A 57,671-nucleotide genomic window follows, 5' to 3' on the forward strand; every position below is an offset into this window, starting at 1 on the left:
TCATCGTCGCGATACGACGGTGGTCGAGTAAGCGACCGCGACTGAGGAACGAAGTCGCGCAGAGCGCATCGAGACCCGGTGAGACGAGCGCACGTACGCCGTCTGCCGACACCACGACTTATTCAGAACAGGACACCCATGAGCACCACGACCGAGACCGCGGTCCGCTACGACCGCGACGCCGACGGCATCGTCACCCTCACCCTCGACGACCCGAACCAGTCGGCGAACACCATGAACGCCCTCTACATCTCCTCGATGAAGGACGCCGTGGACCGCCTCTACGCCGAGGCCGATGACGTCTCCGGCGTCGTCATCGCCAGCGCGAAGAAGACCTTCTTCGCCGGCGGCGACCTCAAGGACATGGTCACCGCGACCCCCGACACCGCCGAGGACGTCTTCGCGATGGCCGAGAACGTCAAGGCCGCCCTGCGCCGCCTCGAGCTCTTCGGCAAGCCCGTCGTCGCCGCCATCAACGGCGCCGCCCTGGGCGGCGGATTCGAGATCTGCCTGGCCGCCAACCACCGCATCGCCGTCGACAGCCCCAAGGTCGTCGTCGGTCTGCCCGAGTCGCAGCTCGGCCTGCTGCCCGGTGGCGGCGGCGTGACGCGGATGGTCCGCAAGTTCGGCCTGCAGTCCGGCCTGATGGACTACCTCCTCACCGGCGCCCAGTTCAAGGCGGCCCAGGCCAAGGAGAAGGGCCTGGTCGACGAGCTCGTCGCTACCCAGGACGACCTGGTCCCCGCCGCGAAGGCGTGGATCAAGGCCAACCCCGACGCGCACCTGAACCCGTGGGACGCGCCTGGCTACAAGATGCCCGGCGGCTCGCCCAAGTCCCCCGCGCTGGCCGGGTTCCTGCCCGCCTTCCCCGCGTTGCTGCGCAAGCAGACCAAGGGTGCGCTCTACCCGGCCGCCCGCGCGATCCTGAGCGCCGCGGTCGAGGGTGCCAACCGTGACTTCGACACCGCCTCGCGCATCGAGTCGCGCTACCTGACCAACCTGATCATCAACCAGGGCTCGAAGAACATGATCCAGGCGTTCTTCTTCGACCTCCAGGCGATCAACTCCGGTTCCCTGCGCCCGCAGGGCATCGAGCCCTTCAAGGCCACCAAGGTCGGCGTGCTCGGCGCGGGCATGATGGGTGCGGGCATCGCCTACGTGTGCGCGAAGGCCGGCATGGACGTCGTCCTCAAGGACGTCGCGGTCGAGAACGCCGAGAAGGGCAAGGCCTACTCGGCCGGCATCCTGGACAAGGCGATCGCCAAGGGCCGCTCGACCGAGGAGGCCAAGGCCGAGTTCCTGGGCCGCATCACCGCGACCGCCGACCCGGCCGACCTCGCCAGCTGCGACCTGGTGATCGAGGCCGTCTTCGAGGACCCGTCGCTCAAGGCCAAGGTCTTCGCCGAGGTCGCACCGCACGTCAACCCCGACGCCCTGCTGTGCTCGAACACCTCGACCCTGCCGATCACCGAGCTCGCCGGCGGCGTGGACCGCCCGGCCGACTTCATCGGTCTGCACTTCTTCAGCCCCGTCGACAAGATGCCGCTGGTCGAGATCATCAAGGGCGAGCAGACCACGGACGCCGCGCTGGCCAAGGCCTACGACGTGGTGCAGCAGATCAAGAAGACCCCGATCGTGGTCAACGACAGCCGTGGCTTCTACACCTCGCGGGTCATCGGCACGATGACCTACGAGGGCCTCGCGATGCTGGGTGAGGGCGTCCACCCGGTCTCCATCGACCGTGCGACGACCCAGGCCGGCTACCCCGTCGGTGTCCTGCAGTTGTGCGATGAGCTCAACATGGAGCTCATGGCCAAGATCGAGAAGGCCACGCAGGACGCCGTCGAGCGCGACGGAGGTACGTGGGAGCGCCCGGCCGGCGCGCTCGTCGTCGACAAGATGATCGAGTTGGGCCGGAGTTCGCGCCTGGTGGGCAAGGGCTTCTTCGACTACGACGAGAGCGGCAAGCGCGCCGGTTTCTGGTCGGGGCTCGGCGAGACCTTCCCGGTGGCCGAGCAGCAGATCCCGCTGCAGGACATGAAGGACCGCCTCCTGTTCATCGAGGCGATCGAGACGGCCAAGTGCTTCGAGGAGGACGTCATCACCTCGGCCGCCGCCGCCAACATCGGCTCGATCATGGGCATCGGCTTCCCGCCGATGACCGGTGGTGCGGCCCAGTTCATGACCGGCTACGAGGGCGTCGACGGCGAGATCGGGCTGTCGGCCTTCGTCAAGCGGGCCGACGAGCTGGCCGACGCCTACGGCGAGCGGTTCCGCCCGAACGCGTGGTTGCGCGACCTCGCGGCGTCCGGCGGCTCCTTCCCCGCCTGATCGATCGCACCACGAGTCGGCCCGTCCTCCCGGTGAGGGCGGGCCGGCCGCGTCGTGGGGCACCATGGGTCGATGGGACCAGAGCCTCGATTCCCCTGGCGCGGTGTCGCCATCTACTCCGCAGCCGTCTCGGTGGTCTTCTGGATCGGCTTCTCCTCCGTTCTCACGGCCGAGGACACCTCGATCGGCGGAGGCATCCTGCTGTTGTGGATCGCGGCAGCGGGACTGCCCTGGTCGATCGCCCCGATGTCGGTGCTGATGAACATCGAGGGTGGGGGAGAGCCCTGGGTCCTGGCGCTCTGGGTGACCGCGCTCGCCAACGGCCTCCTCGTCGCGTGGTGGTCCCATCGGCGCGCAGGCCGACGTGCGGCCCGGCGACCGCCCGCGCTGTGACGTACGAGGCGGGTGAGACGGTAGCGGCATGAACTCGGTGCTGCCTCGTCCGTCCTCTCCGGTGATCCGAATCGCAGCGTGCGTGCTGACCCTCGCCGTCGCGTTGGTGGGCTGCGGCGGCACGGACGACGATCAGGACGCCGCGGCGTCGCCCTCGGCCGAGCAGGGCGTCGACGACGTCGTGCCCGAGCTGGCGCCCGCGCAGCCGACGGAGGGTGGGACGCCGCTGGACGGCGCCCAGATCGACCAGGGGCTGGCCGACAGCCTGGTCGCGCTGATCGGCGCCGAGGAGGCGACGGTGGAGGGGCGGCGGATCGTGGCGATGATGCCGGGCGACTCGGCGGGCGCCGACGACGTCTGCGCCGTCGCGATGACGGCGGCCGGAGCGGTGGGTGCCGCGGCCGCCGTCGTGCTCCGTTACGCCGATCGCGACGTCCGCTGCTGAGCCCGACCTGCGGCCGGTCGCGTTGACCCGTCTTCAGATAAAGACGGGTCAACACCACCGGGTCGCTGCCGGCCGGTCCGGTGACGGTGCGCTGACGGGTGAGTAGGAACTGCTCACGACGGCGATCATCCGTTCTCGCCACGCTGCGGGCATGACTCCATCGCTCTCCACCACCCACGGCGCCCGCGTCCGACATCTCGCCGCGGTCTCTGCCGTCCTTGCCGCGCTCGCCCTCACCGGATGTGGCAAGGACGACTCCGCGCCGAAGCCGGCACGCGTCAGTGATGTCGCCGACGGAGGTGTCGTGAGCCCTGACGGCGATGGCGAGGTCATCGACGAGCTGGGCCAGGCGCTCGGCGACGAGTCCGGCGTCGACGAGGCCATCGACGCTCTGGGCGACGACGGTCTCAACGACGTCCTCGGGCAGGCCGCGACGGGATCGATCGGAGCGGAGGATTATGTGCTCGAGGACGGTCGACTCGTCTTCGTCTTCGAGGAGGAGGCCGCGGAGAAGCCCAGCGCGTGCCTGATCGCGACGACGGCGGCGGACGGCGTCGGCGCCACGGCGACCATCGTCATGCGGTTCGCCGACGGCGACGTGGTCTGTCCCTGAGCCACGGCCCCCGACGACGAGTGCAGGGGCATCGGATCTCAGTCGGCCCCCGGCGGTTCGAGCTCGCCCCGCTCGGCCAGCTCGACCAGCTCGGCCCGCCCACGCACGCCGAGCTTGGCGAAGATCCGACTCAGGTGGTTGTCGACGGTGCGCACGGACAGACCGCACGCATCCGCGATCTCACGGCTGCGGGCGCGCCGTGCCGCGAGCCGGGCGATCTCCCACTCGCGCGCCGAGAGTTCACCACTCGGTCGCCGGTGCCCGCGATGCTCGAGCCACGCGGTGACCTGGCCGTCGGACGAGACCTGCTCGGCAGCGCGCTCGAGTCGTCGGGCGGCCTCGCGAGCACCGCGCTCGCGCGACCACAGCGCCGCGGTCGTGAAGGCGTGCGCCGCCCGACCAGGCGAACCGAGGCGGGCGAGATCGGCCGCGGCGGATTCCAGGCCCTTCACGTCCCCGTCTACCAGTGCCCTCGCACGGGCCGCAAGCACGGAGAAGAACCGGCTGCGAGGTGCCTCCTCCGCGAGGACACGAGCCAACGCGGGTCCGTGCACGGTCGGTGAGAGCACCAGCACCTCGTCGAGGGCGACCAGCCCGAGGTGGGCATGACTCTGCTCCAGCGCCCGCTCGGCGCTCGCGCGCAACGGTGCGACGTCGCCGACGGGGCTCAGCGCCACCTCGACCCGCGCGAGGTGCAGATCGACCTTGACGTCGGTGCGCGCGGTCGCGTCCAGGGACCGCACGAGGTCGCGGGCCTGGTCGGCACGTCCGGATCTGGCCGCGCACACCGCCCGCAGGGCTCGCGCAGTGTGCTGGAGGCCGGTGAAGTCATGCCAGGCCAGATGCCGATCGGCTCGGTGGGCCAGCACGGTCGCGCGGTCGAGCTGACCGGCGTGCAGCGCGACCTCTGCCGTGGCGTAGGCCCACAGCCCCGCTCCGGGGTGGGCATTGCGCCAACAGTGCTCGCGCTGTCGGCGACCGAGTTCCTCCGCCTCGCCGAACCGGCCGTCGAACGCCAGGGCGAGGTAGCGCGACAGCATGAGCAGGTGCTCGAGGTGGTCGGGCGAGAGGTCCAGGATGCGCAGCTGGTCGAGCGCGTCGTCGACGGCCCGGTGCGCCTGGTCGATCGGACCGTCCAGGCAGGCGATCATCGCCTCGATCGCCAGGACCCCCGGTGGGTCGCCGGCAGTGGGCTGCGCAGGTTCGGCACCGACGACCGGATCGAGGTGCGGCATGCCCGCCATCAGGCGCCACTTCACCAGGTCGGCCTCGAGGAGTCGCACCGCGCTCGCATGATCCGCGTCGATCATGACGCCACCGCGCTCGCCTGGGGCGCTGGCGCGCACGTGGTCCCGCAGGTCTTCGATGATCCGCACCGCTCGTGCGGGGTCGCCCTGTCGAACGGCCACCAGGAGGCCCAACTCCTGACCGAGCTCCGCGAGCAGCTCGACCGGGAGGCCGGAACGCACCGGCAGAGCGGACTCGGTCGGAACGGCGGGGCGCCGGTGGCCGGTCACGGCGACGTCGAGATCGTCCGCGGCACCGTCGAGATCCCCCCGTGCGATCCGGGCACGCGCGCGCACCAGGAGGTGGTGCGGATCCTCGCCCGGGCATCGGGGCTCCAGCACTGCCAGATCGTCCAGGAAACCGGCCTCCGTCGCTGCCGCCGTCGCTGCGGCGACGCGGACCGCGGGTGCGTCGCCCCGCGCTCGCAGCTCCAGCACCACGCGACGGACCAGTGTCTCGGCACCGTCCCCGTCCGGGTCCGCCGAGGACACCGCCGCGTAGGCGCCCAGCAGCACCTCGTGCCGTGCACGGGCCCCGAGTCGCTCGACGACGCCCGCGGCGACGACGGCATCGGCAGGGACGACGACCGCCTCGCGACGCCCCCCGCCGTCCGCCTCCTCGACGCGGAGCAGCCCGGCCGCGACGCTGACGTCCACGGCGGCGAGGTCGAGGAAGCGCTCCGGCATGCGCCCGGCCACGGCGACGATCTCGATCGTGCTCCGTGCGTGGGGAACCGCCGCCAACCGGGCGTCGAGTCGCCGCCGCAGTCGCTCGGTCAGCATTCCGGGACCTAGCCGCAGGCCCGATGGGGTCGTCACGGCGTCCGCTGTGCCGGCTTCCACCACCTCCAGCACGATGCCTGGCAACCCCCGCGAGGCGGCCAGCACCCGCGCCCCGGAGACGACGTCGAGCTCGTCACCGGCGTGGCGGGCGGCGAGAGCGAGAGTGTCGTCGGGTGTCAACGGCGCCAGGCTCACGACACCGATTCCTGCCCCGGCGGCGTCGGCGACGCTGCGGGGCAGGCCTTCCGCACTCTCGCTGGGGGCCACGACCTGGGCCCCCGCCCGCACGAGCTGGGCCACCAGCACGCTCGTCGCCCGGTCGAGCCGGTCGACGTCGTCGACCAGGAGTACCGCCGCGTCCTCGCGCAGCAAGCGCGGGAGGGCGGTGTAGGCCGCCAACAAGTCGGCGGCATCCAGGCCGTACCGCGCTATCAGTGGTGCTGCAGGGGCGAGCGGAACTCCCGGAACGGTGTCACGACCAGCGAGGAGATCGCACTGTCGCTGGGCGTCGCGCAGCCGGTCGCACACCTCCGCGAGCAGACGGCTTCTACCGGAGTCGCGAGTGCCGACGAGGAGCGTGATCGCACCGACGGCCGCCTCGTCGACGGCTGACAGGACGGCGCGCAGCTCAGGTGAGCGGCCCACCAGGAGCGGCGCGCGCAATGCTGGGATCCGCGCGGAGTGATCCTCGCCGTCCACGGACGCGACCGTAGCCGGTCGACGCCCCGCACGGGCCCGCTTGGCGCGATGGAGCAAGAACTACTCACGCGGTCACCGACACCCGACGCCGACCCTGGTCGCATGACGACCCCTCGACGCCTGTGCCGCTCGACCTTGCTGCCCACCCTCGCACTCGGGGCGACTCTCGCGCTCGGGGCCTGCGGCGACGACCCGGCGACCGAGTTGTCGGAGCGGCTGGCCGAGAACAGCCTCGGCGGCGAGGTGGACATCGATCGGGACGGCGAGGGCTTCTCGATCACGACCGACGACGGCTCCGTTGTCGCCGGCACCGGTGCGCTGCCCGAGGGGTTCCCCGACATCCCGCTGGTGGACGGGCCGATCCTCTCGGCCGTCGCGGTCGACGGACCGGACGGGGATGCGGGCAACGGATGGGCCGTCGGCATCACCGCCGAGGGCGAGACCTCCGCGATCGTCGCGGACGCGGCGCAGATGCTGGCCGCCGCGGGCTTCACCGCCGACGAGACGGCAGCGGTGCCCGGCATCGACATGGCTCAGCTGAGCGACGGCGACTACGAGGTCTTGGTCAGTGCCACCGCGAACGGAGACGGCACCGCCACCGTCCAGTACGTCGTCAGCCCGAGGTCCTGACCGCCGGTCTGCCGCGAACGTGACACGGGCCGGGATCGCAGCGCGATCCCGGCCCGTGCGCTCTGTCACGTTCGACCGCGAGTCACCGAACCAGGAACGAGGAACGTGCGGACCGGCCGCTCGTGGCGCCGGCGACGGCGACGCTCCACGCGCCGCGTGCGGCCTTCTTCAGTTTGATCGAGGCCGTGAAAGAGCCGTCGGCACGCACCCGGGCCACCGAGCTGAACGCCTTCGATCCCTTGCCGGCGCCGCCGCGCACGGCGATCCGCACCTGCTCGCCCGGACGGAACCTCGTGCCGCTGATGGCGACCTTCTTGCCGCTCTTGACCTTCTTGGTGACCTTCACCGAACCGCCGACGGCGCTCACCGCGGCCTGGACCGCGGCGGTCTTGGTGCCGTTGGTGATGCGGACCTGGGTGTTGCCGGGGCGCAGGTACGGCGGCACCGTCACCACGGCGTCGACCTTGCCCGAGGCATCGATGGGGACACGGGCGACGGAGATCCCGCCGATGGTGACGACGGCCTGCGCCGGCGGCGTCGTCGGCGCCTCGGTCAACAGGTTGAACGCGGTGACCCGCACGCGCTGGCCCTGGCGCAGCGCATAGGTGTCCAGCCGGATCTCCGCGGGAGCGGCAAGGTCGTAGACGGCGACGTCGAAGAATGACGGCTCGCCGAAGGCGGCATCGCAGGCGAACTTGTACTCCAGGAACTCACCCTGCTGGTCGGTGCCGGTGAACCACACCTCGACCAACGTGGGCCGCTGGGGATAGATACCGGCCCCCCACCGTGTCTCCTGCTCGATCTCGGGGATGTCGAAGGGCTGGGAGGGGTCGTAGGTCGCGGCGGGGAACGTCCGGTAGAAGTCGAGCCGCGACACGATCTGGTTCTCGAACCGGAAGAGCACGTAGATCTGCGCATCGACCACGGTCTCGGGGATGTAGCCCGCCGGGAACACGCCGAGGTCGACCTCGGTGGTCACGTCCTGCTCGGCGGGGATCGGCGAGGGGTGGTTCAGCCGGACGGTCGGCGACCACGGCAGATTGTCGGCGACGCGGATGTTCTGAGCCGCGGGGAACTTGCGCACCTCGCAGTCGCGGAAGTTCACGGTGCGGGTGACCTCGGCGGCCATGGCGCCGGTGGTGGCGGTGCCGACAACCGTGAGGCCGGCCGCGGTGAGGCCGCCGAGCGCGGCGATAGCGAGTGGGCGGGTGCGTCGAGACACGCGGTGACTCCTCGGGTAGGTGCTGGGCGCCGACCTCCGGCGCCACGGGTGGGAGAGGAGCATCCCGGGAGCGGCCTGTGACGTGCCTGAGCAAGTTCTACTCACCGCTGACCGGCGGGCTCGTGGCCTAGGTTGGGCGCCGTGCTCGACAGCTCGCCCCTCGGCAGAGGTCCCATCGTCGCCGACCTGGTCGAGCGGCTGCGCGGGGACAGTGCTGTCGTCCTCGGCGCGACCGGCCTGGGTCGGACGACGGTCCTCCGTGCCGTCGCGGACGCCGGAGGAACCGCCCTGGTCGCCGGTCGAGAGTCGCTCGATCAGTCGCCGTTCGTGCCGTTCCTCGCTCTTCTCGCCGAGCACGGACTGTCGCCGGACGACCCTCTCTCGGTGTTGGCCGGGCTTCCCTCGGCGTTGCTGGCCTCGCGCGCCCGGCTCGTCGTCGACGACATCGAGCGTCTGGATGCTGCCAGTGCCGTGCTGCTCGGGCAGAGCCTCCGGGCCGGGGTTCCGATGGTGCTGGGGCTCACCGAGATCACGGCTGCGCCCGAACCGTTGCGCGACCTCGTGCTCACCATGGCGCAGAGCCGTCTGACCCCACTCGGCGCAGACGACGCGGCGGACCTCGGTGCGCGGTGCGCGGGTGGCCCCCTCGATCCGCCGAGCGTCGCCGCGCTCTGGCGTCGCTCCCACGGCATCCCCGGCGTGATCACCGCGATCGTCGATGCCGCCGTCGCCTGCGGTGCCGTCCGCCAGACGCGAGCCGGCATCCACCTGACCCGGCTGCCGGCGACGCATACGGCGCTCGAGGCTCTTGGGCTGAGTACGGACGCGCTCGAGCGTCATCGACCCCTCCTGCAGCTGGTGGCCGTGGCGCACCGGATGCCGGTCGGGGCGCTCCCCGCGGACGAGCTCGCGGCCGCGACGGCCGATGGCGTCCTGCGCGAGGACGGCGCAGTGGCCTGGCTTCCTGCACAGCTCGCCGTCGACTGGGCGCTCGCAGAGCTGTCCGGCGAGCGTCGACGCGACCTCGCGCGGCGCGCAGTGCTCGGTCTGGACGCGGTCGCCGGCGGGGAGTCGCTCCCCTGGAGGACCCATGCCGCGCGGCTGCGGACCCTGGCTGGCGACGGCGACGCCGTCGTCGAGACGGCGCGGTGGCTGGCCTCGACCGATCGTCGCGAGGAGGCCCTGGCGCTGGTGGGAGGCAGCGAGCTCACGGCGGCCGACACCGGCAGGCGGGACGCGGTCGAGCAGCGGGAGCGGGCCGGTGGGCGCAGCGGCCTCCCCGAGCCGCCGGTGCTCCTGGCGCGCGCCGACGTGCTCGCCGACCTGGGTCTCGTCGATGCGGCGATCGCCACCCTCGACCTCGCGGCGGTCGAGGCGACCGAGTCGGAGCTGCTCGATATCACTCGCCGACTGGCAGACCTCTTGCGCGGCGGCGTCGAGGAGGACGCTGCCCTCGATCAGCGCCTTCTCGCGTTCGCGTCCCGACTCGAGGACGCAGAGCTTCGGCGCCGGTGGGAGGCGGCGGTGGCCCGTCGTCAGGTGGTGCGGGGGGCCGCGATGACATCGGAGGAGGATCCATTGGCCGCGCTGCTCCGCGAGTCGCTGACCGGTTCGCTGTCGGCAGCGCGTGCCGGATCGGGGGTGACCGACCTCGCTCCGGGCTCGCTGCCGGTGGTCGAGGCGGACACCCCCGACGAGATGTCCATGGATCGACACTTCCGGGTGCTGATCCACTTCCTCTCCCTGGTCTACGACGGTCGACTCGTGGAGGGTCGGGAGATCGCCGAGCACGAGTACGCCCTCGCCACCCATCGCGTAGACCCCGTGTTGGGACTCTGGAGCTACAACCGCACCAAGATCGCGTTGCACGCCGGCCAGTACGAGGAGTCGGCCCGCGTCGGGACCCAGATGATGCGCGACCTGGAGTGGCGCGATCCCTTCGGGCTGCTGGTCTCCGGACGCGCGCTGCTCGCCTCGGCCGTGGCGCGACTCGGTCGGATCGTCGAGGCCGAGGCCATGATCGCCGACCTCGGTGCCATCGACGCCGATCTACCTCGCGCCCGGCTCGGCATCGCCCGCGTGCGTGCAGAGCGACTTCTGCTCGAGGGTCGCCCCCACGATGCTGCGGAGGCCCTCGCGGAAGCGGGTCGATGGGCGCTCGACCACGACGAGGCGCACAGCGGGCTGCTCGGTCTGGACGAGGCGTTCTGGTGCGATCCCACACCGGAACGTGCCCGTCCGCTGGTCGAGGCGGAGGAGCGCTCGGGTCTCACCGCTGCCTTCGCCATGCGCGCCAAGGGCCTGCTCGACGGCGACACCGGCGCGATGACGCGTGCCGCCGAGCTGTTGGAGCAGGCGATCCAGCCCGGGCGCGCGGCGTCGACCTGGACGGCGATCGCACGGCGGGCCGACGAGACGGGCGATGTCGAGGGGAGCTCCGCGGCACGCCGGCAGGCGGCGCGACTGGCGCTGCGTTGGTCGTGCGTCCCGTGGCCCGACCGTGATGACCGGATCACACCCCTGAGCGAACGGGAGCACGAGGTCGCCCGGCGCGCCGGGGCTCGGCTGCGCAGTCGAGAGATCGCCGAACAGCTCGACCTCAGCAGCCGTACGGTCGACAACCACCTCGCCCGGGTCTTCCGCAAGGTCGGGGTGCGCAGTCGGGAGGAGCTCGCCGAGGTGCTGGGGATCGGGACGGCCGCGATGGTCAGACGATGATCCGCCGGGTGAGGCGATCGACGCGACGCGCTCACTAGCGTCACCGCATGAGCGAAGAGAACCCGGACGCGACCGAGCACGACGGGCCCGACGACGCCCACCGTCGACCGGACGGCGTCACCGATGCGACCGTCGAGGCGCTGGGCAAGCTCTCGGCGGCGCTCGACCACGTGGAGGACGCGCGAGGTCACCTCTACGCCTTCCACCGGCTGTGCGGTAGCGCCGAGCGCACCTGGGAGGAGGCGACCGAGCTGTTGCGCGAGGCCGGCCACACCGAGCTGGCCGATCTGTCCGACCGCGACGTGCTCGGTGGCAATCCGCTACCGGGCATGTGGTCGTTCCAGATGGTCGAGGCCTACGACGATGGCTACTACGCGCGCGCGCGAGCGCTGCACCAGCGAGCCCTCGACGAGCTGGTCGAGGGCCGCCGCCACCTGTTCGAGGCCGAGATGAAGGAGCTGCGACGCACGCACGGCCGGCGGGGCCACGAAGCGACCCCGGACGACGTCTCGTAGTCGGACCCCATCGTCGCCGCGGTCACCCCAAGGGTGGGCGTGGGAGTGGAGGGGGCGGGGCACCGGAGAGACATGCCTGACCAGACTCCTGACACCGTGACCGCGACGTCCCCCGACCTGACGGCCATCGTGCTCGCCTGCACGCTCTCGCCGTCGCCGTCCGACTCCAGTTCGATCAAGCTCGGCACAGAGGTGCTCGACGCCCTGCACGAGCACGGCGTGCAGGGCGGGACCGTGATCCGGGTGGTCGACCACGACGTGCGCTTCGGCGTCTCCGACGACGAGGGCGACGGCGACGAGTGGCCCGGGATCCGCGAGCAGGTGCTGGCCGCCGACATCCTCGTCTTCGCCACTCCGATCTGGATGGGCCAGCCGTCCGCGGTCGCGAAGATGGTGCTCGAGCGTCTCGACAACGAGATCGCCGAGACCGACGACGCCGGCCGTCCGCTGCTCTCGGACAAGGTCGCCGTGGCCGCGATCGTCGGCAACGAGGACGGCGCGCACCACAGCTCGGCGATGATCTTCCAGGCGCTCAACGACGTCGGATACACGATCCCGGCCCAGGGCGTCACGTACTGGGTGGGCGAGGCGATGGGATCCACCGACTACCAGGACCTCGACGAGGTACCGGAGAAGACCGCGCAGACGACCGCCACCGTCGCGCGGCACGCGGCCCACCTCGCCCGCGCGCTGCGCGCGATGCCCTACCCGGCGCCGTAGCGGCAGGGCGGCGACGCCGGTCTCACCCGTCGCCCCGGGCGGCGTCGGCGAGCGCGTCCGCGGCCACGTCGGCGTCCTCGACGGGGACCAGGCCGGAGGTGACGCGGATGTGCGGGGAGCCGGCGTCACCGGGCGCCAGGAACGGAGCCCCGGCGGCGACGCGGATCCCTGCCGTCGTCAGGTGCAGCAGGGCCTTCCGCTCGTCGGCGACGGGCAGCCACAGGTTGATCCCGTCGGGCACGGCGGTGCGCACGCCGCGAGATTCGAGTGCGGCGCAGAGCGTGTGCTGGCGGGCGTAGTACTGACGGCGGGCCTCGGAGACCTCGTCGAGTGAGCGCGCCTGGGTCAGCAGGTCGAGCAGGATCGTCTGCACCATCCGCGATGTCCACGCCGGTCCGAGCATGCGGCGCGCGACGATGGCGTCCACCAGCGACGACGGTCCGCCGAGCGCCGCGATCCGCAGGTCGGGACCATGCGACTTGGAGTAGGACCGCACGTGCACGACCCGGTCGGGCAGGTGAGTGCCGAGGGACACGTCGGGCGCGGTGGAGATCCAGCCGGAATGGTCGTCCTCGATGATCCACGGACCGTCGTCGCGCTGACGGCGCACCAGTCGCGCCAGTGCCGCGGCACGGGCCGTCGACATCGAGACCCCGGTCGGGTTGTGGGCACGCGGTTGCAGCAGCACGGCGACGGGGCGGGTCGCCAGGGCCCTGCGCAGCGACTCCGGCCGCACCCCCTCGGCGTCCAGCTCCAGCGGCACGATCTCGGCGCCGAGCGCCTCGACGAGGTCGAAGAACGGTGGGAAGCCGGGCGACTCCACGGCGACGCGGTCGCCGAAGGAGACCAGGTGCTCCAGGGTGCGCGCGATCCCGTCCGTGGCGCCGTCGGCCACCGTCAGTGTCTGCACGGGGTAGGGCCATGATGCGGCGAGCACGTCGCGCAGAGCCGGCACCACGGGCTCGGCCTGGTAGGCCCAGGTGCCCGCTCGCTCGGAGACGCGTTGCAGGGCGGGACCGAGCGCGGGCAACAGCGCGGGGTCGGGCGTTCCTCGGGAGAGGTCGAGCCGGCTCGCCTCCGGGACGGCGCCCACCAGCCCGCGTTGCCGCGGGCTGAGCCACGCCGTCGGCTCGTCGCGGACGAACGTGCCCGCGCGGCCACGGGAGACGACCAGCCCGGTTCGCCGCAGTGCCTGCCACGCGGCACTGACGGTCGCGGGGGACACGCCGAGCTCGGCGGCGACGTCGCGCACGGTGGGCAGACGCTCACCGGGTGCGAGCGCGCCGGCCCTGATCGAACGGGAGAACGCGCCGGCGATACCGCGCGGCGTCCGATCCTCCAGGCCCGAGAGATCGACCGCGGTCGCTGCCATGGGCTGCCTCCGGGTCTCGTGACACTCGCTCCTGGCTGGCCGACGACGTCGGGTGGGTGCCGGCGGAGTTGGCGTCGGCGCACACTCATCCAGCGCGAGGTGCGAGCACCCTATCTGTCGGCGAAATCGGCTGCGACCCTTGACAACCACGAAATCCGAGCGAAATGTTCACCTCCCACGATAACAGTTCCGGTGCACCACCAGCAGACCTCGGAGGGCTCGTCTTGACCATCGTGAAAGCCGCCATCAGCCAGACCACCTGGACCGGCGACAAGGAGTCCATGCTCGATCGTCACGAGCAGTTCTCCCGCGACGCCGCGGCCCAGGGCGCGCAGGTGATGTGCTATCAGGAGCTCTTCTACGGGCCCTACTTCGGCATCACCCAGGACCAGAAGTACTACCGCTACGCCGAGCCGGCCGACGGCCCGATCGTGCAGCGGTTCGCGGCGCTGGCCAAGGAGCTCGGCATGGTGCACGTCCTGCCGATCTACGAGGAGCAGCAGACCGGGGTCTACTACAACACCACCGTCGTGGTGGACGCCGACGGCACCGTGCTCGGCACGTACCGCAAGAACCACATCCCGCACGTGGAGAAGTTCTGGGAGAAGTTCTACTTCCGCCCCGGCAACCAGGGCTACCCGGTCTTCGAGACCGCGGTCGGCAAGGTCGGCACCTACATCTGCTACGACCGGCACTTCCCCGAGGGCTGGCGCGAGCTGGGCCTGAACGGCGCGCACATGGTGTTCAACCCCAACGCCACCAAGCCCGGCCTCTCCAACCGGCTGTGGGAGGTGGAGGGCCCGTGCGCCGCCGTCGCGAACGGCTACTTCGTGCTGCAGCCCAACCGCGTCGGCCGCGAGGACAACGAGTACGGCGACGAGGCGGTCACCTTCTACGGCACCAGTCAGATCATCGACCCGCGCGGCAACTTCGTCGGAGCGCTCGGCTCCAGCGAGCACGAGGAGCTGCTGGTGCGCGACCTGGATCTCGACATGGTGCAGGAGATGCGCGACGACTGGCAGTTCTACCGCGACCGCCGTCCTGACTCCTACGCCTCCATCGCCCAGGCGTGAGTCTCGACGGGCTCGACCACCGCGGACCGTTCGACCACCGCGGACCGTTCGACCAACGGAAGGGAATCTGATGGGCACCCTGCTGATCACCGGCGGCACCGTCGTCAGCTCGACGGGCCGCACCGAGGCCGACGTCCTGGTCGACGGCGAGCAGATCGTCGCCGTGCTGGCTCCCGGCAGCACCCTGCTGGGCAGCGACCTGACGGCGAGCGTCGACCGCGTCATCGACGCACGAGGCAAGTACGTCATCCCGGGCGGCATCGACGCCCACACCCACATGCAGCTGCCCTTCGGCGGCACCGAGGCCTGCGACACCTTCGAGACCGGCACCATCGCGGCGGCCTGGGGCGGCACGACCTCGATCATCGACTTCGCGGTGCAGACCCAGGGTCAGCGTGTCGAGGAGGGGTTGGCCGCCTGGCACGAGAAGGCGCGCGGCAACTGCGCCGTCGACTACGGGTTCCACCAGATCATCGGCGGCGTCGACGAGCACTCGCTCAAGGCGATGGAGACCCTCGTCGACGAGGGCATCACCTCCTACAAGATGTTCATGGCCTACCCGGGCGTCTTCTACGCCACCGACGACCAGATCCTGCGAGCGATGCAGAAGGCCCGCGACCTGGGCCTGATGACGATGATGCACGCCGAGAACGGTCCCGCCATCGACGTGCTCGCCGAGCAGCTCTACAACGCCGGCAAGACCACGCCCTACTTCCACGGCATCGCGCGCGCCTGGCAGCTGGAGGAGGAGGCCACCCACCGGGCGATCATGCTCGCGCATCTGACCGACGCCCCGCTCTACGTCGTCCACGTCAGCGCGAAGCAGGCCGTCGAGCAGCTGGCCGCGGCGCGCGACCGCGGGCAGAACGTCTTCGGTGAGACCTGCCCCCAGTACCTCTACCTCTCCCTGGAGGAGCAGCTGGGCGCCACGGGCGACCCGACCTGGGGCGAGTTCGAGGGCGCCAAGTGGGTCTGCTCGACCCCGTTGCGCAGCCGGGCCGAGGGGCACCAGGACGCCATGTGGCAGGGCCTGCGCACCAACGACCTGCAGATGGTGAGCACCGACCACTGCCCCTTCTGCATGAAGGACCAGAAGGAGCTGGGCCGCGGCGACTTCCGCGCCATCCCCAACGGCATCGGCTCGATCGAGCACCGGATGGACCTGCTCTACCAGGGCGTCGTCACCGGCCGCCTCACGCTGGAGCGCTGGGTGGAGATCACCTCCACCACGCCTGCGCGGATGTTCGGCCTCTACGGCCGCAAGGGCGTGATCGCCCCCGGCGCGGACGCCGACATCGTCGTCTACGACCCCGCCGGCCACACCTCCATCGGCTACGAGAAGACCCACCACATGGCGATGGACCACAGCGCGTGGGAGGGCTACGAGATCGACGGGCACGTCGACGTCGTCGTCAGCCGCGGCGCTGTGCTCGTCGACGACGACGGCTTCCACGGCCGCGCGGGCCACGGCCAGTACCTCAAGCGCGGCCTGACCCAGTACCTGACCTGACCGACCCGGTGGTCGAGGAGGTCGCGCGTCGACCGTCACGAGACCACTGCCGAGAGGAGAACCAGATGGACTTCGGTGTCGTCCTGCAGACGAACCCGCCGGCCTGGCGCACGGTCGGCCTGGCCAAACAGGCCGAGGAGCACGGCTTCGACTACGTGTGGACCTTCGACTCCCACCTACTGTGGCAGGAGCCGTACGTCATCTACAGCCAGATCCTGGCCGAGACCCGGCGCGTGATCGTGGGTCCGATGGTGACCAACCCGGCCACGCGTGACTGGACCGTGACGGCGTCGGTCTTCGCGACCCTCAACGAGATGTACGGCAACCGCACGGTCGTCGGCATCGGCCGCGGCGACTCCGCAGTCCGGGTGCTCAACGGCAAGCCCTGCACATTGAAGGAGGTCCGCGAGGCGACCCACGTGATCCGCGAGCTCGGCAACTGCCGGCCCGTCGAGCACAACGGGTCGACCCTCCAGTTCCCGTGGGCGCGCACGTCCGCGCTGGAGGTGTGGATGGCGGCCTACGGCCCGCTGGCGCTGAAGACGACGGGCGAGGCCGCTGACGGCTTCATCCTGCAGCTGGCCGACGTCGACGTCGCGCAGTGGATGATCACCCAGGTCCGCAGCGCTGCCGAGACTGCCGGGCGCGACCCCGACGCGATCACCTTCTGCGTCGCCGCACCGGCCTACGTCGGAGACGGCTCGGAGGAGTCGATGCGCCACCAGCGCGAGCAGTGCCGCTGGTTCGGCGGGATGGTCGGCAACCACATCGCCGACATCGTCGAGAAGTACGGCGCGGAGGCGGACTTCCCCGAGGTGCTGGTCGACTACATCAAGGGTCGTACCGGCTACGACTACAACACCCACGGCAAGGCCGACAACGACCACGTCGACTTCGTGCCCGACGAGATCGTCGACCGGTTCTGCCTGCTCGGCACGCCGGCCGACCATGTCGCCAAGCTGGAGCAGCTCAAGGCGATCGGCGTCGACCAGTTCTGCGTCTACCTCCAGCACGACAACAAGGAGGAGACGATGCGGATCTACGGGGAGTCCATCATGCCGAAGCTCCGCGACCAGATCACCGCCAAGGCCTAGAGAGACGGGGCCACCGCACCGATGACCGACCTCGCACAGAGTCTGACGCCGCCGCCGGTCGCGGCGGCGTCCAGCGACCAGGGCAGCCCCGGACGTCGACGTGGCGCGCGCCGGGCCTCCGGCGGAGCTGCCGGGCGCATGGCCCGCGGAGTCCGGCGCGTCTGGACGGCGCTGCTCGGCCTGCTGGGTCTCGTCGCCGTCGGCGCGATCTGGGAGGGCTACAAGGCGATCGGCCCGGACGACGGCGTGCTGATCGGTGAGACCCGGGTGCTCCCGCGCACCACCGACCTGGCCATGCCGCACCTCCTCGACATGGTGCGGCGCCTCGGTGAGCCGGTGACCAGTGCGCCGGGCGCCGAACCCCTGTGGCGGGCGGTCTACGACGCCGCGAGCACCTCGTTCGGCATCGCCGCGGTGGGGTGGCTGGTGGGCGTCACTGTCGGCCTGCTGCTGGCTCTGCTGATGCAGCGGATCCGACTGGCCGAGTACGGACTCCTCCCGTGGATCGTGCTGAGTCAGACGGTTCCGTTGATCGCGTTCGCTCCCGTCGTGCGGCGATGGGGCAACCAGATCGAGATCGGCACCTGGGAGTGGCCGCCGTGGCTCTCGGTCGCGTTGATCGCCAGCTATCTGGCGTTCTTCCCGGTCGCCGTCGGCGCGCTGCGAGGTCTGCAGTCGCCGGCGCGCATCCACACCGAGCTGATGCACACCTACTCCGCCGGGTGGTGGGCCACGTTGCGGTCGGTCCGGCTGCCGGCCGCGGTTCCACATCTGCTGCCCGCCCTGCGACTGGCTGCTGCGGGCGCCGTCGTCGGCACGGTGGTCGCGGAGGTCTCGATCGTCTATCCCGACGGGATCGGTCGCCAGTTGATCACCTTCGCGGGTCAGGCCTCGGGCGATCCGGCCAAGGCCTGGGCGCCGATCTTCGGTGCCGTGGCGCTCGGCCTGGTCGCAGCGGTCGCCGTGTCGTTGATCGGTCTGCTGCTGCGCAACTACCGACGCGGGGAGGCGCTGTGAGCGACCGGGGATCGAACCAGCCAGAGCCGCCGACCGGTCACGTCGACCCCCGCGAGTCCGCGGCATCCCCCGATGCATTGCCCGTTGAAGACAGAGAGGCAGCGATGACGGAGACGACCCCGGTCCCCCCTGTCGAGGGCCCCGTCGAGCACAGCGCGCACGACGACGCCTCGACCGCAGCGGACGACGTGGGGCGAGCCGCGAGCGCCACCGAGGTGGCCGTGCCGGCCGCGGCGCCGTTCGGCCCGCCGCCACCCGCCGTCCTGGTGACCGGGTTGACCAAGCGGTTCGGCACCCGCAAGGGAGCCGTCCACGCACTGCAGGACGTCGAGCTGCGCGTCGAGCCGGGCGAGTTCGTCTCGCTGATCGGGCCCTCGGGCTGCGGCAAGTCGACGTTGATGCGGCTGATCGCCGACCTGGAGAAGCCGACGTCGGGGAGCATCGAGGTCTTCGGCAAGACGGTGAAGCAGGCCCGAGCCGACCAGGACTACGGCATCGCCTTCCAGCAGGCCGGACTGCTGCCCTGGCGCACGGTGGCCGCCAACATCGCACTGCCGCTCGAGCTGCACGGCGTGAGCCGCAAGGAGCGCCGGGAGCGGGTGAGCGAGCTGGCCGAGATGGTCGGCCTGACCGACTTCGTCAAGCATCACCCCGACCAGCTCTCCGGTGGCATGCAGCAGCGGGTGGCCATCGCGCGCTCGCTCGCCGAGCAGCCACGTCTGCTCCTGATGGACGAGCCCTTCGGCGCGCTGGACGAGATGACCCGCGAGCGGATGCAGGGCGAGCTGTCGCGGATCGCGCGCGAGACCGGCGCCGCCGTGGTGTTCGTGACGCACTCGATCCCCGAGGCGGTGTTCCTCTCCGACCGCGTGGTCGTGATGTCGCCCCGTCCTGGCCGGATCACCGGGATCGTCGAGACCGGCATCGGTGCCGACGCCGCCCGTGACGAGGCTCTGCGTGAGAACCCGGCGTTCTTCGCCAAGGTCACCGAGGTGCGTGAGGCGTTGCACGGGGTGCCAGTGGCCGAGGGCGGGCGGGAGGCCCGCTGATGTCCCAGCCGTCGGCACAGCTCGCCGGGTGGTCCGCGTTCCTGGACCGGTTCGGACGCGTGCTCGCGCCGGTACTGGTCGGGGCCGCGCTGCTCGGCGTCTGGCAGTACCTGGTGAGCGTCGTGCAGGTGGACGACGTGCTGCTGCCCAGCCCGGCGCGGATCTGGGAGGAGTGGGAGGCCAACACCGGGCCCATCCGCGAGGCCGCCGGGATCACCGGCACCAACGCCCTAGCGGGGCTCGCGTTCGGCAGCGTGCTCGGCGTGGTGCTCGCCGGGATCGCGGCGGCAGCGCGCTGGTTCGAGGGCATGCTCGCCTCGGTGGTCGCCGCCCTGGCCGTGGTACCGATCGTGGCGCTGGCGCCCGTGCTGAACTCGATGTTCGGCGCCGACAGCGAGTTCGGACGGCGTGCCGTGGCCGCGATCGCGGCGTTCGTGCCGGTCTACATCAACACCGTGCGCGGCCTGCGCCAGACCACGCCGCTGCACCGGGACCTGATGAGCACCTACGCCTCGACCCGGTGGCAGACCTTCCGCACCCTCACCCTGCCCTCGGCGGCGCCGTACGTGCTGACCGGCGTCCGCGTGGCCAGCTCGCTCGCCGTCATCTCCGCCCTGGTCGCCGAGTACTTCGGCGGACCCCGCGGCGGGCTCGGCGCCTTCATCTCCACCTCCGCCGCCACCAGCCGCTACGCCCTCGCCTGGGCGTACGTGGGAGCGGCCATCGTGCTCGGGTTGGCCGCCTACGTCGCCACCGTGCTGCTCGAACGACTCGTGCAGTGGCGACTCCCGGCCGGGGGCTCGTGATGAGCCCCGCGAAGTACGGGACGGGATGGGTGATCGGGATCCGCGCACTCTCGTCCACGCCGTCACTGCGCAACGGCGCGCAGTGCTTCCCCTGTGGCACCCCCTCATGCACCGCCGAAAGGAACACCGAATGAAGCACACATTCCGCCGCACCGTGGTGGCAGGCGCCGCGCTCCTCGCGACGGCCTCGATGTTGACCGCCTGCGGCAGCGACAGTGGAGACGGCGACTCGGGGGGCTCCGGGGGATCCGCCTCGGGCGACCTCCAGGAGATCAAGCTGCAGCTGCAGTGGCTGCCCCAGGCCCAGTTCGCCGGCTACTACGCCGCGCTCGACCAGGGCTATTTCGAGGACGAGGGTCTCGACGTCGAGATCATCCCGTCCGGTGGCGACATCGTGCCGCAGGACGCTCTCGCCAACGGCGACGTCGACTACGCGATCGCCTGGGTCCCCAAGGTGCTCGGCTCGATCGAGCAGGGGGCGAACCTGACCAACGTCGCCCAGATCTTCCAGCGCTCGGGCACGCTGCAGGTCGCCTGGGCCGACTCCGGCATCGACTCCGTCGCCGACTTCGAGGGCAAGAAGATCGGCTCGTGGGGCTTCGGCAACGAGTGGGAGATCTTCGCGGCGATGGCCGACGAGGGTCTCGACTCCTCGACGGTCGACATCGTCACCCAGGACTTCAACATGAACGCCTTCCTGCAGCGCGACATCGACGCGGCCCAGGCGATGACCTACAACGAGTACGCGCAGTTGCTCGAGACCGAGGACCCCGACACCGGCGAGCTCTACACGCCCGACGACTTCAACGTCATCAGCTACGAGGACACCTCCGGTGCGATGCTGCAGGACGCCATCTGGGCCGACACCGAGCGCCTCGCCGACGACGAGGAGTACGCCGAGACGACCGTGAAGTTCCTCAAGGCCGTCGTCAGGGGCTGGATCTTCGCCCGCGACAACGTCGAGGACGCCGCGAACATCACCGTCGCCGCCGGGTCGAGCTGGGGTCCGAGCCACGAGCTGTGGATGGCCAACGAGGTCAACAAGCTGATCTGGCCCGCCGACGCCGGCATCGGCGTGATCGACGAGGGCGCCTGGGACCAGACCGTCGAGGGTGCGCTCGCCGCCGTCAACGAGCAGGGCCAGCACCTCATCACCACCGAGCCTCCGGCCACCGCCTACGACAACACCTACATCGAGGAGGCACTGGCCGACCTCGGTGACGACGACACCACCGGCGAGGGCTACGAGCCGATCGAGGTCACCCTGGCCAAGGGCGGCAACTAGCCCGGTCATCGAGCTTGTCGAGATGCCACCGGGGGTCTCGACAAGCTCGACCACCGTGGTGTCGAGATCCCACCCCGCGACACCACGACCACATCACCATCTTCGAAGGAGACCCGACGATGTCGACGGATCAGCAGGTCGCACATGATCTGGACGCCTATGCCAAGAGCCTGGACCGCGCCCACGTGTTCCACTCCTGGTCGGCGCAGGGCGCGCTCGATCCGCTCGTCATCGCCGGGGGGAGCGGGTGCCGGGTGTGGGACCACGCCGGCACCCGCTACCTCGACTTCTCCAGTCAGCTGGTCAACGTCAACATCGGCCATCAGCACCCTGCCGTCGTCGCGGCGATCCAGGAGCAGGCGGCGCTGCTGACCACGATCTCCCCACCCACGGCGAACCTCGCCCGGGGCGAGGCTGCCCGGCGGATCACCGATCGGGCTCCTGCGGGCATGAGCAAGGTCTTCTTCACCAATGGTGGGGCGGACGCCAACGAGAACGCCATCCGGATGGCGCGCCTGCACACCGGACGCGACACGGTGCTCTCCACGTACCGCAGCTACCACGGCAACACCGGCTCGGCGATCGTCGCCACCGGCGACTGGCGGCGTGTGCCCAACCAGTACTCGCGCGCCCACGCGCACTTCTTCGGTCCCTACCTCTACCGCTCCGAGTTCTGGGCCAGCACGCCGGAGGAGGAGAGCGAGCGCGCGCTGCGTCATCTGCGGCGGGTGATCGAGTGCGAGGGTCCGGGGAGCGTCGCAGCGATCCTGCTCGAGACGATCCCCGGCACCGCCGGCATCCTGATGCCGCCGCCGGGCTACCTGCCCGGGGTGCGGGCACTGGCCGACGAGTTCGGCATCGTGCTGATCCTCGACGAGGTGATGGCCGGCTTCGGCCGCACCGGTGAGTGGTTCGCCTTCGACTCCTACGACGTGCGCCCGGACCTGATCACCTTCGCCAAGGGCGTCAACTCCGGGTACGTGCCGATCGGCGGCGTCGTGATCGGCGACCACATCGCCTCCGACTTCGACGAGGCCGTCTTCCCCGGCGGGTTGACCTACAGCGGCCACCCGCTCGCGGCCGCCTCGGTGGTCGGCGCACTCGACGCCATGGAGGCCGAGGGCGTCGTCGCCAACGCCAAGCGGATCGGAACCGACGTGCTCGGCCCCGCGCTGGCCGACCTCGCCGAGCGCCACGCCGTCGTGGGCGAGGTGCGTGGCACCGGCGTCTTCTGGGCGATCGAACTGGTGGCCGACGCCGCCACGAAGGCTCCGCTCCCCGCCGCCCTGATGGGCAGGGCGAAGAGCGCCTTGATGGAACGGGGCCTGCTGCCCTTCGTGACCGACAACCGGATCCACGCCGTACCACCGTGCGTGGTGACCGACGACGAGGTGGCCGAAGCGGTCGCCGCCTACGACGCAGTGCTGACGCTGCTGGACGGAGAGATCTGATGACCGACCACACTGACGTGACCACCCTGCCGGTGCTCGACCACTGGATCGACGGCGCACTCACCGCCGGGGACTCCTCGCGGCTGGGGCCGGTCTTCGACCCCGCGCTCGGGCAGCAGACCAAATCGGTGCGGCTGGGTTCGGCAGCCGACGTCGGCACCGCCGTCGCCGCCGCCAAGGCGGCCTTCGACGGGCCCGGGGGCTGGGGCCGCGCCTCGATCGCCAAGCGGCAGCAGGTGATCTTCGCGTTCCGCGAATTGCTTAACGCCCGCAAGGGCGATCTCGCGGCGATCCTCACCTCCGAGCACGGCAAGGTGCTCAGCGACGCCGCCGGCGAGGTCGCTCGAGGGCTGGAGGTCGTGGAGTTCGCGTGCGGGATGCCGCACCTGGCCAAGGGCAGCTACTCCGAGAGCGTCTCGACCGACGTCGACGTCTACTCGGTCAAGGAGCCGCTGGGCGTCGTCGGCATCATCAGCCCGTTCAACTTCCCGGCGATGGTGCCGATGTGGTTCTTCCCGATCGCGATCGCGGCGGGCAACACCGTGGTGCTCAAGCCGAGCGAGAAGGACCCCTCGGTCGCCAACTGGATGGCGGCACTGCTCACCGAGGCCGGCCTGCCCGACGGCGTCTTCAACGTCGTGCACGGTGACAAGGAAGCCGTCGACGCGCTGCTCGAGCACCCCGACGTCGCCTCGGTCTCGTTCGTCGGCTCGACCCCGATCGCCCAGTACGTCTACGAGAAGGGCACGGCGTCCGGCAAGCGGGTGCAGGCGCTGGGCGGTGCGAAGAACCACATGCTGGTGCTGCCCGACGCCGACCTCGACCTCGTCGCCGACGCCTGCGTGAACGCCGGCTTCGGCTCCGCGGGCGAGCGGTGCATGGCGATCTCCGTCGTGCTCGCGGTCGACCCGGTGGGTGATGCGCTGATCGAGAAGATCACCGACCGGATGGGCAAGCTCGTCACCGGCGACGGTCGCGGCGCGGCCGACATGGGCCCGCTGATCACCCGGGAGCACCGCGACAAGGTGGCCGGGTACCTCGACGTCGCTCCGGCCGACGGTGCGACCGTCGTCGTCGACGGCCGCGAGACCCAGATCGACGGCGCGGCCGACGGCTTCTGGCTCGGTCCGTCGCTGGTCGACCACGTTCCTACCGACTCGCGCGTCTACACCGAGGAGATCTTCGGCCCGGTGCTCTCCATCGTGCGGATCGCCTCCTACGCCGAGGGGGTGGAGCTGATCAACTCCGGGCCTTACGGCAACGGCACCGCGATCTTCACCAACGACGGCGGCGCCGCGCGGCGCTTCCAGCGCGAGGTCGAGGTGGGCATGGTCGGCATCAACGTGCCGATCCCCGTGCCGGTCGCCTACCACTCCTTCGGTGGCTGGAAGGCCTCGATCTTCGGAGACGCCAAGGCCTACGGCCCGCACGGCGTGGACTTCTTCACCCGTGAGAAGGCCGTGACCGCGCGGTGGCTCGACCCCGCCACGCACGGCGGGATCAACCTGGGGTTCCCACAGAACACCTGACGCCCCGTCGTCCCGCACCACGAGCCGCCCGGGCCGGGGTGCGGGGCGCTGGCGGACGCCGAGCCGCCTGGCCGATCGGTCACACCTCACCGTCCCGGAGAACCATTTCCCCCGACGACGGTGGTCGTCGTCTTCGCTGCGTGGTGAGGTAGGAGCATGGGCCAGCCTGCTCCCGTCGTCGGCGGGCGCGGTCTGCACGTCCGCTTCGGCGAGGTCGAGGCCGTCGCCGGCGTCGACCTCACCGCCGATGCCGGGCAGTCGACGGCGCTGCTCGGACGCAACGGCGCCGGCAAGTCGACGACGATGCGGGTGCTCGCCGGCGTCGTCCCCCCGACCGCCGGCTCCGTGCGCGTGGCGGGGTTCGACGCGCGGCACGACCCGCTGCGCGTCAAGCAGGCCGTCGGGTACTGCCCTGACGTCGGCGGCCTCGTGCCCCGAGCGACTCCGTGGGAGCACCTGCAGTTGGCGGCCCGGCTGCGCCGGATGCCGGCCTGGGAGGACCGGGCCCGCACGCTGCTGGAGCGATTCGAGCTCGGCGACGTCGCCCACCGCGTGACCGCCGGCTTCTCCCACGGGATGGGCCGCCGCCTCTCGGTGCTGCTCGCGGCCTTCCACGAGCCCGTCGTCCTGTTGCTCGACGAGCCCTTCGACGGCGTCGACCCGATCGGCGTCGAGGCGACCCTGGAGGAGATCAACGACGCACGCGCGCGAGGCGCCTGTGTGCTGGTCTCGACCCACTTGCGCGAGCTCGCCGTCGAGGCGTGCACGAACGTCAGCGTGCTGCGCGGCGGCGCCCAGGTCGCCACGATGAGCGCTGCGGAGATGAGCGGCGAGGAGGGCGCTCGTGCCTACCGCGGTCTCCTCGACTGACGCGCGGCCGGCACCGACCCGACGCGACACCCCCGGCCGGACGGCCGACGCCGTCCGCGCGGTGGTCGACGTCGGGCACCTGCTGCGGTTCCGGATGGCGAGCACGCGCCGCCGCGCGACGTCACTGATCGCGGCCCTGGCGCTCCTGGGCCTGACGGCGGCCGTGGCCGTCGTACCCGCGTTCCTCCCCGGTGCGGGTGAGAGCGGCCAGGCGTTCGACCTGCTGCTGATCCTGCCCACGGCACTCGCGGGCTTCCTGATCCTGGCCGTGGTGTCGGCGACGGCGTCCGGGGGCGGCCGCGAACTGATCGCCCGTGACCCGGCGTCGGTGTTCCCCGTCAGCCCGACGACCGACCATCTCGGCGCGCTGCTGCTGGCACCGCTCAACATCGCCTGGTTGATGCAGGCGTGGGGCCTGCTCGGCATGACGGCGTTCGCGGTCGGCGTCGACGACCTGGGTACCGCTCAACCGATCGTGGTGATGTGGCTGACCGCGGGAACCGCGGTGGCCCAGGTGCTCGCGTGGACGCTCGAGGGTGTGCGCCGGGTGCCTCACGGCATCGGCATCGTGCGCGGGCTGACGATTCTGTTCTTCGGCATCGCGCTGGGGCTTCAGATCACTGACCAGCTGCTCACCGCCTTCGACCAGGTGCCGACCCGCGAGGTCGTCGTCGGCATGGTCTCCGGCTTCGGTGCGCGGTGGGTGCTGACGCTCGGTGCGATCGTGGCGGCCTTCCTGATCGCGGTGGCGCTCGGAGCCGTGCCGGCCACGATCGCCTCCCGGCGCGTCCCGCGCGACGAGCTGCGTGTCGAGGCGGGCCGGTATCCGGCCCGGCGCACGCCGCGCACCCTGCGGGGAATGCTGATCCGCATCGACCGGGCCTCGGTGTGGCGCGCAGTGCCGATGCGTCGTGGCGTCGCGGTGCTGGCGCTGGGGCCGGGTCTGGTCGCCGTGCTCGGCGACCTCGGCTGGTCCGACACGATGATCCTGCCCGGTCTCGTCGCCTCGGGCGGTGCACTGCTGTACGGCGTGAACGCGTGGTGCCTGGACTCCCGGGGCGCGTTGTGGCGCGAGAGCCTCCCCGCGCCCCCGGCTGCCGTCTTCGACGCGCGCGCCTTCGTGCTCGGCGAGCTCCTGCTCGCCGGATCGTTGGTCACCGTGGCGATCGCCGCAGTGCGTGCGGGCATGCCGACCTCGGTGGAGGCGACGGCGCTCGCGGTGACGCTGCTCGTGGTGACCGTGCAGGTCGTCGCCGCGGCGATGCGCTGGTCGGCGGCCCGGCCCTATGCCACCGACCTTCGTTCCTCCCGCGCGACGCCGGCGCCGCCGGCCGTGATGGTGGGTTATTCCGCAAGGTTGGCCATCTCCACGACGATGACCGGCTTGGTCTTCTCACTCCTCTCTCGGGCCGAGGACGCGACCATCGCAGTGCTCCTCGCCGTCACCATGTGCTGCTGGTCGGGCTTCCGCTTGGCCCGCACCCGGCGTCGCTGGTGCGATCCCTCCGAGCGCGCCCGCGTGGTCATGACGGTCGCCGCCTCCTGAGGCTCTCCCGGTGGTCGGGAGGTCGCTCTGTGACCGTCACGAGGCCCCTTGGCAGGATGTGCCCATGGGTCAGCTCCTCCTCGTGCGGCACGGCCAGGCCTCGTTCGGAGCGGCCGACTACGACGTGCTGTCCGACGTCGGCTGGGAGCAGGGCCGCGCTCTCGGCACCTGGCTGCGGGAGGCCGACCTCGCCCCGACGACGTTGATCCGCGGCGACATGCGACGCCACCGCGAGACCCTGGAGGCGATCCTCGACGGCGCGGGCTGGGCGGGATCCGATGTCGCCGATCAGGTGCAGGTCGACGCGGACTGGAACGAGTTCGACCATGTCGCGCTGGTGAGCTCCTTCCCCGAGCTTCCGCCCGGGGAGCTGGACCGTCGGGCGTTCCAGCACGTGTTCGAGCAGGCGACGGCGGCCTGGATCGCCGGCACCTTCCCGGCGGAGGGAGCGGGGGAGACCTTCGCCGACTTCGTCGCCCGGGTGCGTTCCGCACTCGGGCGCGCGGCCGAGCGAGCGGGTTCGGGCCAGACGGCGGTGGTCGTCACCTCGGGCGGCGCGATCGCCGTCGCGGCCTCCCTGCTCGTGGGCGGTGACGACCCGGCGACCGTCGGTGCGCTGTGGTCGCGTTTCAACACCGTGATCGCGAACTCCTCGGTGACACGCGTCGTCGTCGGCCCCCGTGGCCCCCGACTCCTCACCTTCAACGAGCACGCCCACGCCGTCGGCTCGTTGCTCACCTACCGCTGAACCACCGCCGTCCCCGGACGTGCGTCCACGGGGCGCGTCGATTGAGGGAGCGGTGCCCGGGAGAGGGTTTGCCCGGTCGCGGTCGGGCGAGCGGTGACCTAGAGAGGAAACTCAGACTCAGTTCCCGCACTGCCTCACCGCTCGGCCTCGGGAGACGCGTCGAAGCCGCAGTAGCTCACCGCTCCGGCGCCGCGGCGTGCGTGCCCAGGTCGATCCACGGCCTGGCAGAGCCGTGAGCGAACCCTGATCGAGCACAGGATGCCGATACCCGGGACGCTCCACAGCCCCACGGCGGGATGCCGGCGTCGGACGGCGCGCACCCATGGGATCGGCACATGCGTCCGATCCCCGAGGAACTCACGACAGGCCCCTTCACCTACGCCACCGCCGCCCTGCACGGCGTCCCGGGGCACATGCTGACGGGGCGTCGATTCACGCGCATCTATCCGCGGGTATGGCGCTGGACAGGGCTCGAGCTCACGCATCGACAGCAGATCGAGGCCGCGCGGCTGGCGTTGCCCGCGGACGCGAGGCTCACCGGAATCACCCGGCTGCAGATTGCCGGTTTCAACGGCGGGCCGCTGACCCCGTTGCGCTTCGTCGTCGCCCGCGACCACCACATCTCGCTCGACGGCATCTTTCTGCACCGCACCAAGCGGCTCCCACCTACGGACGAGGTAGGCGTGACTCCGGCGGCAGCGTTCGTCGCCTACTGCGGCCTGGCGCGTGTCATCGACGTGATCCAAGCGGGGGATTGGTTGCTGGCCCAGGGCCTCATGACCACCACCGAGCTCGGGTTGCTGGTGACAGAGGCGCCCTGGCGGGCCGGGGCTCATCAGGCCGGCTGGGTCCTCCGGCGCCTGCGACCGGGTGTCGCCTCCCGATCGGAGTCGGTGGTGAGGACCTTGCTCGACTTCGCCGGCGTCGAGGTCCCCGAGGTGAACGGCGCCCTGGTGCTGGACGGGCGCGAGCTGCATTCAGACCTGCTCTATCGACGTTGGGGACTCGTGATCGAGTTCGAGGGACGGCAGCACCAGGCCGACCGGGTCCAGTACCTCAACGATCTTGGGCGCTACGCCCGGTATCGGGACCACGGGCTGGAGTACCTGCAGCTGACCGGAGAGGATCTACGGACTCCCCAGCATCTGGTCCGTCGTGTGCACCGGGCGCTCGTTCGTCGTGGGTATGACGGAGCTCAGCCCGACTTCGGTGGCGCATGGCGCCAGCTGTGGCGCTCGGTGACGGCGGCCGCCGGCCCGCGCCCCGATCGCGCCGACCTGAGTCGGGCCTCGGCCTAGTTCGCTTGGTCGCTGCGTGCTCCGTCGCCGCTGTCGGCGCGGTATGGGCTGAGTGGGCGGTGAGATGCGGAGGATTCCGCCGGGTTCTTACCTGGGAGCGGTGAGCTACAGAGGAATCGCCGACCCAGAACCCTCTGTGGGTCACCGCGCCCCGGGCCGGCGTCGGGCTGAAACCTCTGCAGGTCACCGCTCGACCGGAGGGCGACGCCCACGGCTAACGTCGCGGCGTGGACAGTCAGCTCGTGAACGCGATCGTCGCGATCGCGCTCGGATCGGTGGCAGCGATCGTGCTGCTCGTGCCGACGGCCGCCTATCAGTACCGGCTGGACGGCAAGCTGCAGCCGAAGGACCTGGCCGTCCTGCTGTCGGGAGCGGTCTACGGGCTGAGCCTGTGGACCTACACGTTGCTCCCGATGCCCGAGCCCGGCGAGTTCGCCTGCAAGGGCCGCCAACTCGATCTGTTCGGGTCCATCCGTCCGATCTTCAGCGACTACCCCGGTGGGCCGCTGGGGCTGTTGCGCGATCCGGCGTTCATGCAGGTCGCCCTGAATGTGGTGCTCTTCGTACCCCTGGGCTACTTCCTGCGCGTGATCCTCAAGCGGGGCGTCGTGACAGCGGCGGTGATCGGACTCGCGACGTCGCTGCTCATCGAGACCACCCAGGCCACCGGCGTCTGGCACCTCTACGACTGCGCCTACCGCCTCTTCGACGTCGACGACCTCGTCGTGAACACCCTCGGCGCGATCGGCGGATCGCTGCTCTCCTGGCTCTTCCTGGACCGACGCGACGACACGACGCCGCCGCTGCCGACGTCGATCACCCTCGGCCGACGTCTGATGGGCATGGTCAGCGACGTCCTGTTCGCGGTGCTCCTCGGTGCCGCGGTGGCCGCGGCCTATCGAGGCTGGATGGTCTACGGCCCGGGCAGCGGCGGCGACGGCGTGGACCGCGGCGTCCAGACGATGCTGCTGCTCGGCGTGCCCTGGTCGATCGAGGTGCTCAGCGTGCTGGTGAGCGGACGCACGATCGGCGAGCACGTCGTGGCGGTGCGGGCGCTCGCGCGCAGGCCGGCCGCCGTCGGCCGCTCGCGCGCGATCAAGCTGCTCACCGGGGTGACGCCGTTCTACTCGGCGCTCGCGCTGGGCGTGCTCTCGGTGCCGGTGATGCTGACGTACCTGGCGGTCCTGGCCGCGGTGAACCTCGGCGCTGCCTGGGTGACCGAGCAGCATCGGGGAATGAGCCACGTGCTCGCCGACATGGATCTGCGGATCGCCCGCGAGGAGGCGTTCGGCGCGACGGAGCGCACATGACGACACCGCCGACAGGCAGCAACAAAAAGTCAGGCTTGACTGTTTGTTAGACACGGCGGCAGAGTGACGCCGTGCCCGCTGCGACCCGCGTCACCCAAGAGGAGCGCACCCGCCTGATGCGGGCGCGGCTGCTGGAGGCCACCGTCGAGTTGCTCGTCGAACGCGGGTTCGCCGGGACGACGACCACGTTGGTCTCCGAGCGGGCCGGCGTGAGTCGGGGGGCGCAGCTGCACCACTTCCCGAGCAAGAACGCCCTCGTGCTGGCCGCGGTCGGCCACCTCACCGAGCAACGCGGGCGCGACCTGGCCGCCGCCGCCGCTGAGTTGCCCAGCGGGCCGCGCCGCACGCGCGCCGTCCTGGAGATGCTGGCAGCGCACTTCACCAGCCCCGTCTTCACCGCGGCCCTCGAGCTCTGGGTCGCCGCGCGCACCGACGCGGCGCTGCTGGCCGCCGTCGCGCCGCTGGAACAGCGCGTGGGACGCGAGGCGCACCGGCTCACCGTCGACGTGCTCGGCGCCGACGAGCGTCGACCGGGAACCCGCGAGCTGGTGCAGGCCACCCTCGACCTGGTGCGCGGTCTCGGCCTCGCGTCCACCATCAGCGACGACACCCGCCGTCGTCGCCGCATCCTCGACGAATGGGCCCGCGTGCTCGACGACCGCCTCCACCGGAAGGACGCCTGATGCCCACCGTGCTCGACGAACTCCTCGCCGACCTGACCGACGAGAGCGATCGGCTCCGCGCCGTCGTCGCCGGACTGCCCGACGACGGCGAGGGGTGGCGCCTCGCGACCCCCGCGGCCGGATGGGACGTCGCCGCGCAGATCGCCCACCTGATGTGGACCGACGAGGTCGCCGCGCTCGCCGCGCACGCGCACGCCGATCAGGCGCCCTGGGACGCGATCGTGCTCACCGCGATGGCCGACCCCACCGGCTTCGTCGACACCTGCGCCCTGGAGCTCGCCGCGCTCGACGCCGCCACCTTGCTGCAGCGATGGGACGCCGCACGGCCCGCCCTCGGCGAGGCGCTGCGGCAGGTGCCGGAGGGTCAGAAGATGCCGTGGTTCGGCCCGCCGATGTCGCCGACCTCGATGGCCACCGCCCGATTCATGGAGACCTGGGCGCACGCGCTCGACGTCTACGAGGCGCTCGGCGTCGACGCCGAGCACACCGACCGGATCAAGCACGTCGCCCACATCGGCGTGCGCACCCGCGGGTTCTCCTTCGTCACCAACGGTCTCGACGTGCCCGACGTCGAGCCGCGGATCGAGCTGACAGCGCCGAGTGGCGCCGTCTGGAGCTGGGGCCCCGACGATGCGGCGGAGCGGGTCGACGGCTCTGCTGTGGACTTCTGCCTCCTGGTGACTCAGCGCGTCCACCGCGCCGACACCGACCTGGTGGCGACGGGACCGGGTGCCGATGCGTGGCTCGACATCGCCCAGTGCTTCGCCGGGCCCCCTGGTGCGGGGCGCGAGCCCGGGCGTGACGGTGGAGCGGAGGGCGGTCGATGACGACGTCGGACTCGGGGGGTTTCGAGACGCTCGCTGGCGCTCGCTCCTCAACCACCGGGGGGACGGTCATCGAGCCTGTCGAGATGGGGGTCTCGGCAAGCTCGACCACCGGGGGGACGGCCGGCGGAGTGATCCGGGTCGCCAACTGCTCGGGCTTCTACGGCGACCGCCTCCGCGCGATGCGTGAGCAGCTCGAGGGTGGGCCGCTGGACGTCGTCACCGGCGACTACCTCGCCGAGCTCACCATGCTGATCCTGGGCAAGGACACGATGAAGGACGCCCGCCTCGGATACGCGCGCACCTTCGTCACGCAGGTGGAGGACTGCCTTGGCCTGGCGCTGGAACGTGGCGTGAAGATCGTCAGCAACGCCGGCGGACTCAACCCGTCCGGGCTCGCCGACCGACTGCGCGAGGTCGCCCGGGGTCTCGGTCTGGACCCCGCCATCGCTCACGTCGAGGGCGACGACCTCCGTTCACGCGCCGCCGAGCTCGGCCTGGACGGCGCGCTCACCGCCAACGCCTATCTCGGCGGCTTCGGCATCGCCGCCGCCCTGCGCGAGGGCGCCGACATCGTCGTCACCGGCCGCGTCACCGACGCCTCGGTCGTCGTCGGTCCGGCCATCGCGCATTTCGGATGGACGCCGCGCGACTACGACGCCCTGGCGGGAGCCGTCGTCGCCGGACACGTCATCGAGTGCGGCACTCAGGCGACGGGTGGCAACTTCTCCGGCTTCACCTCGCTGCCGATGGCGGCGCTCGGCAGTCCGCTCGGATTCCCGATCGCCGAGATCGCCGCCGATGGCTCCAGCGTCATCACCAAGCACGAGGGCACCGGGGGCGCCGTCACCGTCGACACCGTCACCGCCCAGCTGGTCTATGAGATCCAGTCCACGCGCTACCTGAACCCCGACGTCACCACGCAGCTGGACTCCCTCCAGCTCACCCAGGACGGCGACGACCGCGTCGCGATCACGGGCGTGCGGGGCGACGCGCCGCCCGAGACGCTCAAGGTCTGCGTCAACTCCCTCGGCGGGTTCCGCAACTCGATGGAGCTGGTGCTCACCGGGCTCGACATCGAGGCCAAGGCCGACTGGGTGCAGTCCCAGCTCGACGGCGCGTTCAGTGCCGCCGAGGTCGTGTGGACCCGGTCCTCCCTCCCACCGGCCGACGCCGACACCGAGGAGGGCGCCTCGACCCTGCTGCGCGTCACCGTCAAGGATCCCGAGGCGGGCCCCTGCGGCAAGGCGTTCACCGCGCCCTTGGTGGAGATCGCCCTCGGGTCGTACCCGGGCTTCACGATGACGACGCCTCCCGGGCCACCGTCGCCGTTCGGCGTCTACCGGGCCGCCTACGTCCCGCGCGACGCCGTGGAGCACACGGTGGTGCACCCGGACGGACGCCGCGAGGTGATCGCCGACCCCACCGACTTCGGTGCCGTCGCCGACGGACTCGGCCGCCGCCCCTCGCCGTACCCGGCACCGATCGACTCGATCACGCGCCGGATGCCGCTGGGCACCTTCGTACATGCCCGGTCGGGCGACAAGGGCGGCGACGCCAACCTCGGCTTGTGGGTCGCCCACGACGGCAGCAGCGACGAGACCTACACCGCGCGCGTCACCTGGCTCACCAAGCTGATCACGCCGCGCAAGGTCCGGGAGCTGATCCCCGAGGCGGCCGATCTGCCCGAGGACGCCGTCGACGTCTACGTGCTGCCGAACCTCGGTGGCGTCAACGTCGTGATCCGCGGGCTCCTCGGCGACGGCGTCGCGGCATCGACCCGGTTCGACCCTCAGGCCAAGGGCCTGGGGGAGTGGGTGCGCTCGCGCATCGTGCACGTGCAGGACCACCTGGTGTGACCGCCCTCGACGAGGAGAACAAGCTGATGAGCGAGAACAATCAGATCAGGGACCTCGGGGCCGAGTTCACGCGCCGCGAGATCGCCCCGCACCTGGACCAGTGGGAGGACGACGGCGTCCTGCCGCGGAGCCTCCACCAGGCCGCCGCCAAGCAGGGCGTGCTCGGGGTCGGCTTCCCGGTCGAGGCGGGCGGCGAGGGCGGCGACCTGATGGACGTCACGGACCTGCAGGAGGGCATGTTCGCCGCAGGTGCGTCGTCCGGCCTGATGGCCGCGCTCTTCACCCACGGCATCGCGCTGCCGCACATGGTGGCCGCGTTCGAGAAGTCCGGTGATGCGGCGTCGACGTCGCTGGTCGACCGCTTCGTGCGCCCGACCCTCGCCGGCGACCTGATCGGCTCGCTCGCCGTCACCGAGCCCGGCGGCGGATCCGACGTCGCGCGTGTCCGCACGACGGCGGTGCGCGAGGGCGACGAGTACGTGATCAACGGCGCGAAGACCTTCATCACCTCCGGCACCCGGGCCGACTTCGTCACCACCGCGGTGCGCACCGGCGACGCCGGGCACGGCGGTATCAGCCTGATCGTCGTCGAGACCGATCGCCCCGGCTTCGGCGTCGACCGCCGGCTGCGCAAGATGGGCTGGCACTGCTCCGACACCGCCGAACTCTCCTACGTCGACGTGCGGGTCCCGGTCGAGAACCTGGTGGGCACCGAGAACCACGGCTTCTACCAGATCGCCGAACAGTTCGTCGTCGAGCGGATCGGTCTCGCCGTGCACGCCTACGGCATCGCAGGCCGGGCGCTCGAGCTGACCGCCGCGTACTGCCGCGACCGCGAGACGTTCGGCAAGCCCTTGATCGCCAACCAGGTGGTGCGGCACAAGCTGGTCGAGATGCGGCGCCAGGTCGAGGTCTCCCGCGTCTACGCCCGCGACGTCGTCCGGCGTCACCTCGCAGGCGAGAGCGTGATCGCGGAGGCCTGCCTGGCCAAGCAGACGGCGTGCGACGCCGCGACCTACGTCGTCGACGAGGCGGTGCAGCTGCACGGCGGCACCGGCTACATGAACGGCACCGAGGTCGAGCGGCACTACCGCGATGCCCGGATCCTGCCCATCGGAGGAGGAGCGACCGAGGTGTTGACCGATCTCGCCGCGAAGTTGCTGGGGTACGCGTCATGACCGCCACCACGGTGGTCGAGATGCCGGCCGCTCTGCGGTCTGCCTCGGAGACGCTCATGACGACAGGAGGCTCCACGCGATGACGACGAATCGCCAAGCACTGCTGGAGAAACTCGATCAGCTGGAGGCCGAGCACGCGAAGGCGATCGCCGGCGGCGGTGAGCGTGCGGTCGAGAGGCACCGCAAGCGCGGCAAGCTGATGCCGCGCGAGCGCATCGAGCTGCTCATCGACGAAGGCTCGGCCTTCCTGGAGCTGAGCCCGCTGGCGGGCTGGGGTTCCGACTTCACCGTGGGCGCCTCCGTGGTCACCGGCATCGGCGTCGTCGAAGGCGTCGAGTGCTTGATCACGGCCAACGATCCGTCGGTGAAGGGCGGCGCCTCGAACCCGTGGACGGTCAAGAAGATATTCCGCGCCTCCCAGATCGCGGAGGAGAACGGTCTGCCGACGATCTCGCTGGTGGAGTCGGGTGGTGCCGATCTGCCCACGCAGAAGGAGATCTTCATCCCCGGAGGCAAGCTCTTCCGCGACATCACTCGCGCCAGCGCCCGGAAGGAGCCGACCATCGCGCTGGTCTTCGGCAACTCCACGGCCGGCGGCGCCTACGTGCCCGGCATGAGCGACTACACCGTGATGGTGCGCAACCAGGCCAAGGTGTTCCTGGGGGGCCCGCCACTCGTGAAGATGGCCACCGGCGAGGAGTCCGACGACGAGTCCCTGGGCGGCGCGGAGATGCATGCTCGCACGTCGGGTCTGGCCGACTACCTCGCCGAGGACGAGCTCGACGCGATCCGGATCGGACGTCGGATCGTGGCGCGGCTCAACCGGGAGAAGGCGGGCCGCGCGGCAGTGATCGACGTCAGCGAACCCGATGCCAACCCCGAGGAGCTGCTCGACCTCATCCCCAGTGACCTCAAGGAGCCCTTCGATCCGCGCGAGGTGATCGCCCGCGTGGTCGACGGCGTCTCGGGCGACAACGCCGTCGCGTTCGACGAGTTCAAGCCGCTCTACGGCACCTCGCTCGTCACCGGCTGGGCACGCCTGCACGGGTTCCCGATCGGCATCCTCGCCAATGCCCAGGGCGTGCTGTTCAGCGCGGAGGCGCAGAAGGCCACCCAGTTCATCCAGCTCGCGAACCAGAGCGACACCCCGCTGCTGTTCCTGCACAACACCACCGGCTACATGGTCGGCAAGGAGTACGAGCAGGGCGGCATCATCAAGCACGGCGCGATGATGATCAACGCGGTCTCCAACTCCACCGTGCCGCACCTGAGCGTGATCATGGGCGCCTCCTACGGTGCCGGCAACTACGGCATGAACGGTCGCGCTTTCGACCCGCGCTTCCTCTTCACCTGGCCCTCGGCCAAGTCGGCGGTGATGGGCCCCGCGCAGTTGGCCGGCGTCCTCTCGATCGTCGCCCGGGCGGCGGCAGAGTCGAAGGGGCAGGCCTACGACGAGGACGGCGACGCCGCGATGCGCACGATGGTGGAGTCGATGGTGGAGGAGCAGTCCCTGCCGCATTTCCTCTCCGGGATGCTCTACGACGACGGCGTGATCGACCCTCGCGACACCCGGACCGTGCTGGGCATCTGCCTGTCGGTGATCGCCAACAAGCCCATCCGCGGCACCGACCGGTTCGGGGTGTTCCGACCGTGATCGATCGAGCGGCAGCTCTGCGAGGAACGAGCAGAGGTGCGAGTGAGACGAGGTTGAGCGAACCCTGCGACCGAGGAACGAGGTCGCCACGGGTGAGTCGAAACCCAGCGAGAGACGAGGAGTCAGCATGATCAGGCGCTTGATGGTCGCCAACCGCGCCGAGATCGCCAGCCGGGTCTTCCGCACCTGCCGTGAGCTGGGCATCGAGACCGTCGCCCTGCACTCCGACGCCGACGCCGCCCTGCCCTATGTGCGCGAGGCTGACTACGCCGTCCGGCTCCCCGGGAACACCCCGGGCGAGACCTACCTGGACGCCGACGCGGTCATCGCCGCGGCGCAGCGCGCCGGGGCCGACGCGATCCATCCCGGCTACGGCTTCCTCAGCGAGAACGCCGCTTTCGCGCGCGCCGTCGAGGCGGCCGGCATCACCTGGGTCGGCCCGACACCGACCTCGATCGAGCAGATGGGCTCCAAGATCGGCTCCAAGGAGCTGATGCGTGCCGCCGGCGTGCCGGTGCTGGAGGCGCCCGAGTCACCCACCGACGCCGACCTCCCGTTGCTGGTGAAGGCCAGCGCCGGTGGGGGAGGGCGCGGCATGCGGGTGGTGCGGACCCTCGCCGACCTCGACTCCGAGGTCGAGCGCGCCTCGGCCGAGGCGGCGTCCGCGTTCGGCGACGGCACCGTGTTCGTCGAGCCCTATGTCGAGCGGGGCCGGCACGTCGAGGTGCAGGTCGTGGGCGACGGCCGCGGCGGAGTCGCGGTCTTCGGAGAGCGTGACTGCTCGGTGCAACGCCGCCACCAGAAGGTCGTCGAGGAGGCGCCCGCGCCGAACCTTCCCGACGACGTGCGTGCGGCGTTGCACGAGGCCGCTCGGGCGGCTGCCGCGGCGGTGGACTACCGCGGCGCCGGCACCGTGGAGTTCCTCTACGACCCCGACACCGAACGCTTCTACTTCCTGGAGATGAACACCCGTCTCCAGGTCGAGCACCCCGTCACCGAGCTGGTGCACGACGTCGACCTGGTGGCGGCTCAGCTCGCCGTCGCCGAGCGCGGTGAGCTGCCCGCTCCGGTGGTTGCGGAGCGAGGAACGAGCGGCCTTCCGGTGGTTGAGGAGCGAGGAACGAGCGTCCTTCCGGTGGTTGAGGAGCGAGGAACGAGCGTCTCGAAACCCACCGGGCATGCCATCGAGGTGCGGCTCTACGCCGAGGACCCCGACGCCGACTACCAGCCGCAGAGCGGGCGACTGACGACGTTCGAGTTCCCGGTCGAGGACGGCGTCCGGATCGACGCCGGCTTCGAGTCCGGCTCGGAGGTCTCGACCTACTACGACGCGATGCTCGCCAAGGTCATCGTGTGGTCGCCGACGCGGGAGCAGGCGATCCGCAAGCTCGCCGGCGTCCTCCGTCGTGCCCGCATCCACGGCCTCGCCACGAACCGCCAGCAGCTGTCGGCGATCCTGGCCGCGCCGGCGTTCGTGGACGGGACGATGACCACCGCACTCCTCTCCGCCCCACTGGCCCCCGGCGATGCGACGCCGCCGCCGGAGGTGGCCGACCTCGTGGCCGCCGTCGCGCTGGCGGAGTGGCGGCGCGAGCGACGCACGACGCAGGCGGGCATCCCGGTGGCGTGGCGCAACGTGGCGAGCCAGCCCCAGCGGACGACGTTCGATCTCGGCGGCGAGGAGCGCACCGTCGAGTGGTTCGGCGGCCGCGACGGCTACCGGGCCGCCGACGAGCGCGTCGCCGTGGTCACGGCGTCCTCGTCCGCCGTCACCGTCGAGGTCGACGGCGTGCGCACGAGCGCCCCGGAGCTCGTCGACGACGGCGGCATCGGGATCCCCCAGGTCGTGCACGTCGATCTCCCGGGTGGGTCGGTGAGTGCCCGGGTGGTGCCGCGCTTCGTCGATCCGGCGGACGCCGTGGCGAGTGGCAGCCTGCTGGCCCCGATGCCAGGAACCGTCGTGCGGGTCGCCGTCGAGCAGGGCCAGCAGGTCGCTGCGGGCGAGGTCGTCCTCGTCCTCGAGGCGATGAAGATGCAGCACAGCGTGACGGCGCCGACGGACGGCGTCGTGACACAGATCAGTGTCCAGACCGGTGCGCAGGTCGCCGCCGGTGAGGTGATGGCAGTGGTGGAGGAGACGGAATGAGCGGGTTCACCGAGACCGAGGAGCGCGCTGAGCTGCGCAAGCAGGTCGCCAAGCTGGCGTCGAAGTACGGACGCGATTACTTCGCGGCCAAGGCGCGGGCCGGGGAGAAGACCACCGACCTCTGGCTCGAGATCGGCCGCAACGGCTACCTCGGCATCAACATCCCCGAGGAGTACGGCGGTGGAGGCGGCGGTATCGGTGACATCGCCGCCGTGTGCGAGGAACTCGCCGCCCAGGGTTGCCCGCTGCTGCTCATGGTCGTCAGCCCGGCCATCTGCGGCACGATCATCTCCCGCTACGGCACCGAGGAACAGAAGCAGCGCTGGCTGCCCGGCATCTGCGACGGCACCAGCACGATGGCGTTCGCGATCACCGAGCCCGACGCCGGCACCAACACCCACAACATCACCACCACGGCCCGTCGCGACGGTGACGGCTGGGTGCTGAACGGGCGCAAGATCTGGATCTCGGGCGTCGACGAGGCCGACAACGTCCTCGTCGTCGCGCGCACCGAGGACGCCAAGACCGGCAAGATCAAGCCGGTGCTGCTGGTGGTGCCGACTGATGCCGAGGGCTTCGAGGCGAACGCCATCCCGATGGAGATCGTCTCGCCGGAGAACCAGTTCCAGGTGTTCATCGACGACGTGCGACTCCCGGCCGACGCCCTCGTGGGCGACGAGAACGGCGGGTTGGTGCAGTTGTTCGCCGGACTCAACCCCGAGCGGATCATGGCGGCCTCGTTCTCCCTCGGGCTGGCGCGCTACGCCCTCGACCGGGCGTCGGCCTATGCCAAGGAGCGCGCGGTGTTCGGCGTCCCGATCGGCGCGCACCAGGCGATCGCGCACCCGCTGGCGCAGAGCCACATCGAGATCGAGATGGCCCGTCTGATGACGCAGAAGGCCGCCGCGTTGTACGACGCGGGCGATGAGATGGCGGCGGGCGAGGCCGCCAACATGGCGAAGTACGCGGCTGCCGAGGCAGCATGCGACGCCGTCGACCGGGCGGTGCAGACTCATGGTGGCAACGGCGCCAGCCAGGAGTACGGCATGGCCGGCCTGCTGGTCGCCACCCGCGTGGGCCGGATCGCGCCGGTAAGCCGCGAGATGATCCTGAACTTCGTGGCGATGCACTCCCTGGGGCTGCCCAAGTCCTACTGAGGGCGCGAGACTGCCCCCATGGACGGGTTCGAGGCACTGCGCACACACCATCCCGCCGCCGCAGCGGCCGCGGGACGGCTCGACGCGAGTGCGACGGCGTTCGTGGGTGCGTCCGGCGACCTGTTGGAGCACCCCGACGTCGTCGCGTTCGCCGAACAGTTCTCGGTGGACGTGACCGGCATCGAGGAACGCCAACGAGCGGCGTTCCTCGCGGCCACAGGGGTGCACGCCTTCGAGGTCGTCCAACTCCTCTACGTCCGAGATCAGCTCCCGCGGCTCCGCGTGGCCCTGGAGGCGGTGTTCGGCGAGGGGGCGTGGTGGCCCGACGCGCCGGAGCCCGCCGCCGACCTGTGGCCCGCCATCGAGGACTTCATGATCGCCGTGGCTCGGTGCATGCTGCTCGATCCGGTCGTCACCGAGGTGGTCCGGCTGCGCGGCGCGCGCCAGCACGCCTGTCGGCTCTGCATGTCGCGACGCAGTGTCGCGGCGATCGACGCCGGCGCGGATGAGGCGACCTTCGCCGCGCTCGACGAGTGGCCCGAGTCGGACCTCCCGGCCGGCACGACCGCCGCTCTGGGGCTGGTGGACGCCATGATCTGGACCCCGACGGCCATCCCGGTCGAGACGGTCGCGGCGCTGCGGGCCGAGCTCGTGCCGGGTCAGATCGTCGAGGTCGCGCTCGACGTCGTGCGCAACGCGGCGAACAAGATCGCGGTCGCGCTGGGCGCCGACGCCCCCGAGGTCGACGGCGTCCAGCTCTTCGACCTCGATCCCGACGGCACCGTGCTGGTCCGCTGACGGCAGGTGCCTTCGCGGCGAGGGGGAGGGGCGGGAGGGTCGCCGAGAAGTAGGTTGAGCCCATGGGGGTCGTCGGGAGCGTGGACCGCACGCAGCGGCGTTTCACTCCGCTGGGCTTCCCCCTCGCCGTCATCTACAAGTTCTTCGACGACCAGGGCAACTACCTCTCGGCGGCGATCACCTACTACGCCTTCATCGCGATCTTCCCCCTGCTGCTCCTGGCCTCCTCCATCTTCGGCTTCATCCTGCAGGGCGATCCCGAGCTGCAGCAGCAGGTGCTGGACTCGGCGCTCGCGACGTTCCCGATCGTCGGCGACGAGCTCGGTCGGCCGCAGGGCCTGCAGGGTTCGACCGGTGCCGTCGTCGTCGGGGCGTTGGCGGCCCTCTACGGTGCACTCGGCCTCGGCCAGGCCATCCAGAACCTGATGGCGACGGCGTGGGCGATCCCGCGTAACAGCCGACCCAACCCGTTCCTGCTGCGGCTCAAGAGTCTGCTGCTGCTGATGTTCGCCGGCCTCGCCGTGCTCGCGCTCTCGGTCTTCTCCGCGCTCGGGTCCAACACCCAGGTCTTCGGCGAGTTCACCGACGGCGCGATCGGGTGGAGCATCCGCCTCGGCACGGTGCTCGTCGTCGCGCTCGTGCTGACCTCGCTCTTCCGCTTCGCCGCCGCCCGCCGCCACTCCTGGCGCAGCGCGGCCCCGGGGGGCTTCACCGTCGCGTTGCTGTGGCAGCTGCTGCAGTACATCGGCACGATCTACGTGACCAACGTGCTCACCGGACCGGCGAGCCTGAACAAGACCTTCGGCTTCGTCCTCGGTCTGATCGGCCTCATCTACATCGCCTCCGTGATGGCCGTGCTCGGCGTCCAGGTCAACGTCGTGCTCGCGCGACGGCTCTGGCCGCGGGCGCTGCTGACGCCGTTCACCGATGCGGTCGACCTGACCGACGCAGATCGGCGCGCCTATGCGATGTACGCGCAGATGCAGCGGCACAAGGGTTTCGAGACCGTGGTGGTGCGCTTCGACGGCCGCGACGGCGACACCCACGAGATCGTGCTGGAGCCCGACCGCAACAAGCCCGACCTGCGGGGAGCCTCGACGCCGGTGCCGGGCGAGCATGCCGCGCCGTCCGCGCCGTCCGCGCCGTCCGCCCCGCCGGCTGTCGACTGACTCGCGGCCGTCGCCGCCCGCCGCCCGTGGCTTGCGCTGAGGCGGCTCGGGTGGGGAGCGGTGAGTCACAGAGGATTCGCCGGCGTGTGGGCGTGGGGGCGGTGAGGTGCAGAGGAAATGCGCCCCGCGATACCTCAGGAGGTCACCGCCGCCCCCTCGGACGTCGGCGCGATACCTCAGTAACTCACCGCCCGCCCGGAGTGCGGCGGCCCAGTGCGACGGTCAGGCGCGCAGCCGAGAGCGCAGCGCGGCGAGGATGTCGTCGTCGAGGCCGAGGCCGTCGCGCAGGTAGCCGTCGAGCGAGCCGTACTCCGCATCCGCCGTGGTGTAGGCCGCGTCCAGGTAGGACAGGTCGGCGACCATGGTCGGCTCGAAGGTGGCGACGCGGTCGGGGCCGAGATGCTCGGCGACCAGGCCGAGGTACTTCTCGCGGGTGCCCGCCGACCGGTTGTTCGTCTCGAGGTAGTCCGTCTCGACGACGCCGCGCTCCACGCCCGCCACGTGCAGCATCAGCGCGGCGGCCCACCCGGTGCGGTCCTTGCCCGCGGTGCAGTGGAACAGCATCGGCGCGGACGACGTCGCGACGGCACGGAGGACCGTTGCGAACGACGTGCGGGCGTCGGGATCGGTGACGAAGCGGCGGTAGACCCCGATGATCGCGGCGCGCGCGGCTTCGGCGTCGGGCAGCTCGGCACCGGTGCCGGGCGGGATCCCCTTGATCTCGGCGTGAGTCCAGGTGGCGCCGGGGATCTCGATGTCGGGATGCGCCTCGACCTCGTAGTCGTCGCGCAGGTCGTAGATCGCGGCGATCCCCAGGTCCGCCAGCGTCGCGGCATCCTCGTCGAGGAGTTGCAGCTCGTTCGAGCGGTAGACCACGCCGCGGCGCAGTCCGGCGTCGGCGTCTGCCACATCACGGAAGTTGTCGGCCGAGGCGAGTCGGATCATCTCCTCGCCGAACTGCACGTCGTCGTGGCTCACGCCGAGGAGACTAGTTGCGAGCGGCAGACTTAGACGAGCTGAGGCGCTCGATCAGCGATAGGACGTACTGAATTCGATACACTCACCCCATGGGCGCGTCAGAGATGATGGAGACGATCCTGGTCCAGGGCCGGATCTCCAAGGCGGAGCTGTCCCGCCACTCGGGCGTCAGCAGGGCGTTGATCGATGCCTATCTCAAGGGCACCACGCAGCCGTCGCTCGCGCAGGTGGAACGACTGGCGAGGAGTGCGGGCCTCGAGATCGAGATCGTGCTCCGGCCGCGCCCGCAGCCGGTGCCGGCGGCGTTCATCGACGTGTTGGAGCTGGGGGAGCTCTTCCCCGCGCGCGACCGACCGCCGCTGGTCGACCTGTCCCCTGTCTGGAAGGCGGCTCGGGGTGCGTGAGCCGCATACACCGGCGCTGCTTCGCAAGCTGACGGCGGTCCACGACGCGCTGACCCAGGCGGGGATCCCGCACGCGATCGGCGGCGGCATCGCGTTGGCGTTCCACACCGCCCAACCGCGTTTCACCAACGACATCGACGTCAACGTCGCTGCGCCGAGCGCCACCCCGGAGGTCGTGCTCGGGGCGATGCCCGAGGGCGTCGTGATCCATGCGGCAGCGGCCGACGAGCTGCGAGAGTCAGACCAGGTGCGCCTGGTCTGGCCCGATCGCGGGCAGCGGCCCGAGGCGGGGACGCCGGTCGATCTCTTCCTCCCCGCGCATCCGACGTACCACCGCCTGGTCACCGATCGCGCCGAGCCGGTCGAGATCGGTGGCTCACGACTGCTCGTCATCTCTGCCACGGACCTGGTGGTTTTCAAGTCGCTCTTCGATCGCCCCAAGGACTGGGTCGACATCGCCGAGATGCTGGCCTTCGGCAAGGTCGACGTCGAGGAGGCGAGGCGGTGGCTCACGGAGTTCCTCGGCCCTGAGGACTCCCGGTGCGCCCGGTTGGACGCCGCGATCGAGGCCACGTCCCGCTGACGAAGCCCCACGCGGCGGTGGGCGCGCCCACCTCAGCCGCGCGGCGGCAGGGGCAGGAACATCGAGGTCCGCCGGGCGTAGGCGGGGTAGCCCGGTCGCTGCATCATGGTGCGCTCGAGCAACCGCGCGCCGGTGACCTGCACCAGGAAGAACGTCATCACGGCGGGGCAGAGCACCGTCGCGAGACCCACCTGCCAGCCGGCGCCGAGACCGGCGACGAGCCAGATGCCCCACCACACCGTCGCATCGCCGAAGTAGTTCGGGTGGCGGGTGTAGCGCCACAACCCGGTGTCCATCACCTGTGGCCGGGTCTCGCGCGGGAGCCGCTTGTATGCGGCGAGCTGACGGTCGCCGACGGTCTCGAAAGCCAGCCCCAGCGCCCACACCAGCACGCCGGCGACGACGGCGTACCGCCATCCGGACGCGGCCGAGGACGCCACCGCGCCGACCATCACCGGCACCGCGACGAACCACTGCGCCACCCCCTGCACCAGGAACACCCGGCGGACGGCGGTCGCCATGCCGACGTCGGCCAACGATCCGCCGAGCATCGCGGCGTAGCGCGGGTCCTCGGCACCGCCGTGCTCGCCGATCGCGCGCGACCGCACGTGCCACGCCAGCCGCAGCCCCCAGACCGCCACGAGTGCCGTCGTCAGCCAGATCCGCCAGGACTCGGCATCACCGACGACCGTGCCGAGCAGTGCCGCGAGGAGCGCCACCACCACGAAGCCCGCACCCCATGCGACGTCGACCACCGCGACCTTGCCGAGCTGACGGGCGCGCAGGGCGGCCGCCGTCATCGACAGTGCGACGGCGCCTGCGCCCAGACCGAGCGAGGCGAGGACCCAGTGACCGGTGATCTCCATCAGGCGATCATGGCTGACGCGGGCGCGACGAAGGGGTGATCGGCCCGCTCACCAGGTGCGGACGGCGGGCAGCGTGTGCTGGCCGCCCGGGCGCACCGAGAGGATCTGGTCGACGCCCATCCGCCCGTCGCGGAACGCCATCGAGCCACCGACGAGGTAGAGCCGCCACACGCGTACGACCTCCTCGCCCACCAACTCGGTGAGACGTTCGATGTTGGCCTCGAAGCGCTCGAGCCACCCCGCCACGGTGAGCACGTAGTGCTCGCGCAGCGCGTGGACGTCGCGGACCTCCAGGCCGCCGGCCTCGATCATCCCGACGGTCTCGCCGACCGGCCGCATGTACATGTCGGGCGCGATGAACGACTCGATGAACGGCCCGCCGCCGGGCCACTTGCCGGTGCGCGACATCTGCTGAATCAGCACGCGGCCGCCCGGCTTGACCGCCCGCCGCAGCACCTCGACGTAGGTCGGGTAGTTGCGCTGCCCGACGTGCTCGCCCATCTCGATCGAGCCGACCGCGTCGAAATGGTCGCGCTCAGGCACCTCGCGGTAGTCCTGCAGCCGGATCTCGACCCTGCCCTCGAGGCCGCGTTCGGCGATCCGGGCGTCGATGAACTTCTTCTGCTCCGCCGCGATCGTCACGCCGACGACCTGGGCGCCGAAGTGCTCGGCCGCGTGCAGCGAGAGCGATCCCCAGCCGCAGCCGACGTCGAGGAAGCGCATGCCCGGCTCGAGGCCGAGCTTGGTGCACACCAGCGACAGCTTCGCCGACTGCGCCTCGGTCAGCGGCTGCTCGGGCGCGGAGTGATAGCCCGAGGAGTAGGCCATGTTCTCCTCGAGGATCAGCGAGTAGAACTCGTTGGAGAGGTCGTAGTGGTGACTGATCGAGCGCCGGTCACGGCTCAGGCTGTGCAGGCGCCCCTTGATCTGGGCCTGGGAGGCCGGTGCGGCGGGTGGGCGACCGAACGCCCCGATGCCGACGGCGGCCCGCACGGCCTTGGCGATCGCGGACGGCGTGAGCCGCGCACCGCTGAGACCGCGCTGCTGTGCGACGGCGAAGGCGTAGGTCAGTGCCTTGTCCAGGTTCCAGCCATCGACCTCGGGCACGTCGAGCTCACCGGTGACGTAGGCCTGGGCCGCGCCGAGCTCACCGGGATGCCACAGCAAGCGGCGCACGGCGTCGGGGGAGTTGAGGACGACGAGGGGGCCATCGGGCGAGCCAGCCTCCGAACCGTCCCAGGCGCGCAGTCGTACCGGCAGCTCGCCACCGAGGAAGGGCTGGACGGCGGCGGCGAGCTTGGGGGCCACGCCGGTGGCGGGGCCGGGGTTGCGGTGGGCGGTCGGGTCGCCGGGTTTCGAGACGTCCGGCCTCGTTCCTCGGCCGGACTCCTCAACCACCGGGGTGACGTCCGGCCTCGTTCCTCGGCCGGACTCCTCAACCACCGAGGCGCGGTCATCGAGCTTGTCGAGATGCCGCTCGTCCATCAGGCACCGTCCTCGCGGGAGAAGGTGAGTTGGTAGTCGCCGATGTAGCCCGACTGGAAGCCGGCGCGGGAGTACTCCAGATAGAAGTGCCACATCCGCATGAAGGTCTCATCGAAGCCGAGTGCGCGCACGGCGTCGCTCTGCTCGAGGAAGGCCTCGTCCCAGAACCGCAGGGTCGGCACGTAGTGCAGGCCGAGCGAGAACGGGGTCTGCATCCGCAAGGCGGTGTGCGACCGGGTGACGTCGTCGATGGCGTCGAGCGACGGCAGCATGCCGCCCGGGAAGATGTACTTGTGGATCCACGTGTAGGTGTTGCGCGTGGCCAGCATTCGGTCGTGCGGCATCGTGATCGCCTGCACGCACACCCGGCCGCCCGGAGCGAGCACGCGGTCGAGGGTCTCGAAGTAGGTGCGCCAGTACTGCCAGCCCACCGCCTCGATCATCTCCACCGACACGATCGCGTCGTAGCTGCCCTTCAGGTCGCGGTAGTCGCAGATCTCCACTGAGATGCGGTCGGAGAGACCGGCCGCGGCGATCCGCTGGTCGGCCAGTTGCTTCTGCTCCACCGAGAGCGTCACCGTACGGACGGTCGCGCCGCGACGAGCAGCGCGGATGGCCAGTGCGCCCCAGCCTGAGCCGATCTCGAGCAGGCGGGTGCCCTGCCCGACGCCGACCTCGTCGAGCATCCGGTCGATCTTGCGGTACTGCGCCTCCTCGAGGTCCTCGCGCCGTGCGAGTGCAGGGTCTCCGGCGAAGAGCGCAGCGGAGTAGCTGAGCGACGGATCGAGGAACAGTTCGAACAGGTCGTTGGAGAGGTCGTAGTGGTGGGCGATGTTGGCCTGCGAGTTCTTCTTGCTGCTCTTCTGACGTCCCGGGGGTCGCTTGGCGACCACGGTCCGGAAACGCTGCAGGCTCCGCGGCACCAGATCGGAGATCTCTGCCGCGAGCACGGCGAGGAAGCCGCCGAGGTCGCCGTCGGGACCTTCGTCCCAGGCGCCGGTCAGGTACGCCTCACCGAATCCGATCAGCTGGTGGCGGCCGATCCGCGCGAAGAACTCGTCGGGCCGGTACACGATCGCGGTCGGTCCGCCCCTGCCGAGCTGACGGACGCCGTCCTCGTGATGCAGCAGCACCGTGACGTCGAGCCGGTTGACGGCCGCGGTGAAGAGGCGACGGGCGATGCGCGCCGAGATCGCGGCCCGCGGGCCGGAGGGCACGACGTCGAGACCCGGCCAGCGCTCGGAGGCCGCCGACGTGGTGCGCTCGGCAGACTTGTGGAGAGTCATCGAACTCCCTCCTGATGATGAGTGGGACGAGGACGGATGGGCAGGCGTCGCAGCCACAGCCAGATGCCGTGTGCCCGGATGAGTGCGGACCCTCGCAGGGCTGCGGGGGCGGCGCGCCAGGGTCGGACGTCGGAACGTCTGCCCGTCAACGACGCGCTGAACCGGGCTCGACCATCGATCTCGTCGTCGGTCCGGAGCTCGACGACGACCTGGAGCCGGTCGGTGGGCGGCGGCACAACGAGGTCGTAGGTCCCGCCGGTGCCGTGGAAGGGCGAGACGTACATCGCCTTGTCGATGCTCGCGCAGCCCGCGGGGTCGGGAAAGACCAGGTAGGCGTGGCGGTCGCCGTAGGTGTTGTGCACCTCGACGACGGTCGCGGTGAGCGATCCAGCGGTGTCGAAGCACCAGAACACCGAGATCGGGTTGAAGCAGTAGCCCAGGGCGCGCGGTTGTGCGGCCATCAGGATCCGGCCGCGAGTGAACGCGACGTCGTTCCCGCGCAGGAAGGCCACGACGTTCTCGCGAATCGTGCGTTCGGGGTCGCCGAGGTGATCGCGGGCCTCGAACCGGCCCAGGAGGCCGTGGTCGGGCAGGTCGTCGAGGTCGACGACCCAGGTGTGCGACCGGTGGGTGAAGCGTCGCTCCATCGGGTGCCGGCGGGTGTGCGTGATCGTGGTGGCATAGACGCCGGTCATCGAGCGCGGCCCGGTCATCGAGCTTGTCGAGATGGGGGTCTCGACAAGCTCGACCACCGAGAGACCCTGCTCGATCACCGAGGGACCCCGCTCGACCACCGTGGAGACGGCAGGCGCCTCGGTGGTCGAGGAGGGTCGAGGACCGAGGCCCGTCTCGAGACCTCCTGCCGCGACGTCGGTCTCCGGCCACGGCAGGCCCAGCTTCGTGACGGCGGCCAGCCCCGAGCGCGCGCCGTCCTCGTGGAAACCCCAGCCGTGGTAGGCGCCGGCGAACACGATGCGGTCGGAGTCGATCTCGGGGAGCCGTGCCTGGGCAGCCACGGAGGCCGGGTTGTACAGCGGGTGCTCGTACTCCATCCGGTCGATCACGGTGTTCGGGTCGACCAGGTGCTCTCCGCCCAGGGTCACGAGGTAGTGGATATCGGTGTCGAGCCGTTGCAGGCGCGTGAGGTCGTAGGTGACCACGACGCCACCGTCCGCGCTCGCCGTCGAGCCGGCCGGACGGCGGAAGTTCCAGCTCGCTCGCGCGTCGGACGCCTGCGGGAGCAGAGAGGTGTCGGTGTGGAGCAGCGCTGTGTTCGGCGAGTACGGCATGGCACCGAGCACCTCGCGCTGCGCGGTGGTCGGCTCGGCGAGCAGCGAGAGCGCGTGGCTCGGATGCGTGGCGATGACGACGGCGTCGAAGGCATGGGTGGCGCCGTTTCCGTCGGTGATCGCGACCCCGGACGGCGTGGCGAGCACCGAGGTGACCTTGGTGCCGGTGCGCACGTCCTGCACGACCGCGCCGACGCGCTGGACGTAGCTGTGCGATCCGCCGGTCACGGTGCGCCACTGCGGGGAGCCGAAGACGCCGAGCATGCCGTGGTGCTGCAGGAAGGTGAAGAGGTAGCGAGCCGGGTAGTCCAGTGCGACCTCGGGATCGCACGACCACACGGCCGCGACGAGGGGCTCCATGAAGTGCCTGCGGAAGTAGGCGGTGAACCGGCCATCGTCCAGGAACTCCCGCAACGTCCGCTGATCACCTGCGGCGCCGTCGTCGGCCAGGAGCGCCTTGGCACGGCGGTGGAACCGGGGGATCTCCGCCAGCATCGCCAGGTAGCGCGGGCGGCGGAGGTTCGCCGACGTCGGGAAGAGACCGCGACGGCCCAGCGCACCAGCCCACTCGAGCCCGGAGGCGTCGTCGCGGATCGACATGGACATCTCCGAGGGCTGCGTCGCGACGTCGAGCTCGGCGAAGAGCCGCAGCAGCACCGGGTACGTGCGCGGGTTGTGCACGATGAAACCGGTGTCGATGGCGAGTGTCCGCTCGCCCTCCGAGACGCGGTGGGTGTCGGCGTGACCGCCGAGCCGGTCATCGGCCTCGAAGAGCGTGACGTGCGCGGTGCGCGAGGCGACGTAAGCCGCGGTCAGGCCGGCGACGCCGCTGCCGACGACCGCGATACGGCGCGGCGAACCGGTGGAGTCGTGGCCCGTCATGCTCAGGCCTGTTCGAAGGGCACGACCGCCAGCACGTCGTCGCTCGGCTCGATCGGCTTGGTGCCGGCGAGCTCGATGGTGATCCCCACGGCCGTGGACTTGTTCGCAGCGCCGTCGAGCAGCACGGTGCTCGACGTCGTCCCTCCGGCGATCTGACCGGCAGGGATCATCAGGCCACCTCGCTGGAGCCAGAGCTCGTAGGCGTGACCCTCGGGAGCAGCGGGCAGGTTGTCGGTGATGACCACAGCGCGATTGTGCTGCCGGGACCGCACGACGGTGACCTCGGCCCCGTCGCCGAGGCTGTGGGAGACGCGCTCCGCGTCGTCGGACTGCAGGATCTGGTCGGTCACGGACAGCGCGACCTCGCTGGTGGGGTCATCCGCCCAGGGCTGGGTGACGGCGACGCCGGCACCGGCGACGATCACCAGCGCTGCGGCGACGGCGAGGACCTGCGGAAACCAGCGCCGCTCCGCGCGTGCCGCTGCGGGGCGGAGCGGGCGGACGTCGCGACCTCCGGCAGGCTCGTCGGCGGACGGTGCCGGAGTCAACGGCGGCAGGGGACGCACGGTCGTGATGCCGGCCAGCACGCTGTCGCGCAGCGAGGGCGGCGGGGTCGTGGAGATGGAAGCCGGCAGCAGCGCAGCCGCCTCGCGCAGCGAGTCGACCTCCTCACGGCAGGCCGGGCACTCGGCCAGGTGCCGTTCGAAGTCGGCTCGCTCGAGGTCGTCGAGAGCGTCGACTGCATAGGCTCCGGAGAGCGCGTGGATGTCGCGCATCATGAGCCCACTCCCATCGTGTCGCGCAGCCGGATGAGTCCATCGCGGATGCGGGTCTTGGCGGTTCCGACGGGGAGGTTCAGTATTCCCGCCACCTCGGTATGTGTGTAGCCCCCGAAGTAGGCCAACTCGATCGCCTCCCGCTGAACCGGGGTCAGGCTGTCGAGTGCTCTGCGGACGCGTCGGGCCTCCATTGCCGCCTGGGCGGCATCGGCCGTCACGTCGTGGTCGATCGTCTGGTTCTGCTGGTGGTACGTGGTGTCGCGTCGGGTCGAGGACTCCGCTGAGCGGACCCTGTCGACGGCCTTGCGATGACACAACGTCATCAGCCACGAGAGAGCGCTGCCGCGGTCGGGATCGAATCGCGACGCGGTGCGCCAGGTCTCCAAGAATGCCTCTTGAGTGACCTCTTCCGCCTGCGCCGGGTCGCGCACCACGCGGAGTGCGAGGCCGTATACGCGAGCAGATGTCGAGTCGTACAGCTCGGCGAAGGCGGCCTCGTCGCCACGGGCCGAGCGCCGCAGCAGCTCTGCGAGCGCCGCCCCTGCGGCATCTGAGGTCCGCGCCGCGCGGGGCCCCCCGGGGGGGGGGGCCCCCGGCGGGCGTTGGGTCGATCGCGTCCACGACGTGATCCTCTCGCGATCCGATGACGATCGGGTGTCGAGACGCGGTCAGTTTCGAACTACGTCACTTGACGCCGGTGAGGACCTTGTCGATCACGTACACCGTCGCGTTGGCGGTGGGGATGTTGCCGCAGAGGACGTTGGCGGTGACGGTGCCGTCGCTGACGGTCATGCCGTTCTCGTCGCCCTCGATCGTGAGCGAGTCGCCCACGAGGGTGTCCTTGTCACCGGCGACGTCGTCGACCTGGTCGTTCTCGGCGAGCACGTGGTGGCCGAGGATCTTGAAGAGGGTGCTGTCCTGACCCTTCTCGCCGGCCTCCTTGACGAGGTCGTTGAGCATGTCGGCCGGGATCTCCTCGAACGCCGGGTTGTACGGCGCGAAGACCGTGAGGGCCTCGCTCGTGTTCAGCGTGTCGGCCAGACCGTCGATGGCACCGACGGCGGCAACGAGGTTGGAGAGCAGCGGGTTGTTGCTCGCCGCGGTGGCGACCGGGTCCTGGACCATGCCGTTGAACGAGCCCGCGCCGTCGGCCGGGACCTCGCTGCAGGCGTCACCGAAGACGTCGGCGCCGGCGTCGGTCTCGTTGTCGCCCATGCCGGTGTCGGAGCTCTCCGAGGAGTTGTCCGTGCCGTTGGTGGTGGGCTCGTCGTCCTCGCCACCACAGGCGGCGAGCGAGACGGACAGGGCGAGGACGGCGGCAGCGGCGACACCGCGGCGGCGGATGCTGTGGAGGTTCATGGTGAGCCTTTCGTCGGTGCGCACCGCGTTCTCGGTGCGCTGTCGGGGGGTAGTTCGGCACCCCTGGCCCCCCGGATTGGTGGAGATCGAAATTCTTCGGCGCCGGCGGCGGTCTGGGTCGGCGGGAGATTCACCGGGTACCCGGTGAATCTCCTCGGCGATGCGGCGAAACTCCCGGAGAACCGGTCGAAGGCCGCCGACAAACGGGAGTTTCGTCCCACCAGACGCGCGCGGCCCGCGATCAGGGCCCGTCGGCCGCGTGACGGACGAATCGGTTCTTGCAGCGCGGGTGCCGGACGGCGTCACGGTGACGGCGTCGACTCGCCGCCGTCTCGTAGGGGGTGACGGAGCTCGTCGTCCGTCAGCTTGAACGCCAAGGTGAAGAACACGGCCGCGAGGCCGGGCACGATGCCCGCGATGACGAACGTGGTCGTGAGCCCGACCCAGTGCGCGAGCGGGCCGGCGAGCGCCATGGAGACCGGCATCAGGCTGACGGAGATGAAGAAGTCGAGGGAGGCGACCCGCCCGAGCAGGTGGCGGGGGACCCGCCGCTGCAGGAGCGTGCCCCAGATCACCATCGGGGCCGAGAACGTCACCCCGATGGCGAAGGCGCAGGCGATCACGACCCAGACATGGGAGGCGTTCCCGATCAGCAGGAACGGCAAGCACCCCAGCCCCCAGGTCAGGTTCATCACCGTGAGGTAGCGCCGCGGCATCGGCAACGACCCCATCGTCAGGGATCCGGCGGCCCCGCCGATGCCGAAGGCGGCCAGCACCAGGGCATGATCGCCGGGCCCACCGCCGAGTTGGTCCTTGATCAGGAACGGCACCAGCACCTCGAGCGGGCCCATGATCGCGAGCAACATCAGCGCGGCGAAGAGCAGCGTGGCGAGAAGCCAGGGGGTGCGGATCATGTAGCCGATGCCCTCGCGCATCTCGGTGAGCGGCGAGCCGGGCGCGACCGGCTCGCCGTCCTCGTCGACCGGGCGGCGCACCGCCGTGAGCGGGACGGTGATCAGGGCCATCAGGCCCAGAGAGTGCGCCCCGGCGGCGACACCCATGGCTGCGCCCGACGTGGCCATCCCGACGACGAGCCCAGCGACGGCGGGCCCCACCGCCTGGCCGATGGTCGGACGCACCATGCCCTCGAAGCCGTTGACCGCCATCAGGTCGGCCTCGTCGACGAGCGCGGGCAGCCACGCCGAGTACGCGGGGTAGTAGAAGGCCATGCCCACGCCGGCGCCGAACGCGATCACGACGAGGTGCCAGGCCTGGGTGGTGCCGGTGAGGGAGAGCGTCATCACCACGATCACGCCGGTGAGTTCCAGCGTCCCGACCCCGAGCAGGATCAGCTTCTGCGGCACTCGGTCGGCCAGCACGCCGCCGGCGAGCGCGGGAAGTAGGACGCCGACGGCGCTCGCCGTCGAGACCGCGGAGAGCATGCCGGGACCGCCACCGATCCGGATCACCTCCCAGACCAGCGCGACGATCCACACGCCGCCGGCGAACGCGGTGAAGACCAACGCCACCGCGAGGCGTCGGTAGGCGGCGTGGCGGAACGGCGCCAGAACGCCGGGGAGGGCACGCCCGCCGTCGTCGGCGAAGTGCGCGACGTCCGCGGCCTCGATCGGGTCGAGCGGGTCGAGCGGGTCGTCCAGACCACCGGTCTGCGTCATCGGTCCTCCTCCGCCCTCATCGTGGCCCATCGCACCGACATCGCCGTGCCGAGACCGATCGCTGAGGAGGACCCCCGGCCGACGACCCATCCGGATGGGTTGGTGGCGACGAACACTCGATATGGGCTCACGACGTAGGTATGCACTGTTCGGCCTCGTGTCGACGCTGGTCGGCATGGGCATCGGCCACCTCGTCGCGGCGCTGCTGAACCCCGACTCCTCGCCAGTGCTCGCCGTCGGCTCGCAGGTGATCGACCTGACGCCGGTGAGCATGAAGGAGTGGGCGATCCGCACCTTCGAGACCGAGAACGGCAACCTCGACAAGGTCGTGCTGGTCGGCTCGGTGTTCGTCGGCGTGCTGGTACTGGCCGCCGTCGCCGGCGTGCTGGCCCGGACACGGTTGCTCTGGGGAGCGGCTCTCCTGATCGTGATGGTGGCCGCTGCGGCCGGCGCGGCCATGAACCGCCCGAGCGCCGACGCGCTCGACCTGGTGCCGAGCCTGATCACCGCGCTCACCGGCGTCCTGACCCTGGTGCTGCTCGACCGTCTCTCCCGGGGCGCCTCGCTGTCGGTGGCGCTCTCTCCCGCGCCGACCAAGAAGCGGTTGGTGCTCACCGAGGACAGCCGCGACGGCGTCTCGCCGGACACGAGCGCGACCGCAACACCCACTGAGGAGGACGCGACCGTGACCTCGTCGGCGTCGGCGACGCGCCGCACCGTGCTGGTCGCGGGTGCCGTGCTGACCGCCATCGCCGCGGCCGCCGGCGGCGCCGGACGCTGGATCGGAACCCTCCGGGCGCGTCCCGAGGACATCGCCCTCCCCGACCCCTCACCCGGCGGGGCGCTCGGCCCGCTGCAGGCCGGCCTGGAGGAGCGTTTCTCCGACATCACTCCCCTGCGGGTCTCCAACGCCGACTTCTACCGCGTCGACACCCGGCTCGACACGCCCGTCGTCGACAGCGAGGGCTGGACCCTGACGGTCGACGGCGACGTCGAGAACGAGCTCACCATCACCTTCGACGAGCTGCTCGCCATGCCGATGGTCGAGCGCGACATCACCCTGACCTGCGTCAGCAACAGCGTCGGCGGCAAGTACGTCGGCGGCGCACGCTGGCTGGGTGTCCCGCTGAAGGACGTCCTCGACATGGCCGGAGTGGGCTCCAAGGCCGACCAGATCCTCAGCACCGACTTCGACGGGATGACGATCAGCACGCCGCTGGACCTCGCGACCGACGGGCGTGAGGCGCTGATCGCCGTCGGGATGAACGGCGAGGCGCTGCCCCGCGAGCACGGGTTCCCGGTGCGTCTGGTGATCCCGGGCCTCTACGGCTTCATCAGCGCGACCAAGTGGCTGACCAAGATCACCCTGACGACGTACGCCGAGCAGGAGTCCTACTGGACCAAGCGCAACTGGGACACCGTCGCGCCGATCAAGCCGTCCGCCCGCATCGACACGCCTCGCGCACTCACCACGCTCGACCCGGGCGAGGTCCTGGTCGGCGGAGTCGCGTGGGCGCAGAACAACGACGGCGTGACCAAGGTCCAGGTCCAGATCGACGGCGACGGCTGGGTGGATGCCGAGCTCGGCCCCGACGTGAACGACGTCTACTGGCGCCAGTGGTACTACCAGTGGACCGACGCCAAGCCGGGCTCGCACAAGATCGCCGCCCGGGTCGTCGACGGCGAGGGCGAGGTGCAGACCGCCGCGCGTGCCGAACCGTTCCCCGGAGGCTCCAGCGGGATCCACACCTTCCTGGTCACCGTCGCAGGCTGAGATCCCTCGACCCCGTTCCGGTGGTCGAGCCTGTCGAGACCCCGCGGGCCCCCACGGCTTCGGACGGGTCGTTCAACCGGCGACCCGCCCGCACCACGCCAGCAGTCGGACGTCGGGCAGGGCGTCGTCCGACGTCGGGCGGATGGCCGCGAAGAGCACCGGCCGATCGGAGGCGCCGATGAGGTGGTGCGCGGTCGGCAGCAAGCCCTGGGCCAACGACAGCGGGACGCGCGCACCGCTACCCGTGGCGCGCCCGACGTCCCAGCCGTGCACGGTGATCTCCAGCGCGGCCGCCAGGGCGATCACCTCGGTCGAGACGGCCGACGCCTGGCGAGCGCCGCTCGCGGACGACCCTCGGGCGGGCGCACCGACGACGGCGTGCGCTGCCGCGCGGGGAGAGCGCCACGCCGTCAGGAGATCGCAGGCCTTGACCCGCATCCCGTCGAGACGTGGTGCCACGTCGGTGCGAGCGGGCGGTCTCGCGGTGCCGGTATGCCCGCGGACGAAGCCGGAGGCACCCTCGGTGAACGCGTCGAGAGCGTCGTCCATGTGGGTCAGCAGGCGATCGAGGTCCCAGCCGGCGCAGGGCGTCGGACGCGCCAGGTCGTCGACGGTGACGGTCTGCAGCGACCCGCTCGCATAGGCGAGCGCCCCTTCGAGCAGCTCCAGCGCGTGCGCCCCGACCGGGGCGCCACTCACGCCGTCGCCTCGGCGAGGGTGGGCTCGTAGCCGGACGGCAGCCGGTCGGGAAGGCCGAACCGAGCGAAGTGACGCGGATCGGCGAAGGCCTCGACGTGCCGAACCCGCTCGCCGTCCAGAGAGACGACCTGGAGCTGGAACGGCACGAAGTGCCCCTCGGGCTGGCGCATGTAGAGGCCGTAGGCGGGCTGGCCGTTGGCCTCGGTGCGCAGCATCGGCATGTCGTGGATGCCGCCGGGGCAGCGCGTCGCGATGAGCTCGCCGATGTTCTCCGCGCCGCGGTACCAGCCGATGAAGGGCGGCATCTCCCAGATCGCGTCGGCGCGCAGCAGGCTCACGATGGTGTCGATGTCCTTACGCCAGAAGGCGTCGACGTAGCGGGTGAGCAACTCCTCTTGGGCGTGGGTGAGGTCGCTGACGACGGTGTCGGCGGTCAGGCTCTGCTGCTCCATCTGGGCGTGTGCGCGCTGCAGCGCGGAGTTCACGGCGGCCGTGGTGGTGTCGAGGGCCTCGGCGGTCTCGGCGGCCGTCCACCTCAGGACGTCACGCAGGATCAGCACGGCGCGCTGACGCGCCGGGAGGTGCTGCAGTGCGGCGACGAACGCGAGTCGGATCGTGTCGCGCTCGGCGACGACGACGGCGGCGTCCGGAACAGGCTCGAGCCAGGTGATCTCGTGGTTCTCCTCCAGCGCGTCGCCGGCCATCTGGTCGGGTGTGCCGAGCCCTGCCGGAAGGGGACGGCGCGGCTTGCCCTCCAGGTTGGTCAGGCAGACATTGGTGGCGATCCGGTAGAGCCAGGTGCGGACACTGCTGCGTCCCTCGAACGTCGCGCTCGCCTTCCACGCCCGCAGCAGGGTCTCCTGGACCAGGTCCTCGGCCTCGTGCACGGACCCGCTCATCCGGTAGCAGTGCGCGAGAAGCTCGCGTTGGTAGGTCGACGTCAGGGTGTCGAAGTCGGCGAGCTCGTTGCCGGTCTGTCCGCCCGTCGTCCCGCCCGTCGGGTTCGCCGCGATCTCATTCGTCGTCACCTGTGTGCGCTCCCCATCGATGGTGATCGTCATGCCCCGCTCCCAGCCTCGTCCAGTGTGCAGGCTGGTGATGACTCCGGTCGACGCCCGAACTCATCGCTGCACCCACAATCCGGGCGAAACTCCCGCTGTCGGGGCGGTTGTGGCCCCGTGAACGGGAGTTCCACCCGGTCGTGGCGGAGGAACACCGGGTAGCCGGTGTTCCTCCCCCGCAGACGAGGCCCACCGGATCACCGCGACAGCTCTGCCCCCATCGCGGCGATGACCGACTCGAGACCGCGAAGCGGTCGGATCATCACGGTGAACGAGGTGAGCCGGCCATCGGTTCCCCACCGCAGCATGTCGACGCCGTGCACGGTGCGGCCGTCCACCTCGGCCTCGAACTCCAGCACTGCCGAGTTGTCGGAGACCCACTGCTCGACGTAGCGCAACGTGCTGCCGAGGACGACGACGGCGGCGCTCAGGTAGGCGGTGGTCAGCGCCTTTCCCTCCTGCGGGGCGTGCACCGCTGGCGAGCGGAACACACACTCCTCGGCGAGGAGGTCGTCGAGGAGCGCGGTGTCGCGGGTCTCGACGAGTCGGTGCCAGGTCTGCACGGTGTCGATGGCGGTCATGGACGTCAGTCAATCGGCTCCGGGGTTTGGCCGGTAGGGCCGCCGTTCGCGCCGCCGATGACCCGTCGTCGGCACCTGGACCGATGAAACCGGACCTTGGCCGACGAAACTTCGCAGGCCGACGTCCGGATTCATCGGCCGGCCGAGAAAACCGGACAGTCGGCCGACCTCAGCCCGTCGCGACGCCG

At 70.8% G+C, this 57,671-nt stretch carries 50 protein-coding genes (1 of these 50 only partly in view); 34 read left to right on the plus strand and 16 right to left on the minus strand.

Features of this window, described 5'->3' with window-relative positions; translation table 11 throughout:
- The first annotated feature begins 138 nt into the window (after positions 1-138).
- The 4 genes from KSO97_RS06650 to KSO97_RS06665 all read left to right on the plus strand — a co-directional run bounded on the left by KSO97_RS06650 (position 139) and on the right by KSO97_RS06665 (position 3,782).
- Entirely contained in the window at positions 139-2,331 is a 2,193-nt protein-coding gene (locus KSO97_RS06650) for a 3-hydroxyacyl-CoA dehydrogenase NAD-binding domain-containing protein (protein ID WP_232677301.1), read from the plus strand.
- A gap of 72 nt (positions 2,332-2,403) precedes the next feature.
- Positions 2,404-2,724 (plus strand): hypothetical protein, encoded by a 321-nt coding sequence (locus KSO97_RS06655; RefSeq protein WP_232677303.1) that lies wholly within the window; start codon positions 2,404-2,406, stop codon positions 2,722-2,724.
- Between the two features lie 28 nt (positions 2,725-2,752).
- Positions 2,753-3,169 carry a hypothetical protein gene (locus tag KSO97_RS06660; protein WP_232677304.1) on the plus strand — a complete coding sequence of 139 codons (417 nt, stop codon included), beginning with the start codon at positions 2,753-2,755 and terminating at the stop codon, positions 3,167-3,169.
- A gap of 151 nt (positions 3,170-3,320) precedes the next feature.
- Positions 3,321-3,782, plus strand: a complete 462-nt coding sequence (locus KSO97_RS06665; protein WP_232677305.1) for a hypothetical protein — start codon at positions 3,321-3,323, stop codon at positions 3,780-3,782.
- Between the two features lie 38 nt (positions 3,783-3,820).
- Here the strand turns inward: KSO97_RS06665 and KSO97_RS18245 are convergent, their stop codons facing one another.
- Positions 3,821-6,550 carry a LuxR C-terminal-related transcriptional regulator gene (locus KSO97_RS18245; RefSeq protein ID WP_232677306.1) on the minus strand — a complete coding sequence of 910 codons (2,730 nt, stop codon included), beginning with the start codon at positions 6,548-6,550 and terminating at the stop codon, positions 3,821-3,823.
- A gap of 102 nt (positions 6,551-6,652) precedes the next feature.
- On the opposite strand from KSO97_RS18245, the gene KSO97_RS06675 reads away from it, so the two are divergent.
- Positions 6,653-7,180 (plus strand): hypothetical protein, encoded by a 528-nt coding sequence (locus tag KSO97_RS06675; protein ID WP_232677307.1) that lies wholly within the window; start codon positions 6,653-6,655, stop codon positions 7,178-7,180.
- A gap of 82 nt (positions 7,181-7,262) precedes the next feature.
- Here KSO97_RS06675 and KSO97_RS06680 read toward each other — a convergent pair whose 3' ends face one another.
- A complete protein-coding gene (locus KSO97_RS06680) occupies positions 7,263-8,402 on the minus strand; it encodes a hypothetical protein (RefSeq protein WP_232677308.1) in 1,140 nt (379 codons plus the stop codon).
- A gap of 141 nt (positions 8,403-8,543) precedes the next feature.
- Between KSO97_RS06680 and KSO97_RS18250 the strand changes: the two genes are divergently transcribed.
- From KSO97_RS18250 to KSO97_RS06695, 3 genes are all read left to right on the plus strand, one after another.
- On the plus strand, positions 8,544-11,120 hold the full coding sequence (locus KSO97_RS18250) for a helix-turn-helix transcriptional regulator (RefSeq protein ID WP_232677310.1): 2,577 nt from the start codon (positions 8,544-8,546) through the stop codon (positions 11,118-11,120).
- A 47-nt stretch (positions 11,121-11,167) separates the two neighbouring features.
- A complete protein-coding gene (locus tag KSO97_RS06690) occupies positions 11,168-11,635 on the plus strand; it encodes a hypothetical protein (RefSeq protein ID WP_232677311.1) in 468 nt (155 codons plus the stop codon).
- A gap of 72 nt (positions 11,636-11,707) precedes the next feature.
- Positions 11,708-12,355 (plus strand): flavodoxin family protein, encoded by a 648-nt coding sequence (locus KSO97_RS06695; RefSeq protein ID WP_232677313.1) that lies wholly within the window; start codon positions 11,708-11,710, stop codon positions 12,353-12,355.
- Between the two features lie 22 nt (positions 12,356-12,377).
- Here the strand turns inward: KSO97_RS06695 and KSO97_RS06700 are convergent, their stop codons facing one another.
- Positions 12,378-13,727, minus strand: coding sequence for a PLP-dependent aminotransferase family protein (locus tag KSO97_RS06700; protein WP_232677314.1), 1,350 nt, complete (start codon positions 13,725-13,727; stop codon positions 12,378-12,380).
- 224 nt (positions 13,728-13,951) lie between these two features.
- On the opposite strand from KSO97_RS06700, the gene KSO97_RS06705 reads away from it, so the two are divergent.
- The 23 genes from KSO97_RS06705 to KSO97_RS06815 all read left to right on the plus strand — a co-directional run bounded on the left by KSO97_RS06705 (position 13,952) and on the right by KSO97_RS06815 (position 41,781).
- Entirely contained in the window at positions 13,952-14,800 is an 849-nt protein-coding gene (locus KSO97_RS06705; protein ID WP_269782095.1) for a nitrilase-related carbon-nitrogen hydrolase, read from the plus strand.
- Between the two features lie 70 nt (positions 14,801-14,870).
- Positions 14,871-16,310 carry a dihydropyrimidinase gene (hydA, locus tag KSO97_RS06710; protein WP_232677316.1) on the plus strand — a complete coding sequence of 480 codons (1,440 nt, stop codon included), beginning with the start codon at positions 14,871-14,873 and terminating at the stop codon, positions 16,308-16,310.
- A 65-nt stretch (positions 16,311-16,375) separates the two neighbouring features.
- On the plus strand, positions 16,376-17,404 hold the full coding sequence (locus KSO97_RS06715) for a TIGR03842 family LLM class F420-dependent oxidoreductase (RefSeq protein ID WP_232677318.1): 1,029 nt from the start codon (positions 16,376-16,378) through the stop codon (positions 17,402-17,404).
- Positions 17,405-17,425: 21 nt separating this feature from the next.
- Positions 17,426-18,421 (plus strand): ABC transporter permease, encoded by a 996-nt coding sequence (locus KSO97_RS06720; protein WP_232677319.1) that lies wholly within the window; start codon positions 17,426-17,428, stop codon positions 18,419-18,421.
- Between the two features lie 104 nt (positions 18,422-18,525).
- Positions 18,526-19,470 carry an ABC transporter ATP-binding protein gene (locus KSO97_RS06725; protein WP_232677320.1) on the plus strand — a complete coding sequence of 315 codons (945 nt, stop codon included), beginning with the start codon at positions 18,526-18,528 and terminating at the stop codon, positions 19,468-19,470.
- Positions 19,470-20,276: an ABC transporter permease gene (locus KSO97_RS06730; protein WP_232677321.1), complete on the plus strand. Its 807-nt coding sequence runs from the start codon at positions 19,470-19,472 to the stop codon at positions 20,274-20,276. The genes KSO97_RS06725 and KSO97_RS06730 overlap by 1 nt, the downstream gene beginning before the upstream one ends.
- A 130-nt stretch (positions 20,277-20,406) precedes the next feature.
- A complete protein-coding gene (locus KSO97_RS06735; protein ID WP_232677322.1) occupies positions 20,407-21,561 on the plus strand; it encodes an ABC transporter substrate-binding protein in 1,155 nt (384 codons plus the stop codon).
- A gap of 119 nt (positions 21,562-21,680) precedes the next feature.
- Complete coding sequence (locus KSO97_RS06740; protein WP_232677323.1) at positions 21,681-23,012, plus strand: aspartate aminotransferase family protein; 1,332 nt, start codon at positions 21,681-21,683, stop codon at positions 23,010-23,012.
- Positions 23,012-24,541: a CoA-acylating methylmalonate-semialdehyde dehydrogenase gene (locus KSO97_RS06745; RefSeq protein WP_232677324.1), complete on the plus strand. Its 1,530-nt coding sequence runs from the start codon at positions 23,012-23,014 to the stop codon at positions 24,539-24,541. Before KSO97_RS06740 ends, KSO97_RS06745 begins: the two co-directional genes overlap by 1 nt.
- 156 nt (positions 24,542-24,697) lie before the next feature.
- On the plus strand, positions 24,698-25,411 hold the full coding sequence (locus KSO97_RS06750; RefSeq protein WP_232677325.1) for an ABC transporter ATP-binding protein: 714 nt from the start codon (positions 24,698-24,700) through the stop codon (positions 25,409-25,411).
- A complete protein-coding gene (locus KSO97_RS06755; protein ID WP_232677326.1) occupies positions 25,386-26,957 on the plus strand; it encodes a hypothetical protein in 1,572 nt (523 codons plus the stop codon). The genes KSO97_RS06750 and KSO97_RS06755 overlap by 26 nt, the downstream gene beginning before the upstream one ends.
- Positions 26,958-27,021: 64 nt before the next feature.
- A complete protein-coding gene (locus tag KSO97_RS06760) occupies positions 27,022-27,705 on the plus strand; it encodes a histidine phosphatase family protein (protein ID WP_232677327.1) in 684 nt (227 codons plus the stop codon).
- Between the two features lie 335 nt (positions 27,706-28,040).
- Positions 28,041-29,003: a hypothetical protein gene (locus tag KSO97_RS06765; RefSeq protein ID WP_232677328.1), complete on the plus strand. Its 963-nt coding sequence runs from the start codon at positions 28,041-28,043 to the stop codon at positions 29,001-29,003.
- Between the two features lie 227 nt (positions 29,004-29,230).
- Positions 29,231-30,313: a VanZ family protein gene (locus tag KSO97_RS06770; protein WP_232677329.1), complete on the plus strand. Its 1,083-nt coding sequence runs from the start codon at positions 29,231-29,233 to the stop codon at positions 30,311-30,313.
- 71 nt (positions 30,314-30,384) lie between these two features.
- Positions 30,385-30,996: a TetR/AcrR family transcriptional regulator gene (locus KSO97_RS06775; protein WP_232677331.1), complete on the plus strand. Its 612-nt coding sequence runs from the start codon at positions 30,385-30,387 to the stop codon at positions 30,994-30,996.
- A complete protein-coding gene (locus KSO97_RS06780; protein WP_232677333.1) occupies positions 30,996-31,823 on the plus strand; it encodes a TIGR03084 family metal-binding protein in 828 nt (275 codons plus the stop codon). Before KSO97_RS06775 ends, KSO97_RS06780 begins: the two co-directional genes overlap by 1 nt.
- An 83-nt stretch (positions 31,824-31,906) precedes the next feature.
- Positions 31,907-33,679: an acyclic terpene utilization AtuA family protein gene (locus tag KSO97_RS06785; protein ID WP_232677334.1), complete on the plus strand. Its 1,773-nt coding sequence runs from the start codon at positions 31,907-31,909 to the stop codon at positions 33,677-33,679.
- Positions 33,676-34,857, plus strand: coding sequence for an acyl-CoA dehydrogenase family protein (locus KSO97_RS06790; RefSeq protein WP_308188265.1), 1,182 nt, complete (start codon positions 33,676-33,678; stop codon positions 34,855-34,857). The genes KSO97_RS06785 and KSO97_RS06790 overlap by 4 nt, the downstream gene beginning before the upstream one ends.
- A 79-nt stretch (positions 34,858-34,936) precedes the next feature.
- Entirely contained in the window at positions 34,937-36,511 is a 1,575-nt protein-coding gene (locus KSO97_RS06795) for an acyl-CoA carboxylase subunit beta (RefSeq protein WP_232677335.1), read from the plus strand.
- A gap of 127 nt (positions 36,512-36,638) precedes the next feature.
- Entirely contained in the window at positions 36,639-38,657 is a 2,019-nt protein-coding gene (locus KSO97_RS06800) for a biotin carboxylase N-terminal domain-containing protein (protein ID WP_232677336.1), read from the plus strand.
- Positions 38,654-39,814: an acyl-CoA dehydrogenase family protein gene (locus tag KSO97_RS06805; protein WP_232677337.1), complete on the plus strand. Its 1,161-nt coding sequence runs from the start codon at positions 38,654-38,656 to the stop codon at positions 39,812-39,814. The genes KSO97_RS06800 and KSO97_RS06805 overlap by 4 nt, the downstream gene beginning before the upstream one ends.
- An 18-nt stretch (positions 39,815-39,832) precedes the next feature.
- A complete protein-coding gene (locus tag KSO97_RS06810; RefSeq protein WP_232677338.1) occupies positions 39,833-40,612 on the plus strand; it encodes a carboxymuconolactone decarboxylase family protein in 780 nt (259 codons plus the stop codon).
- Between the two features lie 62 nt (positions 40,613-40,674).
- A complete protein-coding gene (locus tag KSO97_RS06815; RefSeq protein WP_232677339.1) occupies positions 40,675-41,781 on the plus strand; it encodes a YihY/virulence factor BrkB family protein in 1,107 nt (368 codons plus the stop codon).
- Between the two features lie 222 nt (positions 41,782-42,003).
- Here KSO97_RS06815 and KSO97_RS06820 read toward each other — a convergent pair whose 3' ends face one another.
- Positions 42,004-42,759 (minus strand): tyrosine-protein phosphatase, encoded by a 756-nt coding sequence (locus KSO97_RS06820; RefSeq protein ID WP_232677340.1) that lies wholly within the window; start codon positions 42,757-42,759, stop codon positions 42,004-42,006.
- Between the two features lie 89 nt (positions 42,760-42,848).
- On the opposite strand from KSO97_RS06820, the gene KSO97_RS06825 reads away from it, so the two are divergent.
- Together KSO97_RS06825 and KSO97_RS06830 are read left to right on the plus strand one after the other, a co-directional pair.
- Entirely contained in the window at positions 42,849-43,163 is a 315-nt protein-coding gene (locus KSO97_RS06825; protein WP_232677342.1) for a helix-turn-helix transcriptional regulator, read from the plus strand.
- Positions 43,156-43,746 (plus strand): nucleotidyltransferase family protein, encoded by a 591-nt coding sequence (locus KSO97_RS06830; RefSeq protein WP_232677343.1) that lies wholly within the window; start codon positions 43,156-43,158, stop codon positions 43,744-43,746. Before KSO97_RS06825 ends, KSO97_RS06830 begins: the two co-directional genes overlap by 8 nt.
- 32 nt (positions 43,747-43,778) lie before the next feature.
- Here KSO97_RS06830 and KSO97_RS06835 read toward each other — a convergent pair whose 3' ends face one another.
- The 8 genes from KSO97_RS06835 to KSO97_RS06870 form a co-directional block, all read right to left on the minus strand.
- On the minus strand, positions 43,779-44,612 hold the full coding sequence (locus KSO97_RS06835; RefSeq protein WP_232677344.1) for a DUF1295 domain-containing protein: 834 nt from the start codon (positions 44,610-44,612) through the stop codon (positions 43,779-43,781).
- 48 nt (positions 44,613-44,660) lie between these two features.
- Positions 44,661-46,097, minus strand: coding sequence for a cyclopropane-fatty-acyl-phospholipid synthase family protein (locus KSO97_RS06840; protein ID WP_232677345.1), 1,437 nt, complete (start codon positions 46,095-46,097; stop codon positions 44,661-44,663).
- Positions 46,097-47,383, minus strand: coding sequence for a class I SAM-dependent methyltransferase (locus KSO97_RS06845; RefSeq protein WP_232677346.1), 1,287 nt, complete (start codon positions 47,381-47,383; stop codon positions 46,097-46,099). The genes KSO97_RS06840 and KSO97_RS06845 overlap by 1 nt, the downstream gene beginning before the upstream one ends.
- Positions 47,380-49,554, minus strand: coding sequence for an FAD-dependent oxidoreductase (locus KSO97_RS06850; protein ID WP_232677347.1), 2,175 nt, complete (start codon positions 49,552-49,554; stop codon positions 47,380-47,382). The genes KSO97_RS06845 and KSO97_RS06850 overlap by 4 nt, the downstream gene beginning before the upstream one ends.
- A 2-nt stretch (positions 49,555-49,556) precedes the next feature.
- Complete coding sequence (locus KSO97_RS06855; RefSeq protein WP_232677348.1) at positions 49,557-50,333, minus strand: anti-sigma factor domain-containing protein; 777 nt, start codon at positions 50,331-50,333, stop codon at positions 49,557-49,559.
- Positions 50,330-50,962, minus strand: a complete 633-nt coding sequence (gene sigK, locus KSO97_RS06860; RefSeq protein WP_308188266.1) for an ECF RNA polymerase sigma factor SigK — start codon at positions 50,960-50,962, stop codon at positions 50,330-50,332. The genes KSO97_RS06855 and sigK overlap by 4 nt, the downstream gene beginning before the upstream one ends.
- A gap of 55 nt (positions 50,963-51,017) precedes the next feature.
- Positions 51,018-51,692, minus strand: a complete 675-nt coding sequence (locus tag KSO97_RS06865) for a fasciclin domain-containing protein (protein WP_232677349.1) — start codon at positions 51,690-51,692, stop codon at positions 51,018-51,020.
- A 302-nt stretch (positions 51,693-51,994) separates the two neighbouring features.
- Positions 51,995-53,368 carry an MFS transporter gene (locus KSO97_RS06870; protein WP_232677350.1) on the minus strand — a complete coding sequence of 458 codons (1,374 nt, stop codon included), beginning with the start codon at positions 53,366-53,368 and terminating at the stop codon, positions 51,995-51,997.
- Between the two features lie 157 nt (positions 53,369-53,525).
- On the opposite strand from KSO97_RS06870, the gene KSO97_RS06875 reads away from it, so the two are divergent.
- A complete protein-coding gene (locus KSO97_RS06875) occupies positions 53,526-55,142 on the plus strand; it encodes a molybdopterin-dependent oxidoreductase (protein ID WP_232677351.1) in 1,617 nt (538 codons plus the stop codon).
- 72 nt (positions 55,143-55,214) lie between these two features.
- On the opposite strand, the gene KSO97_RS06880 is transcribed toward KSO97_RS06875, so the two are convergent.
- The 4 genes from KSO97_RS06880 to KSO97_RS06895 form a co-directional block, all read right to left on the minus strand.
- On the minus strand, positions 55,215-55,841 hold the full coding sequence (locus KSO97_RS06880) for a TIGR03086 family metal-binding protein (RefSeq protein WP_232677352.1): 627 nt from the start codon (positions 55,839-55,841) through the stop codon (positions 55,215-55,217).
- On the minus strand, positions 55,838-56,902 hold the full coding sequence (locus tag KSO97_RS06885) for a sigma-70 family RNA polymerase sigma factor (RefSeq protein ID WP_232677353.1): 1,065 nt from the start codon (positions 56,900-56,902) through the stop codon (positions 55,838-55,840). Before KSO97_RS06885 ends, KSO97_RS06880 begins: the two co-directional genes overlap by 4 nt.
- A 197-nt stretch (positions 56,903-57,099) precedes the next feature.
- On the minus strand, positions 57,100-57,483 hold the full coding sequence (locus tag KSO97_RS06890) for a nuclear transport factor 2 family protein (protein ID WP_232677354.1): 384 nt from the start codon (positions 57,481-57,483) through the stop codon (positions 57,100-57,102).
- A 169-nt stretch (positions 57,484-57,652) separates the two neighbouring features.
- Positions 57,653-57,671 carry the 3' portion of a glycerol-3-phosphate dehydrogenase/oxidase gene (locus KSO97_RS06895; RefSeq protein ID WP_232677355.1) on the minus strand. It continues 1,616 nt past the right edge of the window, so only the last 19 of its 1,635 coding nucleotides appear in the window; the start codon falls outside the window, past its right edge; its stop codon occupies positions 57,653-57,655.

This window comes from Nocardioides sp. R-C-SC26 (assembly GCF_021246465.1).
Classification (GTDB): domain Bacteria; phylum Actinomycetota; class Actinomycetes; order Propionibacteriales; family Nocardioidaceae; genus Nocardioides.

Bases quoted from the DNA above. Each gene is read 5' to 3' on its own strand.
- KSO97_RS06650 (WP_232677301.1), top strand. From the start codon at position 139: ATGAGCACCACGACCGAGACCGCGGTCCGCTACGACCGCGACGCCGAC.
- KSO97_RS06655 (WP_232677303.1), top strand. From the start codon at position 2,404: ATGGGACCAGAGCCTCGATTCCCCTGGCGCGGTGTCGCCATCTACTCC.
- KSO97_RS06660 (WP_232677304.1), top strand. From the start codon at position 2,753: ATGAACTCGGTGCTGCCTCGTCCGTCCTCTCCGGTGATCCGAATCGCA.
- KSO97_RS06665 (WP_232677305.1), top strand. From the start codon at position 3,321: ATGACTCCATCGCTCTCCACCACCCACGGCGCCCGCGTCCGACATCTC.
- KSO97_RS06675 (WP_232677307.1), top strand. From the start codon at position 6,653: ATGACGACCCCTCGACGCCTGTGCCGCTCGACCTTGCTGCCCACCCTC.
- KSO97_RS06690 (WP_232677311.1), top strand. From the start codon at position 11,168: ATGAGCGAAGAGAACCCGGACGCGACCGAGCACGACGGGCCCGACGAC.
- KSO97_RS06695 (WP_232677313.1), top strand. From the start codon at position 11,708: ATGCCTGACCAGACTCCTGACACCGTGACCGCGACGTCCCCCGACCTG.
- KSO97_RS06700 (WP_232677314.1), bottom strand. From the start codon at position 13,727: ATGGCAGCGACCGCGGTCGATCTCTCGGGCCTGGAGGATCGGACGCCG.
- hydA (WP_232677316.1), top strand. From the start codon at position 14,871: ATGGGCACCCTGCTGATCACCGGCGGCACCGTCGTCAGCTCGACGGGC.
- KSO97_RS06715 (WP_232677318.1), top strand. From the start codon at position 16,376: ATGGACTTCGGTGTCGTCCTGCAGACGAACCCGCCGGCCTGGCGCACG.
- KSO97_RS06720 (WP_232677319.1), top strand. From the start codon at position 17,426: ATGACCGACCTCGCACAGAGTCTGACGCCGCCGCCGGTCGCGGCGGCG.
- KSO97_RS06725 (WP_232677320.1), top strand. From the start codon at position 18,526: ATGACGGAGACGACCCCGGTCCCCCCTGTCGAGGGCCCCGTCGAGCAC.
- KSO97_RS06730 (WP_232677321.1), top strand. From the start codon at position 19,470: ATGTCCCAGCCGTCGGCACAGCTCGCCGGGTGGTCCGCGTTCCTGGAC.
- KSO97_RS06735 (WP_232677322.1), top strand. From the start codon at position 20,407: ATGAAGCACACATTCCGCCGCACCGTGGTGGCAGGCGCCGCGCTCCTC.
- KSO97_RS06740 (WP_232677323.1), top strand. From the start codon at position 21,681: ATGTCGACGGATCAGCAGGTCGCACATGATCTGGACGCCTATGCCAAG.
- KSO97_RS06745 (WP_232677324.1), top strand. From the start codon at position 23,012: ATGACCGACCACACTGACGTGACCACCCTGCCGGTGCTCGACCACTGG.
- KSO97_RS06750 (WP_232677325.1), top strand. From the start codon at position 24,698: ATGGGCCAGCCTGCTCCCGTCGTCGGCGGGCGCGGTCTGCACGTCCGC.
- KSO97_RS06760 (WP_232677327.1), top strand. From the start codon at position 27,022: ATGGGTCAGCTCCTCCTCGTGCGGCACGGCCAGGCCTCGTTCGGAGCG.
- KSO97_RS06765 (WP_232677328.1), top strand. From the start codon at position 28,041: ATGCGTCCGATCCCCGAGGAACTCACGACAGGCCCCTTCACCTACGCC.
- KSO97_RS06780 (WP_232677333.1), top strand. From the start codon at position 30,996: ATGCCCACCGTGCTCGACGAACTCCTCGCCGACCTGACCGACGAGAGC.
- KSO97_RS06785 (WP_232677334.1), top strand. From the start codon at position 31,907: ATGGGGGTCTCGGCAAGCTCGACCACCGGGGGGACGGCCGGCGGAGTG.
- KSO97_RS06795 (WP_232677335.1), top strand. From the start codon at position 34,937: ATGACGACGAATCGCCAAGCACTGCTGGAGAAACTCGATCAGCTGGAG.
- KSO97_RS06800 (WP_232677336.1), top strand. From the start codon at position 36,639: ATGATCAGGCGCTTGATGGTCGCCAACCGCGCCGAGATCGCCAGCCGG.
- KSO97_RS06805 (WP_232677337.1), top strand. From the start codon at position 38,654: ATGAGCGGGTTCACCGAGACCGAGGAGCGCGCTGAGCTGCGCAAGCAG.
- KSO97_RS06810 (WP_232677338.1), top strand. From the start codon at position 39,833: ATGGACGGGTTCGAGGCACTGCGCACACACCATCCCGCCGCCGCAGCG.
- KSO97_RS06815 (WP_232677339.1), top strand. From the start codon at position 40,675: ATGGGGGTCGTCGGGAGCGTGGACCGCACGCAGCGGCGTTTCACTCCG.
- KSO97_RS06825 (WP_232677342.1), top strand. From the start codon at position 42,849: ATGGGCGCGTCAGAGATGATGGAGACGATCCTGGTCCAGGGCCGGATC.
- KSO97_RS06835 (WP_232677344.1), bottom strand. From the start codon at position 44,612: ATGGAGATCACCGGTCACTGGGTCCTCGCCTCGCTCGGTCTGGGCGCA.
- KSO97_RS06840 (WP_232677345.1), bottom strand. From the start codon at position 46,097: ATGGACGAGCGGCATCTCGACAAGCTCGATGACCGCGCCTCGGTGGTT.
- KSO97_RS06845 (WP_232677346.1), bottom strand. From the start codon at position 47,383: ATGACTCTCCACAAGTCTGCCGAGCGCACCACGTCGGCGGCCTCCGAG.
- KSO97_RS06850 (WP_232677347.1), bottom strand. From the start codon at position 49,554: ATGACGGGCCACGACTCCACCGGTTCGCCGCGCCGTATCGCGGTCGTC.
- KSO97_RS06855 (WP_232677348.1), bottom strand. From the start codon at position 50,333: ATGATGCGCGACATCCACGCGCTCTCCGGAGCCTATGCAGTCGACGCT.
- KSO97_RS06865 (WP_232677349.1), bottom strand. From the start codon at position 51,692: ATGAACCTCCACAGCATCCGCCGCCGCGGTGTCGCCGCTGCCGCCGTC.
- KSO97_RS06870 (WP_232677350.1), bottom strand. From the start codon at position 53,368: ATGACGCAGACCGGTGGTCTGGACGACCCGCTCGACCCGCTCGACCCG.
- KSO97_RS06885 (WP_232677353.1), bottom strand. From the start codon at position 56,902: ATGACGATCACCATCGATGGGGAGCGCACACAGGTGACGACGAATGAG.
- KSO97_RS06890 (WP_232677354.1), bottom strand. From the start codon at position 57,483: ATGACCGCCATCGACACCGTGCAGACCTGGCACCGACTCGTCGAGACC.